The organism is Rhizobium sp. P1_B8, from assembly GCF_056406515.1.
In genome coordinates this window covers 57672-109272 of the sequence record NZ_JBFTZZ010000034.1, presented here as the reverse complement: position 1 = coordinate 109272, position 51601 = coordinate 57672, and the positions used below count along the sequence as shown (strand labels likewise).

The window sequence follows — 51601 nt, the reverse complement described above, 5'->3', positions numbered from 1 at the left end:
ACTATGCCGGGACCATCGCCGCAACCGGCTCCAACGCTACGCAAGATGAAAGCTCCGCGTTTCCGCCGGTTGCTCACACCGCGCCATTTGGCGTATTCAAAGCCGCCGAGGCTCTAACCGCCGCTGGATGAAAGTTCAGTGGCAGGTCAAATGCTCGGATCCGTCGAAGGTTTACTCGGCGATCGCCGTGATCAAGAACCCGCGGCCGGCCAGCGCCGGGAAAAACTGCGACGGACGTTCCGCGACCGTTTAGCCGGCGTTCCGCGGTGGCTGTTTAGCTCTCGGCGCTCAGAATAATGGACCCATCGAATGATCTTGGTTGGCCCTCACGGAGGGGCCAATATTCCCTTATGACCAACTCAGCGGGAATAACCAGACCCGGAAATAGGGACGAACGAACAGTCGAATGACAGTCAAAAACCCAATCACATGGACAAACGACGATTTTCCCGATCTGGGCGCGTCCAATGTGGCAGCTTCGATTGAGTTCCGATCTTTCACAGGAGCTTTCCGTTTAAGCGACCGAAAGCCTTCTGGCGACTAACGATTTGCGAAGCTTCATGGCCGGCTTTTCAATCAGCGCCCATGATAGAGCGGCTAATGCCACGGTCCCGACCGGCTCGACGATCCAAAGCCACCAGTGGCCGACCCATCCGATGCCGATCAGCGTGTGCATGACGAGCATATGGTAGAGGTAGATCCCGTAAGAGAGATCCTGCCCGCGCAAAAGGTTAGGGCGCGGAAATGAGTACGCTGCCGACAGGACTAGACCGGCAAGAATAGCGATTCGGAATGCATCGACAGGCGCCGCATTGTTGATAGAGATGAATGCAGCGGACGTCCCTGCTACCCACCACGTTATCGTGAGATGAATTGCCAGCCACCACAAGAGCTTCCCCTCAAAGATCCTGCTTACGCGATGCCAGTAAAGCCGAGCAAGAACTCCCATCGAAAAAATCCAGAAAGTCGGGCCCACTGTCACCGACAGGAACGGATTGTACCTATCAGTTATGTTGAAGTGCTGCGCCATGACCCAAGACCCGAGAGCAGCGACGGCAACGACTAGCGCCCCTGCTCGTTTCCACCGCCGCCAAATTTCCAACAGCGTTGGCAGGGTGAGGTAGAATGTCAGCTCCACCGTCAGCGTCCACAGCACTCCACTTGGGTCCGAGACGCCGTAAAAGCCGCTCATCGTGTAGGGCTCGTAGGTGAAGTAGACGGCCCAGATTCGTGCAGCGGTCAGAATGTAGACCGTGAAGTAAGACAGATACTGCAAGATGCCAGTGACATTTAATCCCCCCGTCACAAACAGGGCAAGTTCCATCACGGCGATGTTGACGAACAGTGCAGGAAAGATTCGGAGCGACCGCTTGACGAAAAAAGAGGCCGCCGACGATGAGCGGATGTAAGAATCTGTTACTAGAAAGCCGCTGATTACAAAGAAGATCGCAACACCCGGCGTCGAAAACAACAGATTGAAGGCCGTTGTGCCGTTCAAAGAATCGCCCAGGTGAAGCCAATTCCACGCGTGGCTGAACATCACTTGGCAGGCGGCAAAGAGCCTTAACAGGTCGAAGTTGTTCCGGTGGCCGGATGAGTGTTCATTGGATGGTCCCATGAATGTCCATTAGCCGGCAGATGCCGCGCAACCTTTCGGCGGTGTATTGAGAACAGAAGTCAGGTGTGGTGGTGGACGGCTTAGTTGTCTGCAGCCAAGACGGTGTAATTGCCGCTTCTCAAGGCTCAGACAGCCTGTCGTCGAGGTAAAGAGCCGTTTGCGCCTTGGCGACTGATTTCGCCCAGTGCCGCCTGCGGATGCAAACCCGAGCGGCATTGGCATCCCCCGTCAGATCGTTTGCCTTCGTTGGTTAACAACATCGATGGGTAATACCTATAACTAGGATCAACTATGAGACGTCTTTGGCCGATCTTTTGGATCAAACTGAACAATCGTGATCCAACTGGCAGTGAGTGCGGGCCGGTTCTCGTTTTCGATCTCGACCGTCACCTCGTAGGTCGTCACCAGCATGCTTGAGCCCCGAAAACGGCAGTCGGACAATACGAAGCGGCCGCGTACGCGACTCCCAGTCTTAACGGGCGACATGAAGCGCACGTTGTCGAAGCCGTAGTTGAGGCCCATTGTCTGCTCGCGAATTTTTGGCATCCCGCTGAAATTCATCACCGACAAAAGTGAAAGAGTCAGGAAACCATGAGCGATCGTGCCGCCAAACGGGCTTTCCACCGCAGCGCGTTCCGGGTTCACATGAATGAACTGATGGTCATGCGTTGCATCCGCGAATAGATCGACTGTTGATTGATCGATCATGATCCATTCGGATCTTCCAACTTCCTGGCCAACTCGCCCAAAGACATCCACGAGCGAAATTTCATTCATACGACCTCACTTATTCTAAATTCCAATGAGAAGGTTTCGGTATTTGTCCGAAATCGCGCTAGCTCCGGGAGCTATGCAATTATTCGACAGTGACCGATTTTGCGAGATTGCGCGGCTGGTCGACATCGGTTCCTTTGGTGACCGCCACGTAGTAGGCAAGCAGCTGTAGAGGTAGAGAGAAGATGATGGGCGCAATTATTTCCTCGACATCCGGCAGCACGATCGTGTGAATGGTATCGAGCTTCGAACGCGTAGCTCCGCTCTCATCGGTGAGAAGAATGACGCGGCCGCCGCGTGCGGCAACCTCCTGCATGTTGGAGACGGTCTTGTCGAAGAATCGATCATGTGGCGCGATAATGATGACGGGCATGTTTTCATCGACGAGCGCGATCGGGCCGTGTTTCAGTTCACCGGCGGCATAGCCTTCAGCGTGGATATAGGAAATTTCCTTGAGCTTTAGCGCGCCTTCCATCGCCAAAGGGAAACTGGTGCCGCGGCCAAGAAAGAGCGCATGAGAGTATCCCGAAAGTTCCCGCGACAGGAGTTTGATCTTTGGCCGAATGTTCCGCAGCACCTGCCTCATGATGCGCGGCATTTCAATCAAGCTCATGACCAGTTGCCGCTCCTCGTCCTCGGTAATCGTACCGCGCGCCTTGCCTGCACTGATGGCCAGAGCAGCAAGAACTGCGAGCTGGCAAGTGAACGCCTTGGTCGAGGCGACCCCGATCTCAGGACCTGCGAGGATCGGGAAGATGACATCGGCTTCTCGGGCAATGGTCGATTCGCTTGCATTGACGACGGCGCCGACCTTCAGCCCTTGTGCCTTGCAATATCGCATTGATGCTAGCGTGTCGGCGGTTTCACCGGACTGCGAGATGAAAAGCGCCGCCGCATGTGGCGACAGGGGGATATCGCGATAGCGGAACTCTGAAGCGACATCGATTTCCACTGACAGGCGTGCGTAGCGTTCGAACCAGTACTTGCCGATCAGGCCTGCCAAATAGGCAGTGCCGCATGCGGAGATCACGAGGCTACTGGCGTTTGCAAAATTCAGTTCCGTTGATACTTGAACTGCCCGATTGCTGGCTATATCGATGTAGCGGGCGAGAGCACCGGCTATGACCTCGGGCTGTTCGTAGATCTCCTTCTGCATGAAGTGGTCATAGTCGCCCTTGGTCACTCGGTCGACAGAGGCCATCGAGGTGTGTCGAGGGCGTGTGACGACATTGCCCTCACTATCGAAGATCCTGAAGTCTGTTTTCTCGATCACGGCCCAGTCGCCGTCAACCAGGTAGGTAACTTCGTTGGTTAAGGGAGCAAGCGTGATAGGGTCGGAGCCTAGAAACATTTCCCCGTCGCCATGACCAATCACCAGCGGAGGTCCATTGCGCGCCGCCATAATGGTGGCTGGCTCATCCTGGAAAAGAATTGCAAGGCTGAAGGCTCCCTTCAGCCGCTTTAGCATCGCGTGCATGGCCTCTCGGCCGCTCATACCGCCGCGACGGGATTTTGCGAGGAGATGCGCGACGACCTCGCTATCGGTGCTCGTCTCGAAATCCGCACCAGTCGCCTCCAGTTCGGCCTTCAGCTCCGCGAAGTTTTCGATGATACCGTTATGAACGACGGCAATACCGTCGACGATATGTGGATGAGCGTTTCGTTCTGTCGGCGCCCCATGAGTAGCCCAGCGGGTGTGGCCGATGCCGATGATCCCGTCTAGCGGCTGTTGCTTTAGCCTCATTTCAAGATTGACGAGCTTACCCTGCGCGCGGCAGCGCTCCAACGTGCCCTCAGAGATCGTGGCAACGCCAGCGGAGTCATATCCGCGGTACTCCAGACGCTTTAGCGCGTCGAGCAGTCGCTGCGACACCGGGCGCCGCCCGACGATGCCAACAATCCCACACATTGATTTGTCTCCGTTCGGTGTGCCAAAGGACGAAGGTGCCACGATGCTTTGTAGCGCGCCCATTTGCGGAACCTTCTAATCGCATCCGGTAAGATGTTTAAAATCGATTGTTGTGATCGCGCACATCCAAATTGTGGATGCAACTCGCGCCATTGCCTTTACGAGATCCGCTCAATGTAGGTGGAGATGCCGCACCAAGTTCATTGAATTGATGGCGAAACACCTCGCCTTCTCAGGCGAGTTCAGTTTCCACTGGTTCGACGAGACGTGCAAAGCCCACATATGTGCATGCGTCAGAAAGCCGTCGTGGTTGCCGCGTTGGCCGGTCTGATATCCGATATTTATGAATCAACCACGCCGCATCGGCTTGGTGGCAAGTGGGAGTGTTGGTTCACAAGCACTGCCTTGACTATGGCGTTCTCAGCGGCTTGCCTCAGCGCTTCAACCGAGCCGGATTTCCCATGGCCTTTTCCCCTGCGGGTATATCGCGGGTGACTACGCTTCCGGCGCCGATGACGGCGTTGTCGCCGATCGTCACCCCTGGGAGGATAATTGCTCCACCACCAATCCAGACGTCTTTGCCAATCCGGACAGGCCGACCTAGCTGCAGACCAGCCTGCCGCTGCTCGGGATCATGCGGATGGTCGGCGGTGTAAATCTGCACAGCCGGTCCGACTGCCGTCCCAGCACCGATCGTCACTTCTGCTACGTCAAGGATTACGCAGTTGAAATTGATGTAAACGTAGGCACCAAGCCTGATGTTGAAGCCGTAGTCGCAATGAAATGGCGGACGGATGACGGCTCCAGTTCCGACCTCTCCTAGTCGCTCCAGAAGAAGTGCGTTCCAATGCTCGGCCGTACTTCCCAGAGTATCATTATATCTCTTCAGCCAAGCTCCCGTGGCCAACAGGTCCATCTGAATCTCCTCGTCCGCCGGGTTGTACATCTCGCCCGCCAGCATCTTTTCTTTTTGAGTGCGTGTCATTGTCTGTTCTCAGTTCGCGTTCATCGATGAAGTTGTTGGTCCTCTGACGCCCGGCTTGAACGAGGTTCAGATAAGCTCCTCTTCTCGACGCTCAACATCGCATGGCGCAGAAGAGAAGTCCCGGCAGGAAAACGGTCGACAACGCGTCGTTTGCGTGGTCCAGAGGCTCGTTCGACAGCAGTGGATTGAAAGTGGCAGTGACCAGCCCGGCCGGCAAGCGGAATCGATAGCAAGTGAATTTGAAGAGCCGCTCCGAGTGCCAAACCCGGAGCGGGCGCTCTTTCCAGCCGGTTGCGTGAATGATCATAACTACGGAACGCAACCATATTTTCCTCACCCCGCCTTGTGAGCAATCCCCGGCGAGCCATTGTGGGCTAACCATCGGTGCGAATTGACCTGCATATGTAACGGCACGCCAGCTAGCTTCTCTCCAGCGGCACCACCCTCGCGGTTGCAGCTGGAACCATTCACGGCCACATCGTCCGCCTCTTCACACTTGTCTGAATGCCAGGACGGCGTTGGTGCCTCCCATGGCGAACGCATTGCTCATGGCTACGCGCACCTTGCGCTCACGCGGGACATTGGGAGTGACGTCGAGATCGCACTGGGGGTCAGGCTCACGATAGTTGGCGGTGGGCGGTATGACGCCTTCTTGGATCGCCATGACGCAGGCAATCATTTCAAGTGCGCTGGCAGCACCCAGGCAATGGGCGTGCATGGACTTGGTGGAGGAGACGGACATCTGAAAAGCGTGGTCTTCGAAGACGCGCTTGATCGCTGCCGTCTCCATCTCGTCATTCGCAACGGTGCCGGTGCCGTGCGCGTTCAGGTAGTCTACATCGTCCGGGTTTAGCTCGGCATCGGCGAGGCAGCTGCGCATTGCGGCCTCCGGTCCCTCGATGGACGGCATGACAATGTCGTAGGCATCGCCGGAAAGTCCGATTCCGGCAACCTCGGCAAGCATAGTCGCACCGCGGGCAGCAGCGTGCTCGTAACTTTCCAGGACAGCCATTCCGGCACCCTCGCCAAGGACAACGCCTTTCCTATCGGCGGAGAACGGGCGACAGGTATCAGGGGCAAGCACGCGCAGTGCTTCCCATGATTTCAGGACGCCCCATGTGAGCGGCGCATCGCTTCCCCCGGCAAGCATGACGTCTGCACGGCCCAGCCTGATCTGATCTACCGCAGAAGCGATGGCGTGATTTCCCGCAGCGCAGGCAGAGGTGACGCCGAAGACGGGGCCGCGTAGACCCAAGAAAATGCTGACCTGGCCGGCAGCCGCGCTTGGCATTCCCTTTGGTGCGGTGAAAATGCGCGCCCGGGTCACTCCGTCCAGAAGGATGCTGCGGTAAGTTTCTTCGATCGTTCCCCAGCCAGGCCCGCCGACGCCCATGGCGGCGCCGAATCGGTGGGCATTTTGTTCATCGCAGGAAAGTCCGGCCTGCCTCATGGCTTCGGTTGCAGCAATCACCGCGAGAAGGCTGAAGCGGTCCATGGAGACAAGCTGTTTGCGCGGGATGGCGTGTGCTGGTATCGCCTTGATCTCGGYACCGACCGTGCCTTCCATATCATAGAGATCAGTCGTGATGATCGGGCTGATTGAAGAGCGGCCTTCCCGCATTTCTTTCCAAATAGATGAAGCGTTTGTTCCTAATCCGCATAGTCCGCCAATTCCCGTGATTACGACGCGCCTGTCCATCATGCCTCCTTCGCGATCAGGCCGCGAACGGCTTCGACGACATCGCCGATGTTTTTCAGATTAGACCAGGCATCGGCGGTGTTCATCTCGATCCTGATGCCGTAGGCCTGCTCCAGGTCCCAGAGGACATCGGCCAATGCCAGTGAATCGATGCCAAGCGAGGTTAATTCGCTATCAGCGGTGATTTCTCCGATTGCTACAGGGATCCTCCCGCCGTTTTCCGATTGGGCGAGATTTTTGATTGCAGCAATAATTTCTACTGTGAGCTGATCGGCCATCTTGTTCCTTTCCATCATTCCAGTGAGTCCTGAACGCGGTGGACATCCGGGCCAAGCAAGGCTTGAGCACGTTTGATGCTCCTACGGGAGGGCCGGCCCCACGTCTGGTTTTGTGCTATGGAGCATGCTGAAAGATTGGTAAAATTGATTGATTGGATCGAAAGCATCCGCAGAATGGATGATTTGATAAGCCACGCGCTCTCAATTACTTCAATGGTCGCATGATGGCGCCATCACTCGTGCCTTTGGTCATGTGGCTGGCATGTGAAGCGCAAGATCCAGGACGGGGAGAGGTTCGCTCGGAATCGCGATTTTGACATGGCACGAACACTGATGGAGCCGGGCGGCGTGCCTGCCGGCCCAAGACACACGGTGCTTCTCCAGGATCGTAACGGGTGGAAATGCAGCGATGGCACAGCTTCACCAGTTCATCATAATCAATCGCGAAACCAAAACCGATTCGATTGATCAATGCAGGAAGTGGGCGAGATGCCACCACCTGAAGCGACATCCTTCGAGCTAATGCAGCTCGACCAGAATTAGGCCGCTCTGGCCGCTTGAGAGCATCCTTCAGCGGATGCCTCCATGCGCGAAGCCTCCTCCAAAATTATGTTACGCATCCAGATGTTGCCGGGATCGGAATTGTGAAGCAAGGGCCACTGTATAGCTTCTGTGAACGAAAGAGGAGGCAGTGGATGATCTACGATCTGTAAGGGAATCGTCGGTGCGAAATGTCTGACAAGCCGCAAGGGAAGGGTTGATATCCGATTCGTCCCCTGTAGTAACATCGGGATCGCGTTAAAGCCCTGGACCACGATTTCGATACGCCGCTTAAAACCGTGCTCCAGCAATAGCCATTGTTCAACGGATGGCTTCAAAGTACGCCCAAACATGGTCGCGACGTGTCCCATCGACATAAATTGCTCAAGGGAAAGCTTCCCGTGCAGCTGTTGATTATTAGGGCAGCCGACACACACGAGTTTCTCCCCAAACAGCTTCGCACTGGGATGAGGGGCTGACATGAACTGTTTTGGAAGGATCAAAAAATCCACATCTCCGCCGTGGAGACGTTCGTCCGGATAATCAATCATGTGGAGTAATTCAAAACTGACGCCGGGTGCCTCTCGCGCTACGCGCTTTATGACCTTTTCGAAGAATACCAGCGTCATGAAATCGGACAGAACGATTCTGAAGCACCGGTCAGATTCCGCCGGGACCAATGGATCCCACGCAATCACCGAGAGCTGAATCTGAAGTAGAGCTTCGCGAACCGCAGGGGCGAGCGCCTCGGCTCGCGGTGTCGGGACAAGTCTGCGCTTCTGCATCACAAACAGCTCGTCATTGAAGTAGGCGCGCAACCTGCCGATGGCTGCGCTCATGGCTGGTTGACTGAGGTTGATGCTGCGCGCTGCCGCGGTGAGCTTCCGCTCGGTCATCAAAGCATCGAGCGCCACGAGAAGATTTAGATCCAGGCCCTTAAAACGCATATTCGATCCATGATGTAGATGATTGTGATCCAAACAATCAATTTTACCAATCTTTCGGAGTGCTTATTAAAAAGGCCGGAACTTATCAAGGCGCCAAAGCAAACTAGCGAGCGGAGGCGGATCGTATCTGTCGCAAATTGACGACGAGCGGCCCGATCAGCATGTGCGCCTGCACCAATCTCTGCTGCTTTTGGCTTATTGGCTGAGAAACGAACTGGAGCTTTGCATGTCTGCTGGAGTGCGGTGGAAAATATCCTGGGAAAATGATCTCGAACCGTCGGACCATGCGGAATTGTCCAATTTTTTTCGAGCGACCTATGGCCCGACAGGAGAGTTCAATGCCAAACCTTTTGAGACTGGCAGAAGCTGGGCGGGTGCGAGACCGGAACGTCGCGCAATTGCGTACGATTCGAAAGGCATAGCCAGCCACATGGGTTTGCTGCGTCGTTTCATAAAAGTCGGCGACACCGATTTGCTGGTCGCCGAACTTGGCTTGTATGGAGTGCGCCCGGATCTGGAGGGGCTTGGAATCGCTCACTCGATCCGCGCTTTGGCTCCGGCTTTGCAGGAACTGGCGGTGCCGTTCGCGTTCGGCACCGTCCGACATGCTATGCGGAACCACGTGGAGAGATTCTGCCGAGACGGTATCTCCAATATCGTCACGGGGGTTCGTGTACGCTCGACCCTTCCAGATGTGCTGCCCAATATGCCCTCTACGCGCACCGAAGACGTGCTCGTCCTGGTATTTCCGATAGGACGACCGATGAGCGAGTGGCCTTCCGGATCATTGATCGAACGAAACGGGTGCGAGCTATGAAGCGGCGCTCTTATATAAGCGAAGTGCCGTTGGATGACGGCGGGAGCGACGATCGTAGCATCTACCTGACGTTCGACGACGGTCCCAATCCGGAATGTACTGGCCAGATCCTGGATGTGCTCGCCGAACACCGCGTACCAGCCACCTTTTTCGTCCTCGGCGCGTATGTCAAAGACCATCCCGATCTCGTCCGCCGTGTTGCGGCAGAAGGTCACTTGGTCGCCAATCACACGATGACCCACCCCGATCTTACGGCCTGTGACTCGGAGGCGATCGAACGAGAGATAAAGGAGACAAACGAAGCCATTGTCTCGGCGTGTCCCCAAGTTGCGGTTCAACATATACGAGCGCCATACGGCGCTTGGAACGCGGATGTCCTTTCAAGATCCATGAACGCCGGACTTCGACCTGTTCACTGGTCGATAGACCCGAGAGACTGGTCCCGTCCCGGAGTCGATTCTATCGTTGACGCGGTACTCGCTGCTGCTCGGCCAGGTGCAATCGTGCTTTTGCACGACGGTTGCCCACCTGATGAGGTCGGGAACTGCAAGCTCACCAGACTGCGCGATCAAACACTTTCGGCGCTCTTGGCGATTATCCCCGCACTGCATAGCCGTGGATTTTCCCTTCGTTCACTTCCCCAGTAAAACTAAATCGACGAGAAACCATGACCTTGCTTGAAACAACCAGCATCGCCGCCGTCTCGCTTTATGGACTGCTTTCCTCCGCCTATAGGAGTGTACAGGTCCTTCATGCTCGGCGAACTCTCAAGTCGGAAACAGCGGAAAACACCGTCGAAGAGAGCTCGTTGCCAAGTGTGGACATCATTGTGCCTTCATTTAACGAGAGCCCGCGCGTCCTGTCCGATTGCCTGGCATCCCTCGCCAACCAGGACTATCCGGGGGTATTGCGCGTTGTTGTGGTTGACGACGGTTCCAGAAACCGTGACGCGGTGGTAGCCGAGCAGATCGTCTATGCGGGTGACGCGAGATTTGAATTCATCATGCTGCCCAGGAATGTCGGAAAGCGCAAAGCGCAAATCGCCGCCATTTCCCGATCATCCGGGGACCTCATCCTGAATGTGGATTCAGACACCACTCTCGCCAGCGATGTTGTTTCCAAACTCAGTCAGAAAATGCGCGATCCGGCGGTCGGTGCGGTGATGGGGCAGCTTGTAGCAAGCAATCAGAACGACTCGTGGCTGACCCGATTGATCGACATGGAGTACTGGCTGGCCTGCAATGAGGAGCGCGCCGCGCAGGGACGCTTCGGTGCCGTGATGTGTTGCTGTGGACCCTGTGCCATGTACCGCCGGTCCGCCTTCGTCTTGCTTCTTGATCAATACGAGACGCAGCTTTATAGGGGAAAGCCGAGTGACTTTGGCGAGGACCGTCATCTGACCATTCTAATGCTAAGCGCCGGCTTCCGTACCGAATATGTCCCAAGCGCCATCGCCGCAACCGTCGTTCCTGACGGTTTGGCTGCCTATCTGCGCCAGCAACTGCGTTGGGCACGGAGTACATTCCGAGATACCCTGCTCGGACTTCACCTCCTCCGTGGCATGAACTGGTATCTGACTTTGGACGTCGTCGGGCAGAATGCCGGCCCTCTTCTGCTCGCATTGTCCGTACTGGCGGGTCTAGCACAGTTCGCCCTGACCGGTTCACTGCCCTGGTGGACGATAGGAACGATTGGATCGTTGACACTGATACGATGCGGCGTAGCTGCTTATCGTGCCAGGCAGCTTAGATTTCTTGGTTTCTCGCTGCACACGCTCGTGAACGTCTTTCTATTACTGCCGGTGAAGGCTTATGCCCTCTGCACGTTGTCCAACAGTGACTGGCTGTCACGCGGCTCAGGAGTCAACGCTTCAGGCGCCGTTCGGACGCAGAAAGCCTCCGAAACTCCAATGCTTTCGGCCCCCGAAGCTACTTTCAGCGGCGAATAATCGCTGTGTCGCCGCATCTTGCCAACCTTAGGAACCACATGAACGGTCAATCGGATCTACAGGCAGCTGTGGCTGAGACGCTCCGCCGCCAGAGCAACCTTCCAGGGCGACAGTGCCTTTCGGTTTCAGACGGATTCGGCTCCCCTTTAGGCTCGATGTCTTCCATGGCGGTCGAGCTCGCTGGCGTTACAAAGTCATACCAGGGCAAGGCTGTAGTCGACGGGTTGTCTTTCAAGATTGCTCCAGGAGAGTGTTTTGGCCTGTTAGGTCCGAACGGCGCCGGAAAAAGCACGATTACCCGTATGATTCTGGGAATGACGTTGCCTGATGCGGGAAACATCTCGGTGCTCGGAATGCAGGTGCCGGGGCAGGCTCGTTCGGCACGCGCGCGTATCGGTGTCGTTTCACAGTTCGACAATCTCGATATGGAGTTCACGGTTCGGGAAAATCTTTTTGTCTACGGCCGCTACTTCCGCATGAAGGCCCGCGAGATCGAAGCAGTCGTGCCCTCCTTGCTGGAATTTGCGCGGCTTGAAACCAAGGCAGATACGCGGGTGGCGGATCTTTCGGGAGGCATGAAGCGGCGCCTCACATTGGCGCGCGCGCTGATCAATGACCCTCAGATCCTCATACTGGATGAACCGACAACCGGCCTCGATCCGCACGCGCGCCACCTGATCTGGGAACGGTTGCGATCGCTCTTGGCACGAGGAAAGACGATCCTCCTGACGACCCACATCATGGAAGAGGCCGAACGCTTATGTGATCGGCTGTGCGTGCTCGAAGGTGGAGTTAAAATAGCCGAAGGCCGCCCCTTTGACCTGATAGAGGAGCAGATCGGCTGCCCCGTTATCGAGATTTATGGCGGAAACCCACAGGAGCTTAGGCTTTTGATCAAGCCAAACGCACGGCGCATCGAAATCAGTGGCGAGACCCTGTTCTGCTACACCCCCGACCCAGAACAGGTTCGGGCGCAACTGCGCGGACACAGGGGTCTGCGCCTTCTCGAGCGTCCGCCGAACTTGGAGGACGTCTTCTTGCGGTTAACCGGACGTGAGATGGAGAAGTAGCAATGAGTGGAGATAGCGTAACGGCATTACCGGCCGGCGGCTTGAACTGGGTTGCTGTCTGGCGTCGAAATTATCTTGCATGGAAGAAGGCGGCGCTGGCGTCGCTTCTGGGTCATTTGGCCGAACCCTTGATCTACCTGTTCGGTCTTGGCGCTGGTTTGGGCGTGATGGTGGGCCGCGTCGGTGGCGTTTCTTATACTGCTTTCTTGGCAGCTGGAATGGTCGCGACAAGTGCGATGACTGCTGCAACCTTTGAGACGATTTACGCGGCTTTCGGCCGGATGGAGGGTCAGCGAACTTGGGAAGCGATGCTCTACACACAGCTGAGGCTAGGCGATATCGTTCTCGGTGAAATGGCCTGGGCGGCAACGAAGGCCGCGCTGGCGGGTGCTGGGATAGGCATGGTCGCGGCTGTTCTGGGCTACACGCAATGGCTTTCGCTGCTATATGCGCTTCCGGTTATCGCGCTGACGGGTTTGGCCTTTGCAAGCCTCGGGATGGTCGTCACAGCCCTTGCTCCGAGCTATGATTATTTCATCTTTTATCAGACGCTTGTTATCACACCTATATTGTTCCTCTCGGGTGCCGTCTTTCCAGTCGATCAACTGCCAATTGTCTTTCAGACGGCTGCGCGATTTCTTCCTCTGTCGCATTCGATCGACCTCATACGTCCGATAATGCTCGGTCACCCCGTGGTGGATGTCTGCCTGCACGTCGGCGCACTTTGCATATACATCGTCATCCCATTCTTTTTATCGACAGCCTTGCTGCGACGCCGCCTTTTGCGCTGACGCTCATTGGTGGAGCGCATCCCGACGGAAGATCAATGCTTTGGTCTGTATGGTTAGACAAGCCTTTGCTTGCATCGGCGCAGTAGTTCCCGGCAACGGCTGAAAAGTTCTTCGCTTGCCCCGTTGAAATAATCCATTTTGAAGTAAGCTCTGGCCCATTTTGAGGTGCTACCCGATTTTGGGCCAGCGGGAGCTGGAATTTTCCGGGGTTCAGTTCGGCGGGGGCCGATGAGCCGTTCATAAGCGAAATCGGTACCTTGTTGCCGATCGCGCTATGTGGCCGGAAGCAGACGTGGACGTTCGCCGTCGGCTATTTCGTCACCAAGTCAGTCGCGCAACCCCGCAAATTCGGCGTGCCGCGTCAGTCGTGATCGGATCGCTTCTTTGCCTCGACTGTGATGGGTAAGCGGGTGCTCCGCGGGAGGTCGGGGAGGGCGAGGAGCCACCCGTTCCTCAGCAATACAAAGCCGCCCCACAAGTCATGATTCTCCACCGCGACAACCGGCTCCTCGACATCCTTTTTGGACATATAGATTGATAAGCAGACCCCATTTCTGCGGATCATTGCTTTCATGGGCTGTACCTCCTTTTTCACACCCGTAAATTTTCTCCATCTCGCACCCGTGCGACCCGGCGATGCTGCCACGCTCAGCCACCTCATTGTTGCAGCAAGAGTTGCTGTCGAGGAGGATGCCCGCCTGCGCCAGAATGCTTTCGCAGGCGAGCCCTTTTGCCATCGTTTAGTAGGGCTTTTCAGGCAGGGACGCAGGTGTTCGGCATGGGGCAAATGGCTCTGCATTTGGGCGCGGCGAACTCAACCCTGCACTCCGTGCATATTTTAGGATCGACCACGAATCTGTCAGTTTTGAAACTGATTGCGCCTGAGGGGCACTCAAATTCGCATGCGCCGCATTGGGTGCATTGTGAGGCGATGATTTTGAAGGCCATGATTCAGCTCCTCTGGTTTAGTCAAAGTGTGTCTCAAGTCGTGGTGCTGAAGCGTCGTGGTGAAGCACCGCGCTATAATGAGCGTCGATTGCCTGCTCGATGTAGGAGCCGCCATAAGCGCCCGTTGCTGGAACACCTCGGCGTGCGAGTTTATTCGTAGGGCCATTGCCGATCTGAGAACAAATCAGCAAATCTAAGCCTTCGAGCGCATTGATGATACTGTTGAGAGTAGCCTCCTCCCCCCATCCACCAAGGCAGTACGGGTCGATCTTCAGGTGACCAATCAATCCGATGCCTTTTTGACAGACTGAGAAAATTTGTAGTTCCTGCGCGTGACCGAAATGTTCATTGACCCGGCCTCCACCTTTGGTGGTTACAGCAATAAGGAGAAGTTCGTCAGATGGACCTGAGACCGGTATGGCCGCGCCCCTTGCTTCCAATGTTTGGGCGCGTCGCTCGCGCTCGATCAACTTGCGATAGGCATGGCGCTTGCCACTGTCGTTGGTCGCTTCAGCTGGGAGTTGGGAAATCTTGAATTCGTTTGCGCGATCATCACTGAGCAGACCGACTGCATCGGCACGGCACTGGCGGCAATGGCGCATCACCTTCGTGTCGCCTTCAAGCCGGTCCCGGAGCGCGATTAGTTCGGAAGGTGTAGGGCAACGCTGATCGTTCATGCCATAGAAAGTGCCATGTGTAGGCTCTGAAATCAGGGGCATTACGTTGTGCATGAACGCACCCCTGTCCTTGACCCACTTGTTAACATCGATGAGATGCTCGTCGTTGACGCCTGGGATCATCACGGAATTGACCTTGATGAGGATGCCGCGTTCTGCCAGCATTTCGAGCCCCAACATTTGCCTCTCATGAAGGATCCTGGACGCGTCGATACCGTTGTAGCGGCGGCCGTCATAGAATATCCAGGGGTAGATCTTGGTCCCGATCTTCGGATCTACCATGTTGATGGTGATCGTCACGTGCCCGACATTCATGTCGACAAGCTCGTCGACGTGTTCAGGAAGTGCGAGACCATTGGTCGAGATGCAAAGCTTGACGTCAGGGATTTCCCGGGCGATCGGTATGAGCGTCGCCTTTGTTTTCCTCCAATCGTAGCAGGCATCGCCTGGCCCGGCGATGCCCACCACCGAAAGCTGCGGCACTTCGTTGGCGACCGCCATGGCCCTGCGCAGCGCCTGGTCGGGAGTGAGCCTATGGGATGCTACTCCTGGCCTGCTTTCGTTTGCGCAGTCGTATTTTCGATTGCAGTAATTGCATTGGATATTGCAGGCTGGTGCGACCGCGAGATGCATCCGCGCGAAATAGAGATGCGCCTCCCGCGAGAAGCACGGGTGGTCTTTGATCTTTTCAATGATTGCTGGAGCCATAGCATTCGGCTCTGAACTACCACGGGACGAAGACGCATGGTCACCGAACGTTGTTGCCTCCGACTCACGTGCGGCAGGTGCTGTGTTGGTGATCCTACACTTACTCATCCCTCTGGACATTACGAACTCCAATGACGCTTGAAAGCTCAGTTCCGCGAGCAAGAGCGATGCCAGTCTGAGAAACGTCACCCTGCCAGCTGGATATGCTCTTCGTTGTCCGGTTTAGACCTCTTTGCTACAGGTTTCGTCGGAGACACGACAGGGCCGCTTGGTAGACCTTGTCGGGTGGGGGAAACTAGAATTGCCGGGCGTCAGTTGGGCGCGACCTGCCGCAGCAGGTCTGCACCAATGACCTCCTTGACTAGAAGAGTTTTCGTTCGATCCCGTGCCGGCGCAGAGAGTAACCGACCTGTCGCGGCGTACGACCAAGGAGCCGCGCAGCCTTAGCCTGATTCCCTCCGGCCGTCGCCATCGCCTGTTCCAACCGTTCTCTGCCGATCAGACCTGAGTGTCCCATTACGGCTTCGGCCGCGAAGACGGCGGCATCACGCGGCTCTCCCATTGACACGGTTTCACCTCGAGCGAGCCCATGAACTGCGCCCTTGCCAACTCGCTCGGCAACCGCCTTTTTGAGGAGCGGGGAATAGCATCGACCCTGTTCACAGGCGAGATCTTGAGGAACGATGATGTCCGAACGGGCGAGAGTTGCGGTCCTCTGTGTGCAGTTTTGCAGCTCACGAATATTGCCCGGGAACTCGCATTTCGAAAGGATATCAAGTGTGGAGGGTGCAAAGCTTAACGAACGGCCGTTCTCCTTGTTGAAACGCCGAAGGAATACTTGGGCCAAACGCGGGATGTCACCGTCGCGTTGCCTCAGTGGTGGCAAAGTGATCGGTACGACATTGATCCGGTAATATAGGTCGGCTCTGAATTCTCCCGCCGCCACGGCCGTTTCGAGATCCTTATTGGTCGCGCATACCAACCTGACATTTACTTTCAATGTTCTCGTCCCACCGACACGCTCAAGTTCGCCTTCCTGCAAAACGCGCAGCAACTTGGTCTGAAACTCAGCCGAGATTTCTCCTATTTCGTCGAGCAGCAAAGTTCCACCGTGCGCCAGCTCGAACCGACCTACTTTCTGAGAGGCAGCGCCGGTGAAGGCGCCTTTCTCGTGCCCGAATAGTTCCGATTCCAGAACGCCTGCCGACAGCGCAGCGCAATTCAACTTTACGAAGGGCTTTTCGCGGCGCGGCGAGGAATCGTGTATCAGCTTTGCAAAGAATTCTTTGCCCGTGCCGCTCTCACCTCGCAACAGGACAGGCGTGTTGCTCCTTGCGACAATCTGGGCGATTTCAAAAACCTCCTTGAGTGCGGCACTCTCGCCGACAATCTCAGCACCCGGCCGCACTGCAGATTTGGGCATCTTCTCATCATCTGATCCAGCCACGGAACTACTCCATTCAGCACGTGGTTGAGAGTGCTTTAGGCACTCAGGACAATCCTGGAACGTCCTCCGCGCTACATATTGGACTTCGAAGGTCAATAAAAATTACAAATTGGTAGGGCGCTCCACCAGCCGATTCGTCATTGCTTGCTTACCATGCGCTGGGCCAACGAATGGCTCTATCAACTTACAAAAGAAGCTGTTCATCCAAACTTGAAGAGAACGCCGAACCCACCTTGTGGATACGTCCACTTAATGTCGCCGTCGGGTCCGCATAACACGTTGCATGTCCCGCATTCCAAGCAGCCATCGGAAACGATGATTACCTGACGTCTGTCGTTCAGCTGGTAGCATTTCGCCGGACACACTTGCGTCAAGGCGATTAGGTTTTGGCTTGGAAAGAGGTGTTTCCTGACCGATATGTGTGGGCGGCCCGGGTCAACCAGATATCGGTTCTGGTAAAGCTTGTCCTCAACACGCCGTTTAACGATGGCCTTCATCTGGATCTCCTTTTAGCGCCACGCGCGGGCGAGCCGGACTGCGTCTGAAATTAATCCCCACCGGGATCGTGCTTTCAAGAAGGCGGCAGACGTGGCCTTTTCCTTGTCGAGTTTTGAAGTTCCGTCGACACGGACGAAACTTTGCGCAGCCTTAGATATCAACTTTGGATATGAAACAAACAAGTTCTGGCTGTTGGCATGGAGAAACCTTGGCATCTCTTTATGCTTCATCAGATCTTTGATGACGAAGGATGAGTCGAGCATGCTCTTGTACAAAGCCAAGTTGCTTTTCACCATCGAGCCGCCGCGATCCTTTACGTCTGCAATCGCTTTACCCGCCAGATACCCTGATGTCATTGCGAGGTTCGAGCCCTCGCGATGTGCGGTGTTGTTCAACTGGGCCGCGTCTCCAACCACGACCCACCCATTGCCGAAGAGCTGTGGGATAGCCGTATAACCGCCTTCCGGAATGAGATGCGCAGCATATTCCTTCACCTCAGACCCGGCGATCAATGGTCGGATCGAAGGATGGTGCTTGAAGGCTTCAAGAATGTCGTATGGCCTTTCCATGGCTGCGGCCAAACCGGAAACGAGGCATCCTATCCCAATCGAGATGGATTCCTTGTTCGTATACAGAAAGCCAAGCCCCGGGACTCCCCGTGAAATTGTCCCACCTGCCTCGATCACACAGCCTTCGTCTGCAGTCAGGCCAAAGCGTTCTGCGATAACTTCCTCCGGTAGGAAATGCATCTCTTTCACGGCAAGTGCCACGCTGTCCGGCTTGGGCGTTTCGCGCAAACGTCCTAGTGTTCCTAGGAAGCCGTTCACCCCCTCAGCAAGCACCACGACGTCGGCAAGAATGGCCCCGCCGGGGCGGTCGGTGCATACGCCTGTGACGTTGCCGCTTGAATCCTGGATAAGTCTTGTGGCCAATGTCTCGCAGAGAACGGTGCATCCGGCCTCTCGCACCTTGGCCGAGAACCATCTATCGAATTGGGCACGGATGATCGTGTATCGGTTTGGCCTCCGTTCGTTAAAGTCATCCGACCGATAGTGAATTCCGGTGTGCGACGCGCCGTCCATGATCCAGAAGCGCTGCTCGACGAGATGCCGTTCAAGAGGCGCGTCATCGCGGAAGTCTGGAATGATCTTTTCCAGCGCGTCGGCGTACAGTATCGCTTCTTGAACGTTCTTCGAACCCGGGTACTCGCCGCGCTCCAACTGCAGCACTTTCAGACCACGCATGGCCATCGCATAAGCAGCCGCGTTACCCGACATACCTGCCCCGACGACAATCGCGTCAAATTTCTCGCCCTTCATCAGCCACACCTCAGTTTACTTGCATCGATTGGTTATGCGGCGGTATTCGCCTGGTGAACGCCGCGGTCAGCGCCGGCAGAAGACCGATGGCATCAGCCACAACTGCAACATGGGCGAAATCGAAGATCGGGGCGTTGCTGTCGGTGTTGATGGCAACGATCAAGTCAGCCCCTTCGACACCAACCCGATGTTGGACTGCCCCTGATATTCCAGCCGCAAGATAGAGCTTGGGCCGGATCGTCTGGCCCGTTTGGCCAATCTGTCGATCAACCTCCATCCAACCTTTTTGAACCAAAGGTCGGGAGCAGCCGAATTCACCGCCAATCGTCCTCGCTAGAAGCATCACACGTTCCAGATTCTCGGCGGTGCCAATACCAAGCCCGCCAGCGACCACGATATCTGCATAGGCGAGGTTGATTTTTTCCGATCGTTCATCCGGAAGGAAGCCGAGAACCTTTGTGACAATCTCTTCCTCAATCATCATCAAGTCATGCCGAATGATAGGTCCAATCGCATGGGTCACGCGTTTGGGGGTGGCCATGACCCGGGGTCGCACTGTCGCCATTTGCGGGCGAGAGTTGAGAGTGTAGATCGTGCACAGCAGCGAACCGCCAAATGTCGGCCGGGTCGCTGCGAGCGAGCCGTCTGCATCGACATCCAATTCGGTGCAGTCAGCCGTAAGCCCTGTTTCCAAAGTAGTTGCCACAGAACCGGCAAGATCTCGCCCAAGCGAGGTGGCGCCAAGAAGCAGAATTTCCGGCTTATGAAGGATGACCAGGTCTGAGAGAGCTTTGGTGAAGGGCTCGTTTCGGTAGTCCGATAGCAGCGGCGACTCGACGAGGTAGGCGAGATCGGCCCCGTAAGCGAACGCCTCTGCAATGGCAGACCGAACTCCCAGGCCTTCCGCGGTTCCAATAACCACTCCCGCCAGTTGAACGCCAAGCTTATCGGCAAGCTTGCGCCCTTCACCGAGTAGTTCAATAGACACGGGATGCACTTGGCCTCGTTCCAGCTCGATGAAAACCCAGACGTGCCGATTGTCGCGGAAGTGTCTGGGCAATTCCTTCTTCGCGCTGGCGCGACTGACCATTGGAGACTGACTTTCAGCTTGGTGGGCTTCCATTTATGCTCCTTGTTTCTCACGTGAGCCCATTCGGTTGAAAGCTCGCTTCCAATGGGGGCTGGTGCTCGAAGATCGATGCGATTATTTCGTCAGCCAGCGGACCGCACTGGTCATCGTTTACTTCGATTTGGATTGCTTTTTCGGCCCGTGGGGTGGGGGCGAATACGCGCTTGACGACGGTCGGTGATCCTCTCAAGCCGCAATTAGCTATCTCCACAATACCGGCGTCGGCTGCACGCCAGGTCGGTATTTGCGCGCGTGCGGCACGCAACGCGTCAGCGACGGAGCCTCGACGGATGGCGTTGACGCCTTCAAGGACACTGATCAAGCACGGCAGTTGGCTCTTCAGCATTTGTGTGCCGCCTTCCGAACGGCGCTCCACCGTGATCTCTCGGGCATGAAGATCGACTGAAACAATTTTCGTTACGTAGGTCAGTTGTTGCAGTTCGAGACGCCTGGCAATCCCCGGCCCCACCTGCGCAGTATCGCCGTCGATCGTCTGCTTGCCAGTAAACACGATTTCAGGCGCATGGCGGAGTCCAAGGTTCGTGATAGCTCGCGAGATAGCAAATGAAGTTGCCAAGGTGTCTGACCCGGCGAAGTGACGGTCGCTCAGGAGTACCGCTTCATCTGCGCCGTATGCCAGAGCTTTCTCCAGCGCTTGTTTTGCCATGGGCGGACCCATGGTAAGCACAGTGACTTTACCCCCATGCCGGTCACGCAGTTTAAGAGCTTCTTCCAAGGCGAAAAGATCGTAAGGATTGATGATTGTCGGCACTCCCTGGCGCATGATCGTGTTCGTAACCGGATGAACCCGGATCTGTGCGGAGTCAGGCACTTGCTTTATGCAGACCACGATGTTCATGCTGTCTTTGGCTCCAACCGAAATGTAGTTTGTGTCTCGGTCGGTCCTAGCACTCGTCGTGCCAGGCCGATTGCGCGGTGATTAACTCGCGAGTTTCGGGCGGGTCGAGTTTGCTATTGGTCCACAGTGCGAAAGCTTTGTCAGGTTTGCGACATGGGTGGCTGCATGCGCTTGGCAGCGGTGCAACACTGCTTGCGCGATTTTTTGACCGCAAACGATTTCGCTAGAGCTCCGCGCCACTTTCCAATTGCCAGCATTTGCGTCAAGTGCGGCTCATTCGACGGAGACGTGCTTGCGCAGAGTTACCGTGGCTCTCCGAGGGCCTCACGACATATGTGTGACATTGTCGTCAATTTTGTCGGCTTCGTGACACGACTCAGGATTCTTCGGTCCGGTATTTTATCCCCCCTAAGTGTTTGCGGGAGCACCAGTTTCCGTTCTGCCTTATCAATCAGCTCAATTGGCACGGCGCTTGAAAATTGTTCTTGGGCTGCGACGGAACCAGCCGCGTCCGATGTCGCGGCATCGCCTCGGACGGTTCGAACACGAAAAGGAAGTAAGAATGGCTGCTCTGCGTCAGATCGCGTTTTACGGAAAGGGAGGCATTGGCAAATCCACTACATCCCAGAATACGCTCGCTGCCCTTGTCGAACTCGGGCAGAAAATCCTCATCGTCGGCTGCGACCCAAAAGCTGACTCGACGCGATTGATCCTGAACTCCAAAGCGCAGGGCACGGTTCTGGATCTCGCCGCAACGAAGGGTTCAGTCGAAGATCTGGAACTCGGCGATGTGCTAAAAACAGGCTACGGCGGCATCAAATGTGTGGAGTCGGGCGGCCCTGAACCCGGCGTCGGCTGCGCCGGACGGGGGGTCATCACGTCGATCAACTTCCTGGAAGAAAACGGCGCCTATGACGATGTCGACTACGTCTCCTATGACGTGCTCGGAGACGTGGTGTGCGGGGGCTTTGCTATGCCCATCCGCGAGAACAAGGCTCAGGAAATTTACATCGTCATGTCCGGTGAGATGATGGCCCTGTATGCTGCAAACAACATTGCGAGGGGCATCCTCAAATACGCCAGCGCCGGAAGCGTACGGCTGGGCGGCCTGATCTGTAATGAGCGGCAGACCGACCGAGAATTAGACCTCGCGGAAGCGCTGGCTGCCAAGCTCAATTCGAAGCTTATTCACTTCGTGCCGCGCGACAACATTGTCCAGCACGCGGAGCTTAGAAAGATGACCGTGATCCAATACGCGCCACGCTCCAAACAGGCGGCGGAATATCGATGGCTAGCCGAGAAGATCCACTCCAATTCGGGAAAGGGCACTATCCCTACTCCTATCACCATGGAGGAGCTGGAGGACATGCTGCTCGACTTCGGAATCATGAAGTCGGACGAGCAGATGCTCGAAGAACTTCTCGTTAAAGAGGTGCAGGCGGGTTTGGCGCCATAGTCGTCCCAGATAGGGCGGCGCGGATGACAAAGCGCGTTAGTCGACTAACCATGCCTCCTTGTCGAGGCTCCATGCGAACCTTCGAGAGAGGAAAGGCCCTATGAGCCTCGACTACGAGAACGACGGTGATTTCAACTCCAGGCTTATAGATGAGGTACTCTCCCAGTATCCGGATAAGACGGCTAAGCGCCGCAAAAAGCACCTTGGCGTGGCGAAGGGCCGAGAGGAAGCCGAGCAGGGCTCCGATGCGCTTTGCGAGACCGGGGTGAAATCCAACATCAAGTCCATTCCGGGCGTGATGACCGTTCGCGGCTGCGCTTATGCCGGCTCGAAGGGTGTCGTGTGGGGCCCGATCAAGGATATGGTCCATATATCGCATGGGCCCGTCGGTTGTGGCCACTATTCCTGGTCGCAACGCCGCAACTATTACGTCGGTCTGACGGGTGTCGAAGCCTTTGTCACCATGCAATTCACGTCTGACTTTCAAGAAAAGGATATTGTTTTTGGTGGCGACAAAAAGCTCGAGAAGCTCATCGATGAAGTTGAGCAACTGTTTCCACTGAACAATGGTGTCAGCTTGCAGTCCGAGTGTCCAATCGGATTGATCGGCGACGATATTGAAGCTGTGGCGCGCAAGAAGGCCAAGGAGCACGACAAAACGATCGTGCCGGTGCGATGCGAAGGGTTTCGTGGCGTGTCGCAATCGCTTGGCCATCATATCGCCAATGACGCGATACGCGACTGGGTTTTCGATAAAAAAGAGACCGACTTCGAACCCAGCTTTTTCGACGTTAATGTCATAGGTGACTACAATATCGGCGGCGATGCATGGGCTTCACGCATTCTGCTGGAGGATATGGGGTTGCGGGTGGTCGGCAATTGGTCGGGAGATGCCACACTCGCGGAGGTGGAGCGTGCACCGAAAGCCACGCTCAACCTTATTCACTGCTACCGGTCCATGAATTACATCGCTCGGCATATGGAGGAAAAGTACGGCATTCCCTGGATGGAGTACAACTTTTTTGGTCCTTCCCAGATCGAAGCCTCTTTGCGCAATATCGCCGCGTTTTTCGGGCCGGAGACCCAAGATAAGGCCGAAGCACTCATCACCAGATACCAACCTCTCGTGCAGGCGGTGACGGAGAAGTACCGTCCGCGCCTTATTGGCAAAACTGTGATGCTCTACGTCGGCGGATTGCGTCCCCGCCATGTCATCACCGCCTACGAGGATCTTGGAATGGAGATCGTTGGTACGGGCTACGAATTTGGCCACGGCGACGATTACGAGCGCACGGGCCATTATGTCAAAAAAGGTACGCTTATCTACGATGATGTGACCGGCTACGAGCTCGAGAGCTTCATCGAGGCCATTCGCCCGGACCTCGTAGGCTCGGGCATCAAGGAAAAATACCCGGTTCAAAAAATGGGCATACCGTTCCGTCAGATGCATTCTTGGGATTATTCTGGTCCGTATCACGGCTATGACGGCTTCGCCATTTTCGCCCGAGACATGGATCTTGCCATCAACAATCCGGTCTGGGGCCTCTACGACCCGCCATGGAAAGAAACGCACTGCTCCGATGCAGGCGGTGTCTGCAGTTGTGGCCGGGATGATGAATAATTTTTGCTGAGCGACAACATTTTAGACATCTCCCAAAGTCCACGCAGCCGCACTCGCGGCGAAAAAGGATGAAAACTATGCCGCAATCGGCCGAGAAAGTTCTCGATCATGTTCCTCTGTTCTGCGAGCCGGAATACGAGAAAATGTTCGCCCGCAAGAAGTTGAAGTTCGAATGTCCGCATCCGGATAAGGTCGTCGACGCGCAATACGAATTCACCTCGACATGGGAATATCGAGAAAAGAATCTGGCTCGCGAAGCCCTGGTCGTAAACCCCGCGAAGGCTTGCCAGCCGCTCGGCGCGGTTTTCGCAGCGGCTGGCTTCGAGCGGACGATGTCGTTTGTTCACGGCAGTCAGGGCTGTGTGGCGTACTACCGCTCGCACCTGTCACGCCATTTCAAGGAACCGTCGTCCGCAGTTTCGTCTTCGATGACAGAGGACGCGGCTGTGTTTGGCGGCTTGAAAAATATGATCGACGGGCTCGCCAATACCTATCAGCTCTACGACCCCAAGATGATTGCGGTCTCGACGACTTGCATGGCCGAGGTCATTGGGGATGATCTTCACGGCTTCATTGAAAACGCCAAAAATGAAGGCTCCGTTCCAGCCGATTTCGACGTGCCCTTCGCCCACACCCCAGCCTTCGTCGGCAGCCATGTCGATGGTTACGACAGCATGGTCAAAGGCATTCTGGAAAATTTCTGGAAAAGCACCGAACGCGTGCCGACGCCAGCACTCATCAACATTATTCCAGGCTTCGACGGTTTCTGCGTTGGCAACAATCGAGAAATCAAGCGCCTGCTCGACACGATGGGAGTGACCTACATTTTCATTCAAGACGCCTCGGACCAGTTCGACACACCTTCCGACGGCGAGTACCGCATGTATGATGGAGGGACAAAGATCGAGGACGTGAAGGCAGCCAAACATGCGGAGGCGACAATATCGCTGCAACACTACAATACGCGCAAGACGTTGGACTATTGTCGCGAGCTTGGTCAGACGACTGCTTCGTTCCACTACCCGCTGGGCATTGGGGGCACGGACGAATTCCTGATGAAGATATCCGAGCTTTCCAAGAGGGATATTCCCGAAGCTATCGATCGTGATCGGGGTCGGTTGGTCGATGCCATGGCCGATAGTCAATCCTGGTTGCATGGCAAGAAATACGGAATCTACGGCGATCCTGACTTCGTCTACTCAATGGCGCGCTTTGTCATGGAAACCGGTGGCCAGCCCACACATTGCCTTGCCACCAACGGCACCGCAGCCTGGGAAGCGGAGATGAAGGAATTGCTCGCGTCCTCTCCCTTCGGCGGAGGTGCGCAGGTGTGGGCTGGCAAAGACCTCTGGGCAATGCGCTCGCTTCTTTTGACGGAACCAGTGGATCTGCTGATCGGCAATTCCTATGGCAAGTATCTCGAGCGTGACACTGACACGCCACTGGTTCGGCTTACCTTTCCGATTTTCGACCGCCATCATCATCATCGCTTTCCTCTCATGGGCTACCAAGGCGGATTGCGTCTTCTAACGGTTATTCTCGACAAGATCTTCGACAGGCTTGATGAGGACACCATGTGTCAGGGCGTTTCGTACGACCTCACACGCTAAAATCCTTGGCCGGCGTCGGCCGGCCATCCCGCCACTGCATTGGAAGGTTGCGCGATGTCATCGATCGAGATGCAAATGCGAGATGCCTCCGGCGAGGTATTCCGCAGTAAGGAAACCAAGGGGGCATGTCACGAGGCGTCGCAGGGATCAGCAGCCGGCGGTGGCTGTGCCTTCGACGGAGCTAAGGTCGTGCTGCAGCCAATCACTGATGTCGCGCATCTCGTCCACGCGCCGCTCGCGTGCGAAGGCAATTCCTGGGACAACCGAGGCGCCGCATCGTCAGGTCCAGTTCTTTGGCGCACAAGTTTCACCACTGATCTTACCGAACTCGAGATAGTGACGGGAGATAGTGAGCGAAAGCTTCTCAAGGCAATCGGCGAGATCAAAGAGGGGTATGCGCCGGCGGCAATCTTCGTCTACGGAACATGTGTCACCGAGCTGATCGGTGACGACATCGCTGCGGTCTGCAGACACGCAGCGCAGAAGTTCGCAATACCAGTGGTGCCGGTGAAGTCGCCGGGCTTCGGCGGTTCGAAGAACCTCGGTACTCGGCTTGCCGGCGAGGCTCTGCTCGAGCACGTCATAGGCACGGTGGAGGCCGACGACCCGGGTCCATGCGACATCAATATACTCGGCGAATTCAACCTCTCGGGGGAATTCTGGTTCGTGAAACCGCTGTTGGACCGACTTGGTATCCGTGTCCGCGCCTGTATTCCCGGCGACGCGCGCTACGCGCAGGTGGCTTCCGCCCACCGCTCGCGTGCAGCTATGATGGTGTGCTCCACTGCTCTCATCAATCTTGCTCGCAAGATGGAAGAACGCTGGAACATTCCATTTTTCGAAGGCTCCTTCTACGGCATTTCCAGCACCTCTGAATCCCTGCGGCGGATCGCCCAACTGCTCGTAAAGAAGGGCGCTGGTTCCGCGTTGCTCCACCACGTCGAGGCTCTCTTAGCAGAAGAGGAGGAGAGGGCCTGGAAGAAGCTGGAAGCGTATCGGCGTCGGCTTGAGGGGAAGCGCGTTCATCTTAACACCGGCGGGGTGAAATCCTGGTCCATCGTGCACGCACTCATCGAAATCGGCATGGAAATTGTCGGTACATCCATCAGGAAATCGACGACCAGGGACAAGGAGAGAATCAAGCAGATGCTGAAGGACGAGAACCACCTTCACCAATCGATGGCAGCGAGCGAGCTCTATGCGATGTTACGCGAACACAAGCCTGATATCATGCTGTCAGGCGGACGCACTCAGTTCGTCGCGCTTGAGGCGAAAATTCCTTGGCTAGACGTGAATCAGGAACGCCAGCATGCTTACGCCGGGTACGAAGGCATGGTGGAACTAGCACGCCAGATCGATTTGGCAATCCACAACCCGGTCTGGGCGCAGTTGCGCAAACCGGCGCCTTGGAAGCAGTTCGTTACGCCGTGAGATCGGCGGAATCAAGCATTAATATGAGGTCTGCCGACGAGGCGACAGGTGGTTTCCACTGAGGTAAAAATTATGGCTGTTATCCTGACCCCAACAAAAACGGCAGCGATCAACCCTCTAAAGTTGTCTCAACCATTGGGCGCTGCCTTGGCCTTCCTGGGCGTCGATGGTGCGCTGCCAATACTCCATGGCAGCCAGGGATGTAGCAGTTTTGCACTGGTGCTGCTCGTGAGGCATTTCAAGCATATGGTCCCGCTGCAGACTACCGCAATGGACCAGATCGCGACGGTGGTGGGCGGCGCGGATTTTCTCGAGAAAGCTCTCGTCAAGCTAAAAGCTCGCACGTGGCCGCGGCTGATCGGGATCTGCACCACCGCCGTGGCAGAAACTCGCGACGAAGATATCGCAGGTGATATCATCAACGCCAAAGGAGCGCGCCCGAGAAAACTCATTGATACTGAAGTGGTCCTCGCACGCACTCCCGACTTCGCAGGGGCGATGGAGGAGGGATGGTCGAAGGCTGTTACGGCTATGATCGAGGCAATCACGCTGCCCGGGACGCAGGACCGCGACCCGGCGAAGGTTGTGATCCTGCCCGGCTCAAACATGACAGTTGCCGATGTAGAGCATCTGCGGGAAACGGTTGAGAGCTTCGGCTTAACGCCCCTCATTTTGCCTGACGTGTCCGGCGGGCCTGACGAAGCTGTCCGCGATCGATGGATTCCGATCGCACGCGGTGGCGCGAAGGTGGAGCATATCCGCGACCTCGGGGCGGCAACACAATGCATCGCCGTCGGGGAACAGATGCGCCGACCGGCTGAAGCTTTGCAGGGTCTAACTGGATTGCCATACGTGATGTTCGGATCTCTCACGGGCCTGATTAACGCCGACCGTTTCGCCTGGCTCCTTGCAGCGATTTCGCACGACAACACGCCGGCGGCTGTCCGTCGTGGCCGCATGCAGTTGCAGGAGGCGATGCTCAGCGGGCATTTTCATTTCGCAGGAAAGAAGGTCGCCATCGCGTGCGAGCCCGACCAGCTCTTGCAGTTCGCCCAACTCTTTATCGGCATGGGGGCGGTCATTACAGCCGCGGTCACTACGACCGGGGACTCGAAGGTGCTGCAAATAGTACCAACCGATACGGTCAAGGTGGGTGATCTTGGTGACTTGGAACAGCTCGCCGCGGACGCTGATCTACTCGTCACGCACTCCCACGGTCGACAGGCCGCCGAACGCCTCGCAGTTCCGCTGATGCGAGTTGGTTTTCCTGTCTTCGACCGCATAGGCAGCCAGCATAAACTGAGCATCCTTTATCGAGGAACCCGCGACATAATCTTCGAAGTCGCCAACATAGTCCAAGCCACCTACGATGAGCCGCCCGCTCGCGCACCTCCCGAACTCGTATCATAAGGTGAGCATCGCGCTACCTTTCATCGGTCATGAACTCATCCTCATCTGGAGTGTCGCCGGGCCGTGATATCTTACTCGCAGCCACTTGAAACTGAAGAACTAGGAGGTCGAGCGCTGAGAAACATTACCACACCCAAACAGGTTCTTGAGGTGTTTCGCGGTCTAAAGCGTGCATCACATCGAATTCGGCAATGTATCAACTCATGTGCCCGCCGGCGCTAAACTCTAGTAAAGGAAAGATCATGGCATCCGTGAAAGTCGATATCAATAACTTCCAGTCGGAAGTTCTGGAATCCGCAGAACCCGTCGTCGTCGATTTCTGGGCCGAATGGTGCGGCCCGTGCAAGATGATCGCTCCGATCATCGAAGAAATCGCCGTCGAGATGGAAGGCAAGGTCAAGGTCGCCAAGCTGAATATCGACGAGAACCCGGAACTTGCTGCACAGTTCGGTGTGCGCTCCATTCCGACCCTTGCAATCTTCAAGGGCGGCGAAGTTGCCGATATCTCGGTCGGCGAAAAGCCGAAATCCTTTTTCGTCGACTGGATACAACGAATGGTAGCTGATTGCGGATGACGCAAAGCACAAGCGGAGCGATGGGCGGCCGCCAACCGGCGGCCGTCCAAGGTTTGCCGCAGGCTCCGACTTCTGAGCAAGTCGACCCAACATGAGCAAGACAACGAACAAGTTTTCACCTGAAGTACGTGAGCATGCGTATCCGCTGCTGCCGGTCGGGAGGTAGCGCCTGAGCCAGTCAAGAGGGCCGTGGGTGCGTCGTGCCTTCAATGCCCGCACCATGGCGTCACGCGATCGGCGCAGCGTCCGCATGAGATATTTAATCGACGGATCGAAAAGGCGTAAGACCGTCGTCTAATAGCGAGATTTGCAAGCGCCTTTTGGGTGCAGGAGGTTGTTTGCCGGGAGCATGGTCGTCTACGCGGTCGACATAGGTCGCCGCATTATGGTGCTTCGCGGGTCAGTCCTTCAGATCGCCAACGATCCGAGCATCGACGCGGAGCTGCAGTGCTTGTCACTGATCAGGTTGACTCGCGTTCATCCGTTCTCTTTCGAACAATGATTGGATGGCCGTCGCACAAGCTCTATTGAGAAAGCAGGCGCGGAACTGGAAAGTCTAGTACTTTGTCCGTGTATCTTTCGACCACGGCGCTAAACGGCGTGCCATCTTGTAGTTTAAGCACGGCACGATGTTCGAGCAGGAACGGCGGCAGGCTAGGGGAACTGATTTCATGCGCTACTAAGCCGTCCATGTCCCAGCCCTCGGATAGAGGGGACCAGAGCAACTTGGCAGACAGGTTTGTGCGAGTGAAATTGAGAGCCTGAACGGCTCTGCCAAATGCGATATCGCTGGTATCCAACGCCTGATTCATCTCTGCAGTTAGCTTTGCAGGTAAATACCAATTATCGGCCTCGGACAGAACGCGGTCGCCGCAGACCAAGCGGACGCGGCGATATGCGATCAGCTCACCGGGTCCGACGGTCAGAAGTTCACGGATGTGCTCGTCGGCCGGCTTGTCTTGCCCGCGGACACGCTGTGCTACGATCTTGGAACCTTCCGGCGCGAGCTTGTGCGCCGCGCACCAGCGGTCAAGGGTCAACGTAGCACTGGCGTTGCTCAGGAGATCGGAATTCAAGGTCTGGAGGACCGCAAGCGCTTCTACTCGAGATCCCGGCGTGTTCAGCCACTGAGACCGTATGGACGATTCTTGCGAAAAAGCAATCTGCGTGCCCAGCACCATGCCGGCCGCTGCAAGTGCGGCGATGCGAATGCATTTCAAAGAGGATAATAACACTGAAAATGAACTCCTTTTCTGCGGTAATTTGATGGGAGAAACCTGCGGGTCAAATTTCTGATTTTGGCAGGCGAGCATATATGCTTCCTGCAGCACTATTTTGAACTGCGCCTTGCGTGTACCGGATAAGGGTGGGGTTCTCGATTGACTTCTTACCATCTCTCGATGTCCCCGCCTTAGTTGCACCTGTGAAGCCTTTGCGCCGTTGTGCTTCGCTTGCGTCGCATCGATATCGTCCATGACAGCCTCCACCCCGCCCGCCGAGCCATTGTTGGAGTTTGCAAACGTTGGCGACTGCGTCGTCGATTTCGCCATGGAATTTGGAAACAAGACTGAATATTAAATCGGGAACGTGGCGGCCAGTCCGAGCTCTCCCAGTTCTATACATCGTAATTCTCACCTACGAGTTTTAGCGCCTTTGTCGTCCTCCTCGCCCTTTGCGAAATGTTCGAGTCGCTGGATTGGATAAAATAGGTCGCAACCGTAAGCCCAATCCAAGAGCAATTGTTGAAAAATGGTCTTCTTCTTCGACACAGAGTCCTTCTGCCGGTGGTCGACGGACGCTACCCCCAGGCGCGAGCCGGCAAGGTACTTGTCTGATTTCTTTTTCCGCTCCATGTCATCGTGGTCCTTGTGTAAACCTACCGGCGATGATGTCTCCTGCAAGGGTCAGCATTCATAGGAAAAGGATTGTCCCGTTGCGATATCGTTAGCCGAGTGGCAGGACATTTGATGAAATCGATAAATTAAGCAACGTACTTCTTCGGATATATTTTTTACTATAACGCCAATTATCCAATATAATACTTTATACTCGTGAGAAAACAGTAAGCTATAAGAATACAATTCTGAATATATTATTATATATATCGCACTTCGTTGCTTTGGCTCCAACCGTCATCGCCACTTTGTCCGCCACCGCTCTACGGCTGGAGCAATCAGCTGCACGATATGGAGCGCCCACCCAGTCTCCGAGTCGTGGAGGAAATGCTCCCGGCCCAGGGCATCCTGGTCAGCCATGAAATGGCGCGGCAGACGGATAGCTGCCGACGACGCTAGAAGGGCAACCTCGCGTTCTCCTTGACTTCTTTCATCACGAAGAAAGTGCGCGTCTGGCGCACGCCAGGCAGGGCGATCAGCTTCTGGCCATGCAGCTTGTTGAAATCGGCCATGTCACGGACGCGGATTTTCAGGAGGTAATCGAAATCTCCGGCCACCAGACTGCAGTCCAGCACTTCCTTCAGCTGCATGACAGCGCCCTCGAAGGCGCCAAAGCTCTCAGGTGTGGAGCGATCCAATACGACGCCAACCATCACCATCGCGCCGAGGCCGACGGCGCTCGGCGCGACCTCCGCCCGAACGCCGGTGATGTAGCCCTCCTCGAAAAGGCGCTGAGTTCGCCTGTGGCAAGTCGCAGCGCTGACATTCACGCGCTCGGCAAGATCGGCATTGCTGAGCCGGCCCTCCGATTGAAGGGCGCGCAAAATCTTGAGGTCTATTCCGTCGAAATTCTCTGTGGAAGAAACTTTCATTTTGGATCTCACAGTTGAAGAAGTGGGGTATAATACCGAAAAATAATCTAAAGTGAGAAAGATTTTGCAGCAAAATTAGAGAGCACCTTTCAAAAGATATCGACTAGCCTTCGGCCACAAATCGGCACGGAGGCCCTGATCGATGTCATTGTTGGAAAAATTCGAACGCTACCCGCTCACCTTCGGCGCGACTCCGATCGAGCACTTGCCACGGCTGACTGCGGCGCTGGGCGGCAAGGTCGAGATATATGCCAAGCGCGACGACTGCAATTCGGGCCTCGCGATGGGCGGCAATAAGCTCAGGAAGCTCGAATATATCGTGCCCGACGCGATCGCCTCCGGCGCGGATACGCTGGTGTCGATCGGCGGAGTCCAGTCGAACCATACTCGCATGGTGGCTGCGACTGCCGCGAAGATCGGCATGAAATGTGTCGTCATCCAGGAGAAATGGGTACCTCACTACGATGCGGTCTATGACCGTGTCGGCAATATATTGATGACGAGACTGATGGGCGCCGACAGCCGGCTGGTCGACGCTGGGTTCGACATCGGCATCCGCAAGAGCTGGGAGGACGCGATTCAGTCGGTGGAGGACGCGGGCGGCAAGCCCTATGCGATCCCGGCTGGCGCTTCGGTACATAAGTTCGGAGCCCTCGGCTATGTCGGCTTCGCCGAGGAAGTCGCGGCACAGGAGAAGGACCTAGGCTTCACCTTCGACTACATCATCGTCTGCGTTGTCACCGGTTCGACCCAGGGCGGAATGATCGTCGGCTTCGCCGCAATGGACAGGGCTGACAGGGTCATTGGTATTGATGCCTCGGGCACACTCCAGCAGACCCGGGATCAGGTGCGAAAGATCGTCGACGCGACCTCAGAACTCGTGAACCTTGGCCGGTCCGTACGTGAAGACGAGATCGTCATCAACCCTGACTATGCCTATCCCGCCTATGGAGTGCCCTCGGAGGAGACAAATGAGGCGATCCGACTCGCGGCGCGCACCGAGGCGATGATCACCGACCCTGTTTATGAGGGAAAATCGATGCAGGGGATGATCGATCTTGCGCGAAAGGGCTTCTTCCCCGAGGGCTCAAAGGTGCTCTACGCCCATCTTGGCGGCGCCCCGGCGATCAACGGCTACAGCTATTACTACAGGGACGGCTGATTGGTGCCGTCAGGTTAACCGGCCGCGAACAGGTGGATAATTGCAGTCGAGACTATATAGATCCGCACTTCCTGAACGCAATTTCGCGTCGACGATGAAAGATCCATGCGGATGCCCGGCTTGGTCGGATCTCTCGGCCAGGCACACGATCATCGACCCTTTGCCTCTATCTTGCACGAGGGATTTCTACTTCATTGGCATTTTCGAGCAATTTTATCAGGCTTGTGCGCGCCTGCCCAAGTAGGGAACACTGATGTCGGCAAGCACGAACAATCTGCGACGTGAGTGCGCCCATCGGGGCATCATCGGACCTGCCTGACCAAACATTAGATTAAGGTCACCAAGGCATCGCCTGCAGAATGCCGGCAAATGTCTTCAGATGGCACTCGAAGAGCTCCTGCCGTCGATCGCGCGAGGCACAGGAGAGGCGGCGGGTGAGGGGGACGTGCCGCCGAACACGAGATCGTCCCGACGCAGGCCTCCGTATCGGTTTTCGTGATGCGGCGCGAGCATCTCAATCCGTCGTTATCCACTCCCCGACTCAACCTTCGCGTAAGCGCGGGGAGTGAACCGTTTGGCCGAGGCGTTTCGCCTCTTACTGGCAGGCAGTCAGACCGCCCGGATTTTGAATGGGGGCGAAACCGACGCCGTCGATTGTGTTGTCGTTGCGGGCAATGAAGCAGTAATTGTCATTGGCATGGGGAGCTGCAACTACGCAGGAGTTGGCCCCCGCCGGAATGACATAGGTGTCCAATCCGTTGATCGTAAAGACCGACGCTGTTCCATTCGGATGGGGTACCGGCTGCTTGGTGAACAGGATGGCATTCTGTGGTGGCGGGACTGCGATAGGCTGATGGTTCCGGCAATCGGACGAAAAGACGAGTCGTGCTGCCGCGGGTATAGCGGTTGCGATAATGGAGGAGATGGCAATGAGAAGTCTTGCAGCGATCTTTTTGCCGCGACGACCTGTTTGGCCGGTGAACTTCGTTGTGATGCGTGACATGGCTATTCTCCTGATTGCACGGATTGAGGGCTTACTCAAGCGTCTGTGATGTTCTGGATTTGTAGGGTCTATGGTCCTCCTGTCGCCGAAAAGGTCCCGTTGGCATTGTACGTTTCGTAGCCGGTGGTGAAATCGCAGCAGGCTGAGTTGCGCGAAAATGAAAGGCAAAGCGAAGCACCGGTCAACCTGGTGAAATATCCAGATTGCTCCCGGTCGGCTTCCTGTTGTGAAACGTCAGCACATCAGGAGGGATGGATATGTTGCGGATACTCACCAAAGACATGCTCGAGACCGATCGACGTGCTTTCGACGAAATGTTTCGGGCACGCGCCGCCGTCTTTCGCGATCGGCTCGGATGGCGGGTCGATGTCCGGAACCAGTGGGAGAGGGACCGATACCAAGCGCTTCCGGAAGAAGGTGGAAGTCCAAGGAGCAAACGCAATATTTATTTCGGCGATGCGCCGAACCGTCTCAAGCTCGGCTGATAGGCTGGAGGCCGCGCTTTGGTCGGTAGGAACTGACCGGTTCTGGTCAGAGATCGCCGGGGGATTATTCTACACCTCCGAGACCATTCTTGCCGCGGAAGGTCATGGTGACGAAATGCATCTCTTCCGCATTGTCTGGTGCGATCTTCGTCTTCGGCATGTTCGAAACTGCTCGACATTTCTCCATGAGGCAAGGTAGGCGACCTCCCCGTGGGCCGATAGATAGCTGCCGAGAAAGCGACCACGTTGACGTTTCGACTGAGCCGCGAAATGCCCTTAAAGCATTCCTGATTTGGTCGCTGCGCGACTTGATTCATTCCCAATATGATCCAGCAGATGAGTTTCTCAAACCGCTCCCAAGAAGCGGTGAAATCGGCTCGGGCTGGTAGCGTTCGATCGTCCAATCGGGCTGGCTCTTCTTGATGTGACTCTGGATGGATTGAGCGCGCACGCTGTCGCACCGGCACAGAGATCTTATGACGTCATGCAAGCTGCCGTCGGATCTGGTGGCTTCGCAAAACCGGCAATCGCGAAACCCAAGTTTTTACATAGATGTCGCCCATCGCAATCGCATTGGCGTGGGCATTGTACGATTGATTTTCAAGTTGCGGTTCCGAAATTTAGGTCTTTCACAAACAAGCAGAATCGGGCACGTCACTAGCGATGTGATGATTTGATTGATTCGGAAGTTTGAGCATGGGCACAGCCGAGATGACAGCGTCGGAAAGATATAGGTTCAAGCGTGAAGCGCAGGGCGAGAAACAGGTGCTTCTATGGATTGAAGCCGGTCTGACGACACTTTTGGACGAACTGGTCAAGTCGGGTGACTTCCGCAATCGGTCTGAGGCCGTTGCGGCTGCCCTCAAAAAACTGGTTCAGGAACGATAGCAAGGGCTTAAAACGCTGAAGGCTCCAGGACTGCAATCCCAGAGCCTTCGAGATTAGATAGTGACCATTGGGACACCAGAGCTAACATGCACTTCTGGCTATCCCAAATCACGCTGATTTGTCAACGCCTACTTTGAGGCGAACGGCGAAGCGTTGCCCTGTGAAAGGGATAACTATGAGAAGCGCACAGTCGTCCGGCTGGCGCGCTCTAAAGCCGATACTATCATCGGCCGCAGAGCCAGCTACAGCTGACAAGCAAGACCTTTATCAGGCAGCGCGCATGGCTGCCCGCGTGTTGAAACTGTCGTCGAACTGCAGGTCCGTCCTCGACCAGCTTGTCGGCGTCTTCGGCGGAGAGCTGATTGAAAACCGGATGCTCATCTGGCCCTCGAATGCATTCCTAGTCGAGCGCACAGGGATGTCGGAGCGGTCTGTCCGCTATGCTCTTGAACGGCTGCTCGACGCAGGAGTGATCGGCGCGAAGGATAGTCCGAATGGCAAACGGTTCGCTCAGCGATCGCGGGGCAAAATCGTGAAGGCATATGGCTTCGATCTCTCCCCTCTTCTCGCAAGGCTGCCTGAGCTTCACGATCAGCTCCAGGTGATCGAAGACAAAGAGCGCGAGCGGTCAGCGGCCTTCGACGAACTCACCATCCATCGCAGATCGGCGCAGGAGGCGCTCAAGACACTTGCAGAGACTTTCCCGAGCATCGACGTCAGCGAGCTAAGAGCGCGTGCCCTTGAGCTTACCAGAGTAACACCGCGCAGGTCCGGAGCGGGATCGGCGGACGACGCCCGAGATGCCTGGCGCACGATCAGGGAAGAGGCGGAAGGAAAATTTCATGCCGCCTCTGCCGGCAAATCATGCCGCCACAAAGACAACAACAAATATGCCCCTGACGAGTCTTGTAACAACGGCAATGATAATCCGAAGGATCCGGAACGGGCGAGTGTGAGCTTAAACGCCGGCGATTTGGGGACAGCTTGCCCCGATGCGATGGAGTTTATAGGCGACGTGCGCAGCGACCGAGACCTGATTATGGGCGTGTCGCGCATGCGGGGCGCTTTTGGGGTGTCCGCGTCCGGCTGGGAGGAAGCAACCCGTGAAATCGGGGCGCTCTGTGCGTCTGCCACGCTCGTTTACGTGGTGCAGATGCAAACGCGGCCAGCGCCAGGATCTGATCCGATCAAGAACGCGGGCGGCTATTTCCGTGCGATGGTCCGATTGATCAAAGCCGGTCAGGTCGATCTCACGAGGGAAATCTTCAAGATGAAAATCGCACATCGGCAAAGGTAGGCTGATCGCGCCTGTTGATTTCTCACCAATAGCAAATGGCGCCGCGTAGGCATGCTATATCACCATCTTCAACGGAGATTCGAATGGACAAAATGAGCAGCAAGGCAAGCGGTTTGTGGTCATCGCCAGCTTTCCTCCAACGCAAGCGGGGCGAAGGAAGCAGCCCCCAGAAAAGCATCCTGCTTCCCGCCAGATGCGACGATTTCTGTAGCGAATAGACATCGTCGAGGCTGCGCATCTGTGACGCCGGCTGCCCATGCCGGAATAAGCAAGTTTTCCTCAACCGTCAGTTCCGGGAAAGAGGCGCGGGTCTTCCGGCGCGAAGCCGACAAGGATTACCCATTCGCGACAGACCGACATTCGCGCGATGAATTCGTGACGGCAGAGGTGGTCTCTCTCGGTCAATTTTCTTGTACCTTCTCCTTTGAGTGATGCGCAGACAAAGAGTTTGAATGGGAACAGGAAGTGCCGCTCCACAAGGTCGCCGAAATGAGAACTGACCAATCGGACCCTTCTACTTCACAGGCTAGCCGCGTCGGTCTAAATATCCTCCTGGAAACGCAGTCAGCGCCGGCATAGGCGTAGAGGGGCTCCATATCGGAAGCCCTATCAAGCGGGCGTCCAGCCGGACAATCAGCTTGCGGGCTATAAGGTCTGCAGTCGCCTCCTCGACCTCAATCACGTTCGCCCCCTTAAGCTGTCGACTCAGGCGGACCTCTGGCATGCCTTGATCAGCAGCCAGCAGGATTTCACGCGCCAAGCCTTTGACTCGCTGTTCACGCTCCACCGCTATATTGCGTGTGTCCTCCACTATAATCTCGTCACCGCTGTCGCGCATCGATAATATGGGTGGCGTCAGGCCGCACCATGCCTCGCTCCAGGCATCCATACCTTGAATAACCGCCTGAACTCCGGGTCGGCGGTTTGTGTCAAGTGGACCGAACTCACGGCCGCCATCGTTGTCGTCACCGTCTTCGAAGTGGTAAACCTGATCCGCAAGATCGCGCTCAGAGAGCGGATACACGTATCGATAGGAGGCCGCCGGACTGAGCGTCAGCCCATATTGGTCGGCCGCGCGATGATAGAGACTGAAGCGCTGGTAGCGTAATCTAACAACGTGTCCCGGGTGCAGATGATGCAGCAATGGCAACAAGCGGCACATTTGAGCGTACCAAGCGTCGCTCTCTCGGGGGAAGCCCCATAGGACGCTCCAGATGGGCCGCACGCCAAACTGGCGACACCATTTCAATAGTTGAACATTTTGTGCTGCCGTCGTTCCCTTGCCCATAAGCTTCAAAACGCGGCTATCAAGGCTCTCGATACCTGGTTGGATCCAGCGGACGCCGCCTGCGGCCAACTTCTCGACTTCATGGCGCTTCAAATTGGCTTTTACTTCAAAGAAGATGTCGAGCTTCTCGGATAAAGCGATGAGGCGAGGCAACGCTTTCTCGACGTAGTCATTCGCCAAAATGTTATCGACCGCTTCGATGCGCGACGTTCCGTAGCGAGCGGACATCTCGATCATCTCTTCTGGCGCTTGTGCAGCCGGTTTCTGACGATAAGTCATCGATGCGCCGTTCAGGCCGCAGAACGTGCAGGGGCTGCTGCGCTGCCACCAGCAGCCGCGAGAGAACTCCATCGGCAGCCCGGGATAAACGCGGTCGGCGCAGAGCGATTGCTCAAGTTCGGCAAAATAATCCGAGAAATCGGGCAGCGGCAGGGAATGTATATCCTCGACAACTGCGCGGGGCACCATGTCTCCCGTGAACGTGGCGGGATAGCCGGTCTGGCGATGAGCTGGGCCGAAAACGCCGAACGGCAGGTCGGCTGGTGGGATGTCGCGACCGTGAGTGAGGATGTCGCGACAAAGCCCTCCGATCAGTTTGTCGGCCTCCCCCGACACGACGTAGTCGACCCACGGGAATTGCGCATGAGTAGTACGTCCCATCACGGATTCACAATTGGCACCCCCCATGAGAGTGACTAAACCTGGCGAGAGCTCGCTCAGGCGGCGTAGCAGTGCAAGCGCGGGAACGTGCTGGGTGAATGTTGAGGTGCAACCGACCATAGCCGGCCGCTCCCTCAGTATCTTGCCGCATGTCCAATCGATGAAGCCGCCGATGAGCGAACGCAGCTCTAGGAACTTCGCACGAAGCCCGGGCTCACTTTTATGCAGGCACGGATTGCGCTGGAAATACCGGTCGAGGAAGCGGGCGTGGTCCGTTTCGAAGTCTGGAAATGCTACACCTGCGAACAGCCAGTCAACAAGCGCTTCCTCCGGAGGGGAAGTCTCAAGTACACTGTAGTCGGCGAGGCCAGCGTATTCCAGAAACCAGATATTGGCATACGCTGTCCTCGAGCGCAGGCCGGCCTGCGTCAGCACCGACTTCAGCAGACCAAGCGCTAGCGACGGTCGTTCAACTGCTGACATCGGCATGTTCACCAGCACGATCGCGACATCGGTGCTCATATCGCGCCCTCGCCACCACGCCAGGCAAAGCGCTCATCGAGGTCCTCTTCGAGCAACCCCTTCGTATGCAGTTGGTCGAGCTCATCGGCAACACCAATGGCGCTCGCTCCATCCGTTACGACGCGAGCAACTATCTCCGACGCTGTACATTGGCCACCTGCGATCAGATCGCCAACGGAGATCGACGCGGCGTTGTCGGGCACCTGATACTCCCAGTGGCGCGAGCGGAGGAGGAAGTGATGGCGCTTGGCCTCGTACTGCAAGTCCCCGCGGAAGCGGAACGGCCGGTTGGAAGGTGGGCTATCGTGCATGTGCTCATCGATCATACTTTGGACTTCGTCTTGGAACTCGTCTGGCGTTTCGAAAAAACGTTCATCCAGGATGCGGTAACCAAGAGGCCAGCGTCTGCTCGCCGGTACCGGCGTCACCAATTGCACACGCCGCCGCGGCATATTTACGAGAAAGCCAGAAACGCAAGCGATCGTCGTGTGATCGCTCTTAGATAAGGGTGTTGCATCGCCGTTTTTGGCTACGCTGAGTTTCTCGTTTCGCGCGCGGCCGGCGAAAGCTTTTGAACTTGGCATGTCCTTGCCTTGCAGGACGAGCTCAACGCCCATGAGATCCTCGGGCGAAAATGTCGAGTGGATTTGATTGAGTTGCTCCGTGCTCAACACGGAAAAGCGATTGGTCACGCAGCGGTAGCGTTCGAACAGCTCGAGCACGCGCTTGGTGAGTGCCAGATTCTTGAGAGGCATAGCCGTCGTTGTTTGGGGCAATGTGCCGGTGATTTGATAGTAGTCGAAGAGAAAGCGGTCGTAGTCAGGATTATCCATAGGGTCTGTGGAGCAATAGCAGAAACCAGTGCTCGCTGCCGAACCAAACATTTCCCTCGCGGCGCCGACCACCCCGCGCCAGAGGTCTGCATGCTCTTTGCTATATTCAAAATAGTCCTTGAACCGGCCCGCCGAGAGGCCGCAAAACCAGCAGCCCCCGGTGCAGCCTTCGCTCAGCTCGAAGGCGATGACGGGGTGCGTAATGGACTTCGAGCAATCGCCCAACACGTCTTCGCAGCGGCGCATTTGGCGCTCACGCCACGCATGGAACCGAGGCGCAGCCACCGACATATTGCCCTCGTCCCGCAGAAGGTCGCGATTGTGCACCATCTCGCCTATATACTCACGCCAAGCTACAGCCAGTGGCCACGACGCACGCTCAGGCTTGCGATCGAATTTCAGGTAGTTTGGATGCCAGAGCGGCAGCATCTCCATCGGGTCGACTTCAATCCCGTAGCCTGCAGCTGCGGTACGAGGGTTGCCGAGATTCTCCGAAAGCGCGCTCCTGAATCCCGCGTCGCCGAGGAAGCATTCTAAGAACCGCTTGATATGGGCTAACGTGCGCATCTCTCCAGGTGTCCGCCGATCAAAGATCTGTCGATAGTGTTCTTTGGCAGAATGCGCCACGAGGTTACCTCCCATTCCCACTTTCTCATCGGTCACGGGGTGAATGAACACCCCCGTGACGGTTTGACTAGACGAGGACTGCAGCAACGACGACAATCGCCTCGGCGGCTTCAAAGACAGTCGTTGCCGCTTGCGCCGCCTCAACAGCGGTGGTGGCAGCCACGATGGTCTGGACTGCTTTGATCGAGGTCACAAGGTCCGAACCGTGCTTGCCCGCGGTCTGATTGGCCTTCTTGTCGGTCAAGCCACGCGGGCTTCTGGCCTTTATGTAACTCTTGGCCTCATCGATCGTGAAATCGTAGCCGTGGCTCTTTCCGCTCGCCACCAGCGACGCGAGACCGGTAACATTTTTTTTCACGTATTCCAGCAGGTTAGCGTCGTTCCCCAGATCGTCAATGAAACGCTCAAACTCAGATTTAGACATTGTCCTTCTCCACTTTCCGACAGGCAATGCGCCCGCATTTGCCTAAATTCTCAAATCCGGTAAGCAATTTTCTTCCAGTTGAGTTTGCAGTTGCTTCCATCGTATTTCCTCCAGCGGTTTGAGCCGTTTCTCAAGTGGCGGAGCCACACAGGCTGCCGTCTTTACCCGAGCGGCGGTGGTCTCCCTCCTCTTCTACGTCGAGCGCCTCCATAGCTGCGGCAATGCGCGAGAGCGCAAGAACGTAGGCAGCGGTGCGCAGGGTGATGTTCTTGTCTCGCGCATATGCCCAAACGGCGTCGGCTTCCCTTTCCATTGCCGTCTTCAGCCGTTCATGCACCTGTTCGAGGGTCCATCGTTCGCCCTGGCGGTTCTGCACCCATTCGAAGTAGGAAACAGTGACGCCGCCAGCATTCGCCAGGATATCCGGAAGGATTACGACGTCCATGGCCGAGAGGATCTCGTCGGCCTCCGGGGTGATCGGGCCGTTGGCGAGTTCGACAATGAGCCGGGCCTTGATGCTTCCCGCGTTGCCCTCGTGAACCGTATTCTCAATCCCGGCCAAGACAAGGATTTCGCATTCGACCGCCAGGAGCGCGTCGCGAGGAATCTCGGAGACACCAGCTGAACCTGCAATGCTAGTGACACTTCCGTGGCGCTTGGCGGCAAGCAGTTCGCCAATGTCGAGACCATCTTGGACATGGACCGCACCCTTGGAGTCCCCGGCCCCCACGATCTTGTATCCGTCGGCGGCGAGCAGTTGCGCCATGTGCTTGCCGGCATTGCCTACTCCTACGATCACCACTCGATGCCCACGCTTCAAGCCCAGCGTGCCGGCTTTATGCTTCATGATGTTATAGCCGCCGCGTGCCGTCGCATCGTCGCGCCCGAGCGAGCCGCCAAGCACGACGGGTTTGCCGGTAATCATTGATGGCGTCCTCTTGCCGACAATGGTGCTGTATTCGTCCATCATCCAAGCCATGGTCCATTCATTGGTCGCGACATCAGGGGCTGGAATGTCCCGATCCGGGCCAATGACCCTGGCGAAAGCCCGGATGTAGGCGCGTGCGAGACGTTCCAGTTCCGTGTTGGAGAGGCTGCGAGGCTCCACCTTCACGCCCCCTTTGGCGCCGCCAAAAGGCAGGTCCATCACGGCACACTTCGAGGTCATCATTAGTGCAAGCGCCATCACCTCATCGGCGTTCACTTGCGGGTGATAGCGGATGCCGCCCTTCGTTGGACCGAGGCTATCGTCATAGCGGCAGCGGAAGGCCAAAAAGGACTTGGTCGAGCCGTCGTCCATGCGGATCGACAGACGCGCCTGCGTCATCTCGAGAGCTTGTTTCAGCTTTTCGAGAACACTTGGATCAAGATCCAGGTGCTCGGCTGCTTCCAAGACGCGCTTCAGGGTATTTTCAAACAAGGACCGGCCCACAATACTTCCTTTCACAGGTTGGGGAACCTACATGTCAGCGGGCAGGCGTCCCCTGGCTCCAACCGAATGCAGTTCTTGTGTCTAAGCCGGTCCTAGCACTCGTCGTGCCAAGCCGATTGCGCGGTGATTAGCTGGGGGATTTCGGACGAATCCACTTCGCCAGGGGGTCCACAGTGCGACAGCTTTGTCAGCTTTGCGACAGGGGGTGTCTGCATGCGCTTGGCAAGGCGCAACACTGCTTTCGAGATCTGTTTAACCGCCACTAACGACTGAGGATATGCCTCGCAGCCCTGTTGGTTTCGGCAAGCGTGATGAACATCTCGTCGCCCGTTAAAGCACCGTAATTGATCGCGTGAATCTCAGCGTGGAGCAGCGTCTTCGGCAACCATGGCCATCCAATCTGAAGCACAGCGCCGATTTCCACTGCCAGGATTTGAATCGAGCGCAGCTCATTCGACCGAGAAGCGCGTGTGCATTGGGGCTCGCCCTCTGCGGCTTCTTCAGGAGCCTCACGACATATGCGCGATTGTCGTCACCTTTGTCGGCTTCTTGACACGCCTTAAGATTCTTCGGTCCGGTATTTAATCCCGCTAAGTGTTTGCGGCAGCATCAGATTCCGGTTCTGCCCCCATCAATCGGCTTAACTGGCACGACGCTTGAAAATTGTTCTTGGGCTGCGACGGAACCAGCCGCGTCCGATGTCGGGGCATTACCCCGCACCTGCAAGAGTTGATACGGAGTATAATCATGGCTGCTGATACCCCCGAAACATCGCTAAATAATTGTCTCAGCATTTCGGACCTCCGCTCTGACAATTGGAAATCATTGGAAGACAATCTGGGGTGGCTCTCGACTATTTCCGCCGACCATGCTGATTTCATTACAACTTCTCAGCAGGTGACGCGCGTTATCGAGATTCTGTCTCCAATAGAGGCCTACCAGGCTTATCCCGGTGCACGCGCCTTCGCCAAGCTGGGGGGGATGATACAGAGACAGGAAATGGTCAGGGCGCATCTCCTGGCTCGGGGGTTTCGAAAGAAGATCGCCAGCCTGGCCCACCGTCAGCGCTACTCCGAGGTGCTGTTTGTCGGCAAGATGTCGTCCTCCGAGCAGAAGGCCCTACGCCGCAGTCTGAAGCGCAAAACCGGGATCGGCGATTTCGCCTTCGACGCTGTCTTCGTCCAGACCTTCGAGGATGCTCTGAACGCACTGCGTGTCAACCTTATCCTCCAAGCCGTGGTTATCCATGACGGCTTTGCCTTCCGCTCGCAGGATTGTCATCTGGACACGCTGCACTCGGTTCTCGACGAGCTGGAGGTCCTTTTCGAGGCCACTTCGGAGTCCGAGCGCGGCCCGCTGCTCGGCCGCGAGATTGCGAAGCTTAGGCCAGAGGTCGACCTCTATCTCGTCGCCGACTCGAATGTCGAAGACATCGCCGCGCGCATGGGCGAGACTTTTGAGCGTGTCTTCTACCGTGAGGCAGACTGCGACGAACTCTATCCCTCCATCATGCGCGACGTCGCACGGCGCTACGATGCTGACTGGTTCAATGGCGTAAAGGGTCACGCTAAACGGCCGATAAGCAACTTCCACGCCTTGACGGCTTCCCGCGGCAAATCGATCATGAATTCGAACTGGATCCGTGATCGTGCGCAGTTCTATGGCCCGACCCTGTTCCAGGCGGAGACCTCCGCTACCTCGGGCGGCCTGGATTCCCTGCTCGAGCCACGTGGCCCGCTGAAGATTGCGCAGGAAAAGGCGGCGCGCGCTTTTGGTGCCAAGCGCACCTTCTTTTGCACCAATGGCACTTCGGGGGCTAACAACATCGTGGTGCAGGCCCTTGTCAGGCGAGGCGATGTGGTAATAGTCGACCGAAACAGCCACACATCAGTGCATCGTGGGCTGATGCGGGCGGGTGCGCGGGTGGACTATCTGGATGCCTACCCGCTGAACGATTATTCCATCTATGGCGCAGTGCCCCTGGAGGAACTGAAGCGGAAACTTCTCGACCACAAGCATGCCGGCACGCTCGATCGCGTTTGTCTGCTGATCCTCACCAACTCCACCTTCGATGGTATCGTCTGTGACCCCAAGCGCGTGATGAAGGAATGCCTGGCGATCGCGCCGCATCTTGCCTTCTTGTGGGATGAGGCCTGGTTCACCTTTGCTTACTTTAATCCGACGTATCGGCAGCGCACGGCTATGGGAGCCGCCGCCGAGCTTGAAGCGATGTTTCAGGACCCGGACTATGCCGCCAGCTATAAGGCCTTCAACGTCGAATTCGGCGCCGAAGCCTGGGCGGACGACGAAAGGATCCTGAACACGCCGCTCCTGGCAGATCCGTCGAAGGCGCGGGTCCGGGTCTATGCGACCCAGTCCACGCACAAGGGGCTGATGGCACTGCGCCAGGGCTCGATGATCCACATCAGGGATCAGGATTTTAACGAGAAAGCCTTCGGCGATGCCTACAAAACGCATACCACAACCTCACCAAACTACCAGATCCTTGCAACGCTCGACCTTGCCCGCGCACAGGTGGAGCTGGAAGGTTACAAGTGCGTCCGGCACCAGCTGGAACGCGCCACGACCCTGCGCCAGCAAGTGTCACGCGATCCGCTGCTTTCGAAGTATTTCCGGGTCCTCGGCGTCGGCGATCTCGTACCATCGGAATATCGCGAGTCGAATGCGGAATCCTATTTCGACGAGAAGTCCGGCTGGATAAATTTCGAGAAGTCCTGGCTGACGGATGAATTCGTCCTCGACCCGACGCATATCACTCTGGAAATCAGCGCGACCGGCTTGAGTGGCGACACGCTCAAGAAGCACCTGGATAAGTGCGATATCCAAATCAACAAGACCACGCGCAATACCATATTGCCCATCATCACTATCGGCACCACGCGCTCCGACGTTGCCATTTTCATTCAGGTGCTGCGGAAGATCGCGCTCGACTGCGAAGAAAGAGCGCGCAATTTCTCCAAAATAGAGCGGAGCATTCACGATGATAAAGTTCGCTCGCTGGCTCTGCAACAGCCCCTGCCACGCTTTTCATCTTTCCATCAGGTGTTCCGCCCGAATATGGAGACCGGAGACGGCGACATGGGCTTGGCGAACGACCTGGCCATGGAAGATGACAACTGCGAATATCTCCAGCCCGCCGACGTCGAACGCGCGATCTCCGGGGGCCGCGTAGTGGTCTCTGCGAGTCTCGTCCTCCCCTATCCGCCGGGCTCGCCCATTCTCAGCCCGGGTCAGGTAATCGACATTCCGAGCCTCAAATACCTGCGCGCGCTCGATGTTCGCGAAATACACGGCTTCGATCAGGAACGGGGTTTGCGGGTTTTCAGGGAGGAAACGCTCAGCAAACTATCGAGCGCAAGAAAGTCCACTCCCGATCATGGAGGCGAGTCGTGAGCGTGCTTCTTCAAAAACATGGGGTCTCTCATCCGTCACGCGCCAATCCACATCTGCGCGTCCTTATTTTCGCTAGCAGATCGATCACACTCATCTGGAGCAGACTATGTCGACGAAGGACGAAGAAAAGAACCACGATCAAGCGCAAGAAACATTTGAACAACAAGGACTAATTATGAAAGGCATTCGCACCATCGCTGACCTTCGCGACTTCATGCGCCACAACAAGCGTCCGATCTATTTCGTCTCAGTGTCGCCTTTCAATCTGATGGGCATGGACGAATGGGTGGCGAATTTCAAGTACATCTGCTACGTCGACCCCTTCGACGGGCGGCATCCAAACGTCTTCGCTCCCTCCAGCACAACACCAACCACCTGCTCCAGCACCCGGAGGTGATCGACTATATCACCAGGCGCGGCGGCCGCCCGGCCGCCGTCTTCCTGATGTTCGACGAGAAGACCGAAGAAATCTGCAAGGAACTCGGCATCGAGATCTGGCATCCTCCGGCCAAGTTGCGCCACCACTGCGACAACAAAATAGAGACCGTGCGCATCGGCAACAAGGCAGGCGTGCGCTCCGTCCCCAACACCCTTGGCCCCGCTCGCACCTATGAGGAACTTCTTACTTCGGCGAGAAAGGCCGGCATCGGCGCCGATCTCGTGGTTCAAACCGCGTTCGGCGACAGCGGCCAAACGACCTACTACATCGGCAGCGAGGATGACTACAACCTTCACGCCGCGAAAATTGCCGCGGAGAACGAGGTCAAGATCATGAAGCGCATCAAATGCCGTAGCGCCACCATGGAGGCCTGCACCACGACTTCTGGTACGCTCGTCGGCCCGCTTATGACCGAAATCGTCGGTAACCCGGAGCTGACGCACCACAAGGGTGGTTGGGCTGGCAATGAAATCTTCGCCGACGCCTTTCCCCAAAAGGTTCGCGCCGAGGCGCGCAACATGGTTCAGCGACTCGGCAACCAGTTGCGCAAAGAAGGCTATCGCGGCTATTTCGACGTCGATTTCCTCATCGATGAGAACAACGAGGTCTATCTCGGCGAGCTCAATCCGCGCATATCCGGCGCAAGCTCGCTGACCAATCACGCCCCCTTCGCATATGCCGATGCTCCGCTCTTCCTGTTTCACCTGATGGAATTTTCCGATATCGCCTACGACATCGACGTTGAGGACCTGAACGATCGTTGGGCCTGTAACGAATCCATTGAACCCTGGTTGCAGGTGATGATCAAGCAGACCGAGAAGCTCAACGAAATCGTCACCCATGCGCCGGCGACGGGCATTTACCGAATGGCGGCGGACAACAGCGTGTCCTACGACCGCTTCGCCTGTCAATGGGAGGAGATAGAGAGCGAGGAGGAGGCATTCTTCCTTTGCCTCGCAGGCCCGGGCGACAGCCTCTACTTGGGCGCCTACTTCGGAGTACTCTTAATGCGCGGGCGGGCGATGAACGACGAAGCCGAGCTGAACGAGCGCACTAGAAACTGGGTTGGGGGCATCAAGCGCATCTATGCCAGCAAGCCGCTCACCGAAATCCAGGGCGACGAAGCGACGGAGCCGGTCCGTTGAAGATTCAGGAGGACGCCATGTATCTGCAGTTCGAAGCCATAAACGAAGATGTGCCCGGTTCCAAATGGCGCCGGGTGTTCGATCGCCATTGGCCTGCCTACAGCCGATGGTTCGTGAGCGACGGTGACCGTTCACGCCCGACCTATTCCAACAGCCTCAAGGCATTGCGGACATATATGCCGAGACTGCTGCCGACCTACGAGGCTATCGTGGAGACCGCCGGAGGCGGAGATCTGGAAGCCCGCTTCCTGTCCATGTGGTGCCCGCCCTTCTATGTGGGCGGATGTTCGCAGGCGATCGTGACGGGTGCGGAGCCCTCGCTCATTCGCAACTACGACTACAGCCCGCGGCTTTTCCAAGGGACCTGGCTGGCGTCACGCTTCAACGGCAAGCGCGTCGTCGCGGTGGTCGATTGCCTTTGGGGCGTGCTCGACGGCATCAACGAGGACGGGCTGGCGGTCTCGCTCGCCTTCGGCGGGCGCACAGCCGCGGGGGAGGGATTCGGCATCCCGGTGGTGCTGCGCTACGTGCTGGAGTTTGCCAACACCACGGCCGCAGCCGTCGCCATGCTCCGAAGTATTCCCGTGCACATGTCCTATTCCATCGCGCTGATCGACCGTAAGGGAAACCACGCGACCGTCTACGTAAACCCCGATCGTCCGGCGGAAGTGGTGGAGCGTCGCGTCAGCACCAACCACCAGCACGGCGTAGAATGGGCGTGCCTCGCCGAGATCACCAATTCGGTCGAGCGCGCGGCGGCGGTGGAGAAATTGCTGCCGCTCTCGGCGAGTATCAAGGAGGTTCTTTCCGGCTTCCAGCGCCCCCCCATCTACCAGACAAACTACGGACATCGCTGCGGCACGCTGTACACCGCCGTCTATCGGCCGTTCGACGCCTCGGTGGAGCTGGTCTGGCCGGGGTCAGTTTGGCGGCAATCCTGCGCCGATTTCCAGGACGAGGTGCGCACCCTCCGCTTCAACGACGGGAAGTTCGGCGGCCTAGCCCCGACCTTCAGCCAAGTCACAGTGAGCAGTTGACGATCTTGTAAATCGATCATTTTGACATCGTAACGGCCAGGCCACGGGGCCGGTGACGACGCAGAGTTTCTCGTTGCAACCGGCTGATCAACGCGGTGTCAGCAATCCAGACTAGGTTCCAGCTCCGCGCGCATTGGCCAATGTTGCGCTCCCGCGCCGCGCCGCACCGCGCCTCGGCGAGCGACCACGTTGCAGGCGTCATCGACAACTTGAGGCGAATCGAGGACGACAGCAATGGGGTCGGCCGGACTGCATCTGTTCTCAATCGAAAGGCGAGGAACCAGCGGTTGATCATGCTTTGGTCCACTTCGAAGCCGCGCTCCTGGAACTTCTCTTCAAGGTCTCGGTGGCTGAGCTAATAGCGCAAGTACTACCTCAGCGCCTGCACGACCATCGGCCTCAAAATGCCGCCCTCGAATCACTTTCGACTGGCTCGGCTTCTCGAAGAATGCGTCGCCGTCCTCTTCGTGCGTTTCGTCGCCGTCGCTGGCTAAGGTGCTGGGGCTTGCGATCCACAAACGAGATTATGTTATATTTACAACTTGAAGGTTGACAAAAGTTAATAATCTCACATAACCTCTCCTCATGCCGAAAGGCACAAAAGGAATATCGGGAGGAGAACAAGATGAATTCCTTGAGCGGATTCTGCCCACGGGGTGCGGGCGCGGTGTTGCACGGCGCTGCCCTCGTCGCTATGGGTTTATGTTGGACCGTGCCGGCCTTCGCCGACGATGTGATTCGCATCGCTTCGCCCTACCAGACTACGACGCTAGATCCGATGCGCTCCTCGGCGGCCGGCAACATCGAAACCTACGGCCAACTTTATTCGCGCCTTCTGCGCCGCAACTCCGAAACGGGTGCGCTGGAGCCGGGGCTCGCCGAGAAATGGGAAATTTCACCGGACGGCAAAACCTACACGTTCCATCTGCGCGATGCCCAGTTCTCGGACGGTTCTCCGATCACGGCTGCCGACGTGGCCTTCAGCCTCGACCGTATCCGGAGCGACAGGAAATCGACTTATCCTGCGCCGCTGGGGGCCGTGGAATCGGTGACAGTGGCGGATGCGAAAACCGCGGTAGTCACACTCAAGTCGGCCTTCGCGCCGTTCCTTGGCAACGCGGAAATCTGGAACATGGGCATCATCTCGAAGACCGATGTCGAGAAGCGCGGCGAAGAGGCAGCTTTCGCCACGGTCCCGGTTACTTCCGGCCCGTATGAAGTCAAACAGTGGAAGCCGAACGAGAAGCTCGTTCTCCAACCCAATACGCACTACTGGCGCAAGGGTTATCCGAAGTCGAACGCCACGGTGGAACTGATCGAGATCACATCTCCCGAAACCCGCATCGCCATGCTGAAGGCAGGCGAGATCGACGTGGTGCGCGCGGTACCGTGGGCGCAGATCGATGAGCTGAAGGCGGCCGAGTCGGTGGATATGCGGCTTGAGCCTTCGACGACGATTTACATGACCCTGCTAAACCATAAGCGTGAGCCCTTCTCCAACCCGAAAGCGCGGCAGGCGGCAGGCTTGGCAATCGATAACAAGGCCATGGCCGCGGCCATCACGCGTGGCTATGCCGAACCGGCGAACACCACGCTGCCGGGCAGCCTCGATTTCCATGACAAGGATTATCCGGGCATCCCGCACGATCCCGCCAAGGCAAAGGAATTATTGGCCGAATCCGGCATGGTGGGGCGCGAGGTAAAGATCCTGGCGGCCGCCGATGGGCCGTCCCAGCAGACGGCGCTGCTAATCCAGGCCCAATGGCAAGCGATCGGGTTAAAGCCGGTGATTGTTAATGTCGATAGCGGCGCTTGGTGGGATGCGACCGGCAAAGGCGATTACGACGCCGCAGCCAACTGGTGGTACAACGAGACCCCCGATCCAGACCTTGCCGTGCGCTGGGCCGTGTGCGGATCCTGCGGCTCGAACTCCTACAACACCTTCTATGCGAACCCGAAGGTGGACGCGCTCGTCGAGCAGGGCACTAAGGAGGCTGATCGGGCCAAGCGCGCGGAAATCTACAAGGAGATTCAGAAGATCACCACAGAGGAGGTGGCACAGATCCCCCTCTACTATGCGCCAAACCCGGTTGCCTACTCCAAGCGTCTCCAGGGTCTCAAGCTGACGCCCTCGCTACAGTGGACGTTGGAAGAAACCTCCATCGGCCAGTGAGTCGCCTTCGCCCCTGACGCTTGAACAGGAGAACCGGATTGCCCCTTCTGCAACTCATTACGCGGCGCCTGCTGCAATTGATCGGTGTGCTTGCTGGTATCAGCCTCGTGACGTTCCTCTTGGTGCACATGGCGCCGGGCGATCCCGCGCGGCTTCTTGCCGGGGAGAGGGCGAGTGCTGAAACCATCGCGGCGATTCGCTCGCAATATGGCCTAGACTTGCCGCTCTGGCGGCAGTTCCTGACCTATCTCGCCAATCTCACTTCGGGCGATATCGGGCTGTCGCTCCGCTTTCAGCGACCGGTGAGCCAGCTTATCGAACAGTTCATGTGGCCGACGCTGTTCCTCACCGGCTATGTACTGTGCTTCGCCATCCCACCGACAGTCGTGCTCGCCATTGTCGGCGCCCGGCGTCCCGGCGGCATGGCCGACCAGATCATTCGTCTGGTTGGGATTGCCGGTCTCACAATCCCGGTGTTCTGGCTGGGCATCATGATGTCGCGCGTCTTCGGCGTCAGCCTCGGCTGGTTTCCCGTCTCGGGCTACGGCACCGGTTTCACCGGCCATCTTCATCACCTGTTCCTGCCGGCCTTGTCGACCGCGATCTGGCTGGTGCCGGTTCTGACTCAGAGCCTTCGCGCCGCCCTCATCGAAAAGACAACGGCCGACTTCGTCACAGCCGCGCGGGCGCAGGGCGCCACAGAGCGGCAGATATTCTGGGAGACCATGTTGCCGAACGCTGTGCTGCCGACGCTCAACCTGCTCGGCGTCATGGTAGGCTTCATGATCGGCGGCGCCGTGATCGTCGAAACCGTCTATGCGGTGCCTGGCCTCGGCACGCTGATGGTCAACGCGCTGCTCGGTCGCGACTACTATGTCGTGCAGGGCCTGACGCTTATTTTCGCGGTCTCGACCGTCTTGATCACGCTGATGGTGGACCTG

42 protein-coding genes and 3 pseudogenes (1 of these 45 running past the window's edge) are annotated in these 51601 nt (G+C 56.8%); 22 read left to right on the top strand and 23 right to left on the bottom strand.

The annotated features are described in order from the left end of the window. Positions 1-131, top strand: a pseudogene (locus AC1D2N_RS30330) (IS3 family transposase); the annotation flags it as partial. 383 nt (positions 132-514) lie between these two features. On the opposite strand, the gene nodX reads toward AC1D2N_RS30330, so the two are convergent. From nodX to AC1D2N_RS30295, 7 genes are all read right to left on the bottom strand, one after another. Next, positions 515-1618 carry a nodulation protein NodX gene (gene nodX, locus AC1D2N_RS30325; RefSeq protein WP_065277148.1) on the bottom strand — a complete coding sequence of 368 codons (1104 nt, stop codon included), beginning with the start codon at positions 1616-1618 and terminating at the stop codon, positions 515-517. Positions 1619-1903: 285 nt separating this feature from the next. Continuing rightward, positions 1904-2395 (bottom strand): MaoC family dehydratase, encoded by a 492-nt coding sequence (locus AC1D2N_RS30320; protein ID WP_017968974.1) that lies wholly within the window; start codon positions 2393-2395, stop codon positions 1904-1906. 79 nt (positions 2396-2474) lie between these two features. Then, complete coding sequence (gene glmS, locus AC1D2N_RS30315) at positions 2475-4301, bottom strand: glutamine--fructose-6-phosphate transaminase (isomerizing) (protein ID WP_017968973.1); 1827 nt, start codon at positions 4299-4301, stop codon at positions 2475-2477. 433 nt (positions 4302-4734) lie between these two features. Beyond that, positions 4735-5286 (bottom strand): sugar O-acetyltransferase, encoded by a 552-nt coding sequence (locus AC1D2N_RS30310; RefSeq protein WP_065277149.1) that lies wholly within the window; start codon positions 5284-5286, stop codon positions 4735-4737. Between the two features lie 490 nt (positions 5287-5776). Beyond that, a complete protein-coding gene (locus tag AC1D2N_RS30305) occupies positions 5777-6985 on the bottom strand; it encodes a beta-ketoacyl-[acyl-carrier-protein] synthase family protein (protein ID WP_477982579.1) in 1209 nt (402 codons plus the stop codon). Continuing rightward, the gene (locus tag AC1D2N_RS30300; protein WP_012755326.1) at positions 6985-7263 is read right to left on the bottom strand and encodes a phosphopantetheine-binding protein; all 279 of its coding nucleotides are present in this window, start codon (positions 7261-7263) and stop codon (positions 6985-6987) included. The genes AC1D2N_RS30305 and AC1D2N_RS30300 overlap by 1 nt, the downstream gene beginning before the upstream one ends. Positions 7264-7802: 539 nt before the next feature. Further along, on the bottom strand, positions 7803-8750 hold the full coding sequence (locus AC1D2N_RS30295) for a LysR family transcriptional regulator (protein WP_065277152.1): 948 nt from the start codon (positions 8748-8750) through the stop codon (positions 7803-7805). Positions 8751-8976: 226 nt separating this feature from the next. Here AC1D2N_RS30295 and AC1D2N_RS30290 point away from each other — a divergent pair, with 226 nt between their 5' ends. Genes AC1D2N_RS30290 through AC1D2N_RS30270 form a run of 5 tightly spaced genes read left to right on the top strand, consistent with a single transcriptional unit; the run spans position 8977 to position 13376 of the window. Next, positions 8977-9567 carry a NodA family N-acyltransferase gene (locus tag AC1D2N_RS30290; protein ID WP_081295649.1) on the top strand — a complete coding sequence of 197 codons (591 nt, stop codon included), beginning with the start codon at positions 8977-8979 and terminating at the stop codon, positions 9565-9567. Next, positions 9564-10214: a chitooligosaccharide deacetylase NodB gene (nodB, locus tag AC1D2N_RS30285; RefSeq protein ID WP_064649243.1), complete on the top strand. Its 651-nt coding sequence runs from the start codon at positions 9564-9566 to the stop codon at positions 10212-10214. Before AC1D2N_RS30290 ends, nodB begins: the two co-directional genes overlap by 4 nt. A 20-nt stretch (positions 10215-10234) precedes the next feature. Beyond that, a complete protein-coding gene (nodC, locus tag AC1D2N_RS30280) occupies positions 10235-11515 on the top strand; it encodes a chitooligosaccharide synthase NodC (RefSeq protein WP_064649245.1) in 1281 nt (426 codons plus the stop codon). 38 nt (positions 11516-11553) lie between these two features. Then, positions 11554-12585, top strand: coding sequence for a nodulation factor ABC transporter ATP-binding protein NodI (gene nodI, locus AC1D2N_RS30275; RefSeq protein WP_081295651.1), 1032 nt, complete (start codon positions 11554-11556; stop codon positions 12583-12585). 2 nt (positions 12586-12587) lie between these two features. Beyond that, on the top strand, positions 12588-13376 hold the full coding sequence (locus tag AC1D2N_RS30270) for an ABC transporter permease (RefSeq protein WP_065277155.1): 789 nt from the start codon (positions 12588-12590) through the stop codon (positions 13374-13376). Between the two features lie 361 nt (positions 13377-13737). Here AC1D2N_RS30270 and nifT read toward each other — a convergent pair whose 3' ends face one another. From nifT to AC1D2N_RS30230, 8 genes are all read right to left on the bottom strand, one after another. After that, complete coding sequence (gene nifT, locus AC1D2N_RS30265; RefSeq protein ID WP_032491863.1) at positions 13738-13950, bottom strand: putative nitrogen fixation protein NifT; 213 nt, start codon at positions 13948-13950, stop codon at positions 13738-13740. 179 nt (positions 13951-14129) lie between these two features. After that, positions 14130-14324 carry a 4Fe-4S binding protein gene (locus tag AC1D2N_RS30260; RefSeq protein WP_032491862.1) on the bottom strand — a complete coding sequence of 65 codons (195 nt, stop codon included), beginning with the start codon at positions 14322-14324 and terminating at the stop codon, positions 14130-14132. A gap of 17 nt (positions 14325-14341) precedes the next feature. Continuing rightward, positions 14342-15829, bottom strand: coding sequence for a nitrogenase cofactor biosynthesis protein NifB (gene nifB / locus AC1D2N_RS30255; RefSeq protein ID WP_032491861.1), 1488 nt, complete (start codon positions 15827-15829; stop codon positions 14342-14344). 241 nt (positions 15830-16070) lie between these two features. Next, the gene (nifA, locus tag AC1D2N_RS30250; protein ID WP_032491860.1) at positions 16071-17156 is read right to left on the bottom strand and encodes a nif-specific transcriptional activator NifA; all 1086 of its coding nucleotides are present in this window, start codon (positions 17154-17156) and stop codon (positions 16071-16073) included. Positions 17157-17356: 200 nt separating this feature from the next. Then, the gene (locus AC1D2N_RS30245; protein WP_032491859.1) at positions 17357-17653 is read right to left on the bottom strand and encodes a ferredoxin family protein; all 297 of its coding nucleotides are present in this window, start codon (positions 17651-17653) and stop codon (positions 17357-17359) included. Positions 17654-17665: 12 nt separating this feature from the next. Next, positions 17666-18973 (bottom strand): FAD-binding protein, encoded by a 1308-nt coding sequence (locus tag AC1D2N_RS30240; RefSeq protein WP_477982573.1) that lies wholly within the window; start codon positions 18971-18973, stop codon positions 17666-17668. A gap of 10 nt (positions 18974-18983) precedes the next feature. After that, complete coding sequence (locus AC1D2N_RS30235) at positions 18984-20096, bottom strand: electron transfer flavoprotein subunit alpha/FixB family protein (protein WP_032491865.1); 1113 nt, start codon at positions 20094-20096, stop codon at positions 18984-18986. A gap of 16 nt (positions 20097-20112) precedes the next feature. Beyond that, a complete protein-coding gene (locus AC1D2N_RS30230) occupies positions 20113-20961 on the bottom strand; it encodes an electron transfer flavoprotein subunit beta/FixA family protein (RefSeq protein ID WP_032491857.1) in 849 nt (282 codons plus the stop codon). A gap of 562 nt (positions 20962-21523) precedes the next feature. Between AC1D2N_RS30230 and nifH the strand changes: the two genes are divergently transcribed. The 6 genes from nifH to trxA all read left to right on the top strand — a co-directional run bounded on the left by nifH (position 21524) and on the right by trxA (position 29064). After that, on the top strand, positions 21524-22417 hold the full coding sequence (nifH, locus tag AC1D2N_RS30225; RefSeq protein ID WP_003563197.1) for a nitrogenase iron protein: 894 nt from the start codon (positions 21524-21526) through the stop codon (positions 22415-22417). Between the two features lie 100 nt (positions 22418-22517). After that, complete coding sequence (gene nifD, locus AC1D2N_RS30220) at positions 22518-24038, top strand: nitrogenase molybdenum-iron protein alpha chain (RefSeq protein WP_032491849.1); 1521 nt, start codon at positions 22518-22520, stop codon at positions 24036-24038. 77 nt (positions 24039-24115) lie between these two features. Continuing rightward, positions 24116-25648 (top strand): nitrogenase molybdenum-iron protein subunit beta, encoded by a 1533-nt coding sequence (gene nifK / locus AC1D2N_RS30215; RefSeq protein ID WP_032491850.1) that lies wholly within the window; start codon positions 24116-24118, stop codon positions 25646-25648. 54 nt (positions 25649-25702) lie between these two features. Beyond that, positions 25703-27079, top strand: a complete 1377-nt coding sequence (nifE, locus tag AC1D2N_RS30210) for a nitrogenase iron-molybdenum cofactor biosynthesis protein NifE (RefSeq protein ID WP_032491851.1) — start codon at positions 25703-25705, stop codon at positions 27077-27079. 72 nt (positions 27080-27151) lie between these two features. Further along, complete coding sequence (gene nifN / locus AC1D2N_RS30205; RefSeq protein WP_032491852.1) at positions 27152-28489, top strand: nitrogenase iron-molybdenum cofactor biosynthesis protein NifN; 1338 nt, start codon at positions 27152-27154, stop codon at positions 28487-28489. Between the two features lie 242 nt (positions 28490-28731). Further along, entirely contained in the window at positions 28732-29064 is a 333-nt protein-coding gene (gene trxA / locus AC1D2N_RS30200) for a thioredoxin (protein WP_032491853.1), read from the top strand. A 524-nt stretch (positions 29065-29588) separates the two neighbouring features. On the opposite strand, the gene AC1D2N_RS30195 is transcribed toward trxA, so the two are convergent. After that, on the bottom strand, positions 29589-30245 hold the full coding sequence (locus AC1D2N_RS30195) for a hypothetical protein (RefSeq protein WP_065277122.1): 657 nt from the start codon (positions 30243-30245) through the stop codon (positions 29589-29591). Positions 30246-31354: 1109 nt separating this feature from the next. Further along, complete coding sequence (locus tag AC1D2N_RS30190; protein ID WP_032491855.1) at positions 31355-31831, bottom strand: Lrp/AsnC family transcriptional regulator; 477 nt, start codon at positions 31829-31831, stop codon at positions 31355-31357. A 142-nt stretch (positions 31832-31973) separates the two neighbouring features. Between AC1D2N_RS30190 and AC1D2N_RS30185 the strand changes: the two genes are divergently transcribed. Continuing rightward, the gene (locus AC1D2N_RS30185) at positions 31974-32993 is read left to right on the top strand and encodes a 1-aminocyclopropane-1-carboxylate deaminase (RefSeq protein ID WP_065276878.1); all 1020 of its coding nucleotides are present in this window, start codon (positions 31974-31976) and stop codon (positions 32991-32993) included. Between the two features lie 595 nt (positions 32994-33588). Here the strand turns inward: AC1D2N_RS30185 and AC1D2N_RS30180 are convergent. Next, the gene (locus tag AC1D2N_RS30180; RefSeq protein WP_065276877.1) at positions 33589-33996 is read right to left on the bottom strand and encodes a hypothetical protein; all 408 of its coding nucleotides are present in this window, start codon (positions 33994-33996) and stop codon (positions 33589-33591) included. A gap of 257 nt (positions 33997-34253) precedes the next feature. On the opposite strand from AC1D2N_RS30180, the pseudogene AC1D2N_RS30175 reads away from it, so the two are divergent. The 3 genes and pseudogenes from AC1D2N_RS30175 to repC form a co-directional block, all read left to right on the top strand. Next, positions 34254-34394 (top strand): annotated as a pseudogene (locus tag AC1D2N_RS30175) (acyl-homoserine-lactone synthase); the annotation flags it as partial. A gap of 783 nt (positions 34395-35177) precedes the next feature. Then, a complete protein-coding gene (locus AC1D2N_RS30170) occupies positions 35178-35369 on the top strand; it encodes a ribbon-helix-helix domain-containing protein (RefSeq protein WP_065276875.1) in 192 nt (63 codons plus the stop codon). 175 nt (positions 35370-35544) lie between these two features. Beyond that, entirely contained in the window at positions 35545-36666 is a 1122-nt protein-coding gene (gene repC, locus AC1D2N_RS30165; protein ID WP_065276874.1) for a plasmid replication protein RepC, read from the top strand. A gap of 526 nt (positions 36667-37192) precedes the next feature. On the opposite strand, the gene AC1D2N_RS30160 is transcribed toward repC, so the two are convergent. The 4 genes from AC1D2N_RS30160 to AC1D2N_RS30145 form a co-directional block, all read right to left on the bottom strand. Then, a complete protein-coding gene (locus AC1D2N_RS30160; protein ID WP_065276873.1) occupies positions 37193-39136 on the bottom strand; it encodes a RiPP maturation radical SAM C-methyltransferase in 1944 nt (647 codons plus the stop codon). Next, positions 39133-40596: a radical SAM family RiPP maturation amino acid epimerase gene (locus AC1D2N_RS30155; RefSeq protein WP_245308434.1), complete on the bottom strand. Its 1464-nt coding sequence runs from the start codon at positions 40594-40596 to the stop codon at positions 39133-39135. The genes AC1D2N_RS30160 and AC1D2N_RS30155 overlap by 4 nt, the downstream gene beginning before the upstream one ends. 67 nt (positions 40597-40663) lie before the next feature. Next, positions 40664-41020, bottom strand: coding sequence for a Nif11-like leader peptide family natural product precursor (locus tag AC1D2N_RS30150; RefSeq protein ID WP_065276871.1), 357 nt, complete (start codon positions 41018-41020; stop codon positions 40664-40666). Between the two features lie 130 nt (positions 41021-41150). Next, on the bottom strand, positions 41151-42455 hold the full coding sequence (locus tag AC1D2N_RS30145; RefSeq protein WP_065276880.1) for a Glu/Leu/Phe/Val family dehydrogenase: 1305 nt from the start codon (positions 42453-42455) through the stop codon (positions 41151-41153). A gap of 744 nt (positions 42456-43199) precedes the next feature. Between AC1D2N_RS30145 and AC1D2N_RS30140 the strand changes: the two genes are divergently transcribed. From AC1D2N_RS30140 to AC1D2N_RS30125, 4 genes are all read left to right on the top strand, one after another. Then, a complete protein-coding gene (locus tag AC1D2N_RS30140) occupies positions 43200-45866 on the top strand; it encodes an aminotransferase class I/II-fold pyridoxal phosphate-dependent enzyme (RefSeq protein ID WP_130654392.1) in 2667 nt (888 codons plus the stop codon). Between the two features lie 106 nt (positions 45867-45972). Next, positions 45973-46263 carry a hypothetical protein gene (locus tag AC1D2N_RS30135; RefSeq protein WP_477982567.1) on the top strand — a complete coding sequence of 97 codons (291 nt, stop codon included), beginning with the start codon at positions 45973-45975 and terminating at the stop codon, positions 46261-46263. 47 nt (positions 46264-46310) lie between these two features. Further along, a complete protein-coding gene (locus AC1D2N_RS30130) occupies positions 46311-47450 on the top strand; it encodes a biotin carboxylase (RefSeq protein WP_477982565.1) in 1140 nt (379 codons plus the stop codon). Continuing rightward, complete coding sequence (locus AC1D2N_RS30125) at positions 47447-48487, top strand: C45 family autoproteolytic acyltransferase/hydolase (protein WP_130748839.1); 1041 nt, start codon at positions 47447-47449, stop codon at positions 48485-48487. The genes AC1D2N_RS30130 and AC1D2N_RS30125 overlap by 4 nt, the downstream gene beginning before the upstream one ends. 268 nt (positions 48488-48755) lie before the next feature. Here the strand turns inward: AC1D2N_RS30125 and AC1D2N_RS30120 are convergent. Continuing rightward, a pseudogene (locus AC1D2N_RS30120) lies at positions 48756-48909 on the bottom strand (IS6 family transposase); the annotation flags it as partial. A 203-nt stretch (positions 48910-49112) separates the two neighbouring features. Here AC1D2N_RS30120 and AC1D2N_RS30115 point away from each other — a divergent pair. Further along, entirely contained in the window at positions 49113-50660 is a 1548-nt protein-coding gene (locus AC1D2N_RS30115) for an ABC transporter substrate-binding protein (protein ID WP_065276868.1), read from the top strand. A 38-nt stretch (positions 50661-50698) separates the two neighbouring features. Beyond that, a protein-coding gene (locus AC1D2N_RS30110; RefSeq protein WP_130654390.1) for an ABC transporter permease crosses the window boundary here: on the top strand, positions 50699-51601 show its 5' portion. It continues 36 nt past the right edge of the window; the window shows 903 of its 939 coding nt (coding positions 1-903); its start codon is at positions 50699-50701; its stop codon lies beyond the right edge, outside the window.

Excerpts from the sequence above, each read along its gene's own strand:
- nodX (WP_065277148.1), bottom strand. The coding sequence starts at position 1,618 with ATGGGACCATCCAATGAACACTCATCCGGCCACCGGAACAACTTCGAC.
- AC1D2N_RS30320 (WP_017968974.1), bottom strand. The coding sequence starts at position 2,395 with ATGAATGAAATTTCGCTCGTGGATGTCTTTGGGCGAGTTGGCCAGGAA.
- glmS (WP_017968973.1), bottom strand. The coding sequence starts at position 4,301 with ATGTGTGGGATTGTTGGCATCGTCGGGCGGCGCCCGGTGTCGCAGCGA.
- AC1D2N_RS30310 (WP_065277149.1), bottom strand. The coding sequence starts at position 5,286 with ATGACACGCACTCAAAAAGAAAAGATGCTGGCGGGCGAGATGTACAAC.
- AC1D2N_RS30300 (WP_012755326.1), bottom strand. The coding sequence starts at position 7,263 with ATGGCCGATCAGCTCACAGTAGAAATTATTGCTGCAATCAAAAATCTC.
- AC1D2N_RS30295 (WP_065277152.1), bottom strand. The coding sequence starts at position 8,750 with ATGCGTTTTAAGGGCCTGGATCTAAATCTTCTCGTGGCGCTCGATGCT.
- AC1D2N_RS30290 (WP_081295649.1), top strand. The coding sequence starts at position 8,977 with ATGTCTGCTGGAGTGCGGTGGAAAATATCCTGGGAAAATGATCTCGAA.
- nodB (WP_064649243.1), top strand. The coding sequence starts at position 9,564 with ATGAAGCGGCGCTCTTATATAAGCGAAGTGCCGTTGGATGACGGCGGG.
- nodC (WP_064649245.1), top strand. The coding sequence starts at position 10,235 with ATGACCTTGCTTGAAACAACCAGCATCGCCGCCGTCTCGCTTTATGGA.
- nodI (WP_081295651.1), top strand. The coding sequence starts at position 11,554 with ATGAACGGTCAATCGGATCTACAGGCAGCTGTGGCTGAGACGCTCCGC.
- AC1D2N_RS30270 (WP_065277155.1), top strand. The coding sequence starts at position 12,588 with ATGAGTGGAGATAGCGTAACGGCATTACCGGCCGGCGGCTTGAACTGG.
- nifT (WP_032491863.1), bottom strand. The coding sequence starts at position 13,950 with ATGAAAGCAATGATCCGCAGAAATGGGGTCTGCTTATCAATCTATATG.
- AC1D2N_RS30260 (WP_032491862.1), bottom strand. The coding sequence starts at position 14,324 with ATGGCCTTCAAAATCATCGCCTCACAATGCACCCAATGCGGCGCATGC.
- nifB (WP_032491861.1), bottom strand. The coding sequence starts at position 15,829 with ATGTCCAGAGGGATGAGTAAGTGTAGGATCACCAACACAGCACCTGCC.
- AC1D2N_RS30245 (WP_032491859.1), bottom strand. The coding sequence starts at position 17,653 with ATGAAGGCCATCGTTAAACGGCGTGTTGAGGACAAGCTTTACCAGAAC.
- AC1D2N_RS30240 (WP_477982573.1), bottom strand. The coding sequence starts at position 18,973 with ATGAAGGGCGAGAAATTTGACGCGATTGTCGTCGGGGCAGGTATGTCG.
- AC1D2N_RS30235 (WP_032491865.1), bottom strand. The coding sequence starts at position 20,096 with ATGGAAGCCCACCAAGCTGAAAGTCAGTCTCCAATGGTCAGTCGCGCC.
- AC1D2N_RS30230 (WP_032491857.1), bottom strand. The coding sequence starts at position 20,961 with ATGAACATCGTGGTCTGCATAAAGCAAGTGCCTGACTCCGCACAGATC.
- nifH (WP_003563197.1), top strand. The coding sequence starts at position 21,524 with ATGGCTGCTCTGCGTCAGATCGCGTTTTACGGAAAGGGAGGCATTGGC.
- nifD (WP_032491849.1), top strand. The coding sequence starts at position 22,518 with ATGAGCCTCGACTACGAGAACGACGGTGATTTCAACTCCAGGCTTATA.
- nifK (WP_032491850.1), top strand. The coding sequence starts at position 24,116 with ATGCCGCAATCGGCCGAGAAAGTTCTCGATCATGTTCCTCTGTTCTGC.
- nifE (WP_032491851.1), top strand. The coding sequence starts at position 25,703 with ATGTCATCGATCGAGATGCAAATGCGAGATGCCTCCGGCGAGGTATTC.
- nifN (WP_032491852.1), top strand. The coding sequence starts at position 27,152 with ATGGCTGTTATCCTGACCCCAACAAAAACGGCAGCGATCAACCCTCTA.
- trxA (WP_032491853.1), top strand. The coding sequence starts at position 28,732 with ATGGCATCCGTGAAAGTCGATATCAATAACTTCCAGTCGGAAGTTCTG.
- AC1D2N_RS30195 (WP_065277122.1), bottom strand. The coding sequence starts at position 30,245 with ATGGTGCTGGGCACGCAGATTGCTTTTTCGCAAGAATCGTCCATACGG.
- AC1D2N_RS30190 (WP_032491855.1), bottom strand. The coding sequence starts at position 31,831 with ATGAAAGTTTCTTCCACAGAGAATTTCGACGGAATAGACCTCAAGATT.
- AC1D2N_RS30185 (WP_065276878.1), top strand. The coding sequence starts at position 31,974 with ATGTCATTGTTGGAAAAATTCGAACGCTACCCGCTCACCTTCGGCGCG.
- AC1D2N_RS30180 (WP_065276877.1), bottom strand. The coding sequence starts at position 33,996 with ATGTCACGCATCACAACGAAGTTCACCGGCCAAACAGGTCGTCGCGGC.
- AC1D2N_RS30170 (WP_065276875.1), top strand. The coding sequence starts at position 35,178 with ATGGGCACAGCCGAGATGACAGCGTCGGAAAGATATAGGTTCAAGCGT.
- repC (WP_065276874.1), top strand. The coding sequence starts at position 35,545 with ATGAGAAGCGCACAGTCGTCCGGCTGGCGCGCTCTAAAGCCGATACTA.
- AC1D2N_RS30160 (WP_065276873.1), bottom strand. The coding sequence starts at position 39,136 with ATGAGCACCGATGTCGCGATCGTGCTGGTGAACATGCCGATGTCAGCA.
- AC1D2N_RS30150 (WP_065276871.1), bottom strand. The coding sequence starts at position 41,020 with ATGTCTAAATCTGAGTTTGAGCGTTTCATTGACGATCTGGGGAACGAC.
- AC1D2N_RS30140 (WP_130654392.1), top strand. The coding sequence starts at position 43,200 with ATGGCTGCTGATACCCCCGAAACATCGCTAAATAATTGTCTCAGCATT.
- AC1D2N_RS30135 (WP_477982567.1), top strand. The coding sequence starts at position 45,973 with ATGTCGACGAAGGACGAAGAAAAGAACCACGATCAAGCGCAAGAAACA.
- AC1D2N_RS30130 (WP_477982565.1), top strand. The coding sequence starts at position 46,311 with ATGTTCGACGAGAAGACCGAAGAAATCTGCAAGGAACTCGGCATCGAG.
- AC1D2N_RS30115 (WP_065276868.1), top strand. The coding sequence starts at position 49,113 with ATGAATTCCTTGAGCGGATTCTGCCCACGGGGTGCGGGCGCGGTGTTG.